Origin of the sequence: Flavobacterium sp. NRK F10, assembly GCF_024054235.1 — a bacterium.
Lineage (GTDB): Bacteria > Bacteroidota > Bacteroidia > Flavobacteriales > Flavobacteriaceae > Flavobacterium > Flavobacterium sediminis.
In genome coordinates this window covers 468,141-525,811 of sequence record NZ_JAMXLC010000001.1, presented here as the reverse complement: position 1 = coordinate 525,811, position 57,671 = coordinate 468,141, and the positions used below count along the sequence as shown (strand labels likewise).

56 protein-coding genes (2 of these 56 cut by a window edge) are annotated in these 57,671 nt (G+C 35.7%); 24 read left to right on the top strand and 32 right to left on the bottom strand.

All coding sequences use genetic code 11. The annotated features are described in order from the left end of the window. The 4 genes in view from hypF to NHF50_RS02380 are tightly spaced (at most 9 nt apart) and all read left to right on the top strand, a layout consistent with a single transcriptional unit that may run on beyond the window. Positions 1–2,146: the 3' portion of a carbamoyltransferase HypF gene (gene hypF / locus NHF50_RS02395; protein WP_252774941.1), read on the top strand. Its footprint begins 137 nt before the window's first position; the window shows 2,146 of its 2,283 coding nt (coding positions 138–2,283); the start codon falls outside the window, past its left edge; it ends in the stop codon at positions 2,144–2,146. 3 nt (positions 2,147–2,149) lie between these two features. After that, complete coding sequence (locus NHF50_RS02390; RefSeq protein ID WP_252774940.1) at positions 2,150–2,779, top strand: FKBP-type peptidyl-prolyl cis-trans isomerase; 630 nt, start codon at positions 2,150–2,152, stop codon at positions 2,777–2,779. Beyond that, a complete protein-coding gene (hypD, locus tag NHF50_RS02385) occupies positions 2,776–3,855 on the top strand; it encodes a hydrogenase formation protein HypD (protein WP_252774939.1) in 1,080 nt (359 codons plus the stop codon). Before NHF50_RS02390 ends, hypD begins: the two co-directional genes overlap by 4 nt. A gap of 9 nt (positions 3,856–3,864) precedes the next feature. After that, entirely contained in the window at positions 3,865–4,467 is a 603-nt protein-coding gene (locus NHF50_RS02380; RefSeq protein ID WP_109568173.1) for an urease accessory protein, read from the top strand. On the opposite strand, the gene hypE is transcribed toward NHF50_RS02380, so the two are convergent. The 4 genes from hypE to NHF50_RS02360 are packed head-to-tail and all read right to left on the bottom strand — an operon-like array spanning position 4,464 to position 6,929. After that, positions 4,464–5,477, bottom strand: coding sequence for a hydrogenase expression/formation protein HypE (gene hypE, locus NHF50_RS02375; RefSeq protein WP_252774938.1), 1,014 nt, complete (start codon positions 5,475–5,477; stop codon positions 4,464–4,466). The genes NHF50_RS02380 and hypE overlap by 4 nt on opposite strands. A 3-nt stretch (positions 5,478–5,480) precedes the next feature. Beyond that, a complete protein-coding gene (locus NHF50_RS02370) occupies positions 5,481–5,729 on the bottom strand; it encodes a HypC/HybG/HupF family hydrogenase formation chaperone (RefSeq protein WP_109568171.1) in 249 nt (82 codons plus the stop codon). Between the two features lie 4 nt (positions 5,730–5,733). Next, a complete protein-coding gene (hypB, locus tag NHF50_RS02365; RefSeq protein WP_252774937.1) occupies positions 5,734–6,576 on the bottom strand; it encodes a hydrogenase nickel incorporation protein HypB in 843 nt (280 codons plus the stop codon). Between the two features lie 11 nt (positions 6,577–6,587). Next, positions 6,588–6,929 carry a hydrogenase maturation nickel metallochaperone HypA gene (locus tag NHF50_RS02360; RefSeq protein WP_109568169.1) on the bottom strand — a complete coding sequence of 114 codons (342 nt, stop codon included), beginning with the start codon at positions 6,927–6,929 and terminating at the stop codon, positions 6,588–6,590. Between the two features lie 174 nt (positions 6,930–7,103). Between NHF50_RS02360 and NHF50_RS02355 the strand changes: the two genes are divergently transcribed. Continuing rightward, a complete protein-coding gene (locus NHF50_RS02355) occupies positions 7,104–7,907 on the top strand; it encodes a 1-acyl-sn-glycerol-3-phosphate acyltransferase (protein WP_109568168.1) in 804 nt (267 codons plus the stop codon). 3 nt (positions 7,908–7,910) lie between these two features. On the opposite strand, the gene NHF50_RS02350 is transcribed toward NHF50_RS02355, so the two are convergent. After that, the gene (locus NHF50_RS02350; RefSeq protein WP_252774936.1) at positions 7,911–8,555 is read right to left on the bottom strand and encodes a hypothetical protein; all 645 of its coding nucleotides are present in this window, start codon (positions 8,553–8,555) and stop codon (positions 7,911–7,913) included. Positions 8,556–8,559: 4 nt separating this feature from the next. Further along, the gene (locus tag NHF50_RS02345) at positions 8,560–9,054 is read right to left on the bottom strand and encodes an RNA polymerase sigma factor (RefSeq protein ID WP_109568166.1); all 495 of its coding nucleotides are present in this window, start codon (positions 9,052–9,054) and stop codon (positions 8,560–8,562) included. A 183-nt stretch (positions 9,055–9,237) separates the two neighbouring features. On the opposite strand from NHF50_RS02345, the gene NHF50_RS02340 reads away from it, so the two are divergent. After that, positions 9,238–10,542, top strand: coding sequence for an NAD(P)/FAD-dependent oxidoreductase (locus tag NHF50_RS02340; RefSeq protein ID WP_252774935.1), 1,305 nt, complete (start codon positions 9,238–9,240; stop codon positions 10,540–10,542). 50 nt (positions 10,543–10,592) lie between these two features. Here the strand turns inward: NHF50_RS02340 and NHF50_RS02335 are convergent, their stop codons facing one another. From NHF50_RS02335 to NHF50_RS02320, 4 genes are all read right to left on the bottom strand, one after another. Continuing rightward, positions 10,593–12,440: a T9SS type A sorting domain-containing protein gene (locus NHF50_RS02335; protein WP_252774934.1), complete on the bottom strand. Its 1,848-nt coding sequence runs from the start codon at positions 12,438–12,440 to the stop codon at positions 10,593–10,595. A gap of 553 nt (positions 12,441–12,993) precedes the next feature. After that, positions 12,994–14,694 carry a hypothetical protein gene (locus NHF50_RS02330; protein ID WP_252774933.1) on the bottom strand — a complete coding sequence of 567 codons (1,701 nt, stop codon included), beginning with the start codon at positions 14,692–14,694 and terminating at the stop codon, positions 12,994–12,996. 145 nt (positions 14,695–14,839) lie between these two features. Continuing rightward, the gene (locus NHF50_RS02325) at positions 14,840–17,425 is read right to left on the bottom strand and encodes a LytTR family transcriptional regulator DNA-binding domain-containing protein (protein ID WP_252774932.1); all 2,586 of its coding nucleotides are present in this window, start codon (positions 17,423–17,425) and stop codon (positions 14,840–14,842) included. Positions 17,426–17,429: 4 nt separating this feature from the next. Further along, a complete protein-coding gene (locus NHF50_RS02320; protein ID WP_252774931.1) occupies positions 17,430–18,488 on the bottom strand; it encodes a DUF3810 domain-containing protein in 1,059 nt (352 codons plus the stop codon). Between the two features lie 90 nt (positions 18,489–18,578). Between NHF50_RS02320 and NHF50_RS02315 the strand changes: the two genes are divergently transcribed. The 4 genes from NHF50_RS02315 to NHF50_RS02300 all read left to right on the top strand — a co-directional run bounded on the left by NHF50_RS02315 (position 18,579) and on the right by NHF50_RS02300 (position 21,779). Further along, entirely contained in the window at positions 18,579–20,042 is a 1,464-nt protein-coding gene (locus tag NHF50_RS02315; RefSeq protein ID WP_252774930.1) for an aminoacyl-histidine dipeptidase, read from the top strand. A gap of 421 nt (positions 20,043–20,463) precedes the next feature. After that, a complete protein-coding gene (locus NHF50_RS02310) occupies positions 20,464–20,715 on the top strand; it encodes a hypothetical protein (protein WP_032132372.1) in 252 nt (83 codons plus the stop codon). Positions 20,716–20,728: 13 nt separating this feature from the next. After that, positions 20,729–21,148, top strand: a complete 420-nt coding sequence (locus tag NHF50_RS02305) for a protein-export chaperone SecB (protein ID WP_252774929.1) — start codon at positions 20,729–20,731, stop codon at positions 21,146–21,148. 10 nt (positions 21,149–21,158) lie between these two features. Continuing rightward, complete coding sequence (locus NHF50_RS02300; protein ID WP_252774928.1) at positions 21,159–21,779, top strand: hypothetical protein; 621 nt, start codon at positions 21,159–21,161, stop codon at positions 21,777–21,779. Between the two features lie 221 nt (positions 21,780–22,000). Here NHF50_RS02300 and NHF50_RS02295 read toward each other — a convergent pair whose 3' ends face one another. After that, the gene (locus tag NHF50_RS02295; RefSeq protein ID WP_252774927.1) at positions 22,001–22,846 is read right to left on the bottom strand and encodes an AraC family transcriptional regulator; all 846 of its coding nucleotides are present in this window, start codon (positions 22,844–22,846) and stop codon (positions 22,001–22,003) included. A 101-nt stretch (positions 22,847–22,947) separates the two neighbouring features. On the opposite strand from NHF50_RS02295, the gene NHF50_RS02290 reads away from it, so the two are divergent. After that, entirely contained in the window at positions 22,948–23,745 is a 798-nt protein-coding gene (locus NHF50_RS02290) for a siderophore-interacting protein (RefSeq protein ID WP_252774926.1), read from the top strand. A gap of 152 nt (positions 23,746–23,897) precedes the next feature. Here NHF50_RS02290 and NHF50_RS02285 read toward each other — a convergent pair whose 3' ends face one another. From NHF50_RS02285 to NHF50_RS02240, 10 genes are all read right to left on the bottom strand, one after another. Continuing rightward, positions 23,898–24,446: a YbhB/YbcL family Raf kinase inhibitor-like protein gene (locus tag NHF50_RS02285; protein ID WP_252774925.1), complete on the bottom strand. Its 549-nt coding sequence runs from the start codon at positions 24,444–24,446 to the stop codon at positions 23,898–23,900. Positions 24,447–24,533: 87 nt separating this feature from the next. Next, the gene (locus NHF50_RS02280) at positions 24,534–25,370 is read right to left on the bottom strand and encodes an AraC family transcriptional regulator (protein WP_252774924.1); all 837 of its coding nucleotides are present in this window, start codon (positions 25,368–25,370) and stop codon (positions 24,534–24,536) included. Further along, complete coding sequence (locus NHF50_RS02275; protein ID WP_252774923.1) at positions 25,367–25,990, bottom strand: CatB-related O-acetyltransferase; 624 nt, start codon at positions 25,988–25,990, stop codon at positions 25,367–25,369. The genes NHF50_RS02280 and NHF50_RS02275 overlap by 4 nt, the downstream gene beginning before the upstream one ends. A gap of 140 nt (positions 25,991–26,130) precedes the next feature. After that, on the bottom strand, positions 26,131–27,090 hold the full coding sequence (locus NHF50_RS02270; protein WP_252774922.1) for a hypothetical protein: 960 nt from the start codon (positions 27,088–27,090) through the stop codon (positions 26,131–26,133). 106 nt (positions 27,091–27,196) lie between these two features. After that, positions 27,197–29,707 (bottom strand): PAS domain S-box protein, encoded by a 2,511-nt coding sequence (locus tag NHF50_RS02265; protein ID WP_252774921.1) that lies wholly within the window; start codon positions 29,705–29,707, stop codon positions 27,197–27,199. 191 nt (positions 29,708–29,898) lie between these two features. Continuing rightward, positions 29,899–30,447: a PepSY-associated TM helix domain-containing protein gene (locus tag NHF50_RS02260; RefSeq protein ID WP_252774920.1), complete on the bottom strand. Its 549-nt coding sequence runs from the start codon at positions 30,445–30,447 to the stop codon at positions 29,899–29,901. A 40-nt stretch (positions 30,448–30,487) separates the two neighbouring features. Beyond that, complete coding sequence (locus tag NHF50_RS02255; protein WP_252774919.1) at positions 30,488–32,650, bottom strand: TonB-dependent siderophore receptor; 2,163 nt, start codon at positions 32,648–32,650, stop codon at positions 30,488–30,490. Between the two features lie 148 nt (positions 32,651–32,798). After that, positions 32,799–33,143, bottom strand: coding sequence for a DUF6686 family protein (locus NHF50_RS02250; RefSeq protein WP_109568149.1), 345 nt, complete (start codon positions 33,141–33,143; stop codon positions 32,799–32,801). A gap of 121 nt (positions 33,144–33,264) precedes the next feature. Beyond that, on the bottom strand, positions 33,265–34,446 hold the full coding sequence (locus NHF50_RS02245) for a PepSY domain-containing protein (protein WP_252774918.1): 1,182 nt from the start codon (positions 34,444–34,446) through the stop codon (positions 33,265–33,267). Positions 34,447–34,558: 112 nt separating this feature from the next. Continuing rightward, positions 34,559–36,673, bottom strand: a complete 2,115-nt coding sequence (locus tag NHF50_RS02240) for a TonB-dependent siderophore receptor (RefSeq protein WP_252774917.1) — start codon at positions 36,671–36,673, stop codon at positions 34,559–34,561. Positions 36,674–36,858: 185 nt separating this feature from the next. Here NHF50_RS02240 and prfA point away from each other — a divergent pair, with 185 nt between their 5' ends. Next, on the top strand, positions 36,859–37,932 hold the full coding sequence (gene prfA / locus NHF50_RS02235) for a peptide chain release factor 1 (RefSeq protein ID WP_109568146.1): 1,074 nt from the start codon (positions 36,859–36,861) through the stop codon (positions 37,930–37,932). 35 nt (positions 37,933–37,967) lie between these two features. On the opposite strand, the gene NHF50_RS02230 is transcribed toward prfA, so the two are convergent. The 10 genes from NHF50_RS02230 to NHF50_RS02185 all read right to left on the bottom strand — a co-directional run bounded on the left by NHF50_RS02230 (position 37,968) and on the right by NHF50_RS02185 (position 44,797). Then, positions 37,968–38,648, bottom strand: a complete 681-nt coding sequence (locus tag NHF50_RS02230; RefSeq protein WP_252774916.1) for an OmpA family protein — start codon at positions 38,646–38,648, stop codon at positions 37,968–37,970. A gap of 2 nt (positions 38,649–38,650) precedes the next feature. After that, the gene (locus tag NHF50_RS02225) at positions 38,651–39,118 is read right to left on the bottom strand and encodes a hypothetical protein (protein ID WP_252774915.1); all 468 of its coding nucleotides are present in this window, start codon (positions 39,116–39,118) and stop codon (positions 38,651–38,653) included. 44 nt (positions 39,119–39,162) lie between these two features. After that, positions 39,163–39,813 (bottom strand): hypothetical protein, encoded by a 651-nt coding sequence (locus NHF50_RS02220; protein WP_252774914.1) that lies wholly within the window; start codon positions 39,811–39,813, stop codon positions 39,163–39,165. 27 nt (positions 39,814–39,840) lie between these two features. Next, positions 39,841–40,380, bottom strand: coding sequence for a hypothetical protein (locus NHF50_RS02215; protein ID WP_252774913.1), 540 nt, complete (start codon positions 40,378–40,380; stop codon positions 39,841–39,843). Positions 40,381–40,438: 58 nt separating this feature from the next. Further along, entirely contained in the window at positions 40,439–40,594 is a 156-nt protein-coding gene (locus NHF50_RS02210) for a lmo0937 family membrane protein (protein WP_109568142.1), read from the bottom strand. Between the two features lie 17 nt (positions 40,595–40,611). Continuing rightward, positions 40,612–41,253, bottom strand: coding sequence for a porin family protein (locus NHF50_RS02205; protein WP_252774912.1), 642 nt, complete (start codon positions 41,251–41,253; stop codon positions 40,612–40,614). A gap of 24 nt (positions 41,254–41,277) precedes the next feature. Further along, positions 41,278–41,820: a hypothetical protein gene (locus NHF50_RS02200; RefSeq protein WP_109568140.1), complete on the bottom strand. Its 543-nt coding sequence runs from the start codon at positions 41,818–41,820 to the stop codon at positions 41,278–41,280. 181 nt (positions 41,821–42,001) lie between these two features. Further along, complete coding sequence (locus NHF50_RS02195; RefSeq protein ID WP_252774911.1) at positions 42,002–43,768, bottom strand: CHASE3 domain-containing protein; 1,767 nt, start codon at positions 43,766–43,768, stop codon at positions 42,002–42,004. Between the two features lie 6 nt (positions 43,769–43,774). Next, positions 43,775–44,221, bottom strand: coding sequence for a response regulator (locus NHF50_RS02190; protein ID WP_252774910.1), 447 nt, complete (start codon positions 44,219–44,221; stop codon positions 43,775–43,777). 12 nt (positions 44,222–44,233) lie between these two features. After that, on the bottom strand, positions 44,234–44,797 hold the full coding sequence (locus tag NHF50_RS02185) for an AraC family transcriptional regulator (protein ID WP_252774909.1): 564 nt from the start codon (positions 44,795–44,797) through the stop codon (positions 44,234–44,236). A gap of 280 nt (positions 44,798–45,077) precedes the next feature. Between NHF50_RS02185 and pyrF the strand changes: the two genes are divergently transcribed. Both pyrF and NHF50_RS02175 read left to right on the top strand, forming a co-directional pair. After that, entirely contained in the window at positions 45,078–45,893 is an 816-nt protein-coding gene (pyrF, locus tag NHF50_RS02180) for an orotidine-5'-phosphate decarboxylase (RefSeq protein WP_252774908.1), read from the top strand. A gap of 10 nt (positions 45,894–45,903) precedes the next feature. Continuing rightward, on the top strand, positions 45,904–46,707 hold the full coding sequence (locus tag NHF50_RS02175) for an ABC transporter substrate-binding protein (RefSeq protein ID WP_109568135.1): 804 nt from the start codon (positions 45,904–45,906) through the stop codon (positions 46,705–46,707). A gap of 172 nt (positions 46,708–46,879) precedes the next feature. Here NHF50_RS02175 and NHF50_RS02170 read toward each other — a convergent pair whose 3' ends face one another. Next, complete coding sequence (locus tag NHF50_RS02170; RefSeq protein WP_252774907.1) at positions 46,880–47,587, bottom strand: DUF4197 domain-containing protein; 708 nt, start codon at positions 47,585–47,587, stop codon at positions 46,880–46,882. Positions 47,588–47,793: 206 nt separating this feature from the next. Between NHF50_RS02170 and katG the strand changes: the two genes are divergently transcribed. From katG to mnmA, 10 genes are all read left to right on the top strand, one after another. Continuing rightward, positions 47,794–50,013 carry a catalase/peroxidase HPI gene (gene katG / locus NHF50_RS02165; protein ID WP_252774906.1) on the top strand — a complete coding sequence of 740 codons (2,220 nt, stop codon included), beginning with the start codon at positions 47,794–47,796 and terminating at the stop codon, positions 50,011–50,013. A 149-nt stretch (positions 50,014–50,162) separates the two neighbouring features. Then, positions 50,163–50,645: a glutathione peroxidase gene (locus tag NHF50_RS02160; RefSeq protein WP_252774905.1), complete on the top strand. Its 483-nt coding sequence runs from the start codon at positions 50,163–50,165 to the stop codon at positions 50,643–50,645. Further along, positions 50,639–51,094 (top strand): MarR family winged helix-turn-helix transcriptional regulator, encoded by a 456-nt coding sequence (locus NHF50_RS02155; RefSeq protein ID WP_109568131.1) that lies wholly within the window; start codon positions 50,639–50,641, stop codon positions 51,092–51,094. Before NHF50_RS02160 ends, NHF50_RS02155 begins: the two co-directional genes overlap by 7 nt. Positions 51,095–51,181: 87 nt before the next feature. Beyond that, a complete protein-coding gene (locus tag NHF50_RS02150; protein WP_109568130.1) occupies positions 51,182–51,415 on the top strand; it encodes a DUF3820 family protein in 234 nt (77 codons plus the stop codon). Between the two features lie 63 nt (positions 51,416–51,478). After that, entirely contained in the window at positions 51,479–51,937 is a 459-nt protein-coding gene (locus tag NHF50_RS02145) for a DUF805 domain-containing protein (protein WP_252774904.1), read from the top strand. Positions 51,938–52,101: 164 nt separating this feature from the next. Next, the gene (locus NHF50_RS02140; RefSeq protein WP_109568129.1) at positions 52,102–53,715 is read left to right on the top strand and encodes a CTP synthase; all 1,614 of its coding nucleotides are present in this window, start codon (positions 52,102–52,104) and stop codon (positions 53,713–53,715) included. Between the two features lie 36 nt (positions 53,716–53,751). Then, positions 53,752–55,632 (top strand): membrane protein insertase YidC, encoded by a 1,881-nt coding sequence (gene yidC / locus NHF50_RS02135; protein WP_252774903.1) that lies wholly within the window; start codon positions 53,752–53,754, stop codon positions 55,630–55,632. Positions 55,633–55,683: 51 nt separating this feature from the next. Further along, positions 55,684–56,508 carry a pyrroline-5-carboxylate reductase gene (gene proC, locus NHF50_RS02130; protein ID WP_109568127.1) on the top strand — a complete coding sequence of 275 codons (825 nt, stop codon included), beginning with the start codon at positions 55,684–55,686 and terminating at the stop codon, positions 56,506–56,508. 4 nt (positions 56,509–56,512) lie between these two features. Then, positions 56,513–57,241 (top strand): toxin-antitoxin system YwqK family antitoxin, encoded by a 729-nt coding sequence (locus NHF50_RS02125; RefSeq protein ID WP_252774902.1) that lies wholly within the window; start codon positions 56,513–56,515, stop codon positions 57,239–57,241. After that, positions 57,242–57,671, top strand: partial view of a tRNA 2-thiouridine(34) synthase MnmA gene (mnmA, locus tag NHF50_RS02120; protein ID WP_252774901.1) — the start only. It continues 758 nt past the right edge of the window; 430 of the gene's 1,188 nt are visible here — the first part of the coding sequence; the start codon lies at positions 57,242–57,244; its stop codon lies off the right edge, out of view. It abuts the gene before it with no gap.

The following is a 57,671-nucleotide window of genomic DNA, read 5'->3' as shown; positions in this document are numbered from 1 at the left end:
GCAAACTTCAGCTGAGGTATTTAGAAATTTTTATGATAACATTTCACTTCAAGCGCCACCAAGTTCTAAAATTGAAGCTATCACGTTTACGGAAGTTTCAGAACAGATACATTTTAAGGATTTTCAAATTGTAGCCACAAATTCAGGAAACCCAATAAATGCTCCTTTGACGCCTGATTTTGCCGCTTGTTCGGATTGTAAAACGGAAATTCTGGACAAAAACAACAGAAGGTTTTATTATCCGTTTACTAGTTGTACTACCTGCGGATCGCGTTATGCTATTACTGAAAATTTTCCTTTTGAAAGAGAAAATACAAGTATACATAACTTTGAAATGTGTCCGGAATGTCAAAAAGAATATAGCAATCCAAAAGATAAACGTTTTTATTCGCAAACCAATACGTGTTCTGTTTGCGGAATACAAGTTTGGGTAACCAATGCCAACGGAGAAAAATTATACGAAACCAATCCAGAGATTTTTCCTTTTTTGGCGAACCAATTAAAAGCCGGAAGTATCATCGCACTAAAAAATACATCCGGTTATTTATTGCTTTGCGATGCAACGAAAGCTGAGGTTGTTCAAAAATTGCGAAGCAGAAAGCGAAGACCGGTTAAACCTTTAGCTGTTTTGTTTCCTAACGAAGAAAGTTTACATAAAAATGTTTCGGTTGATGATTTTGCGTTAAACGAATTGCAATCTACGGTTTCACCAATCGTTATTTTGCCTTCAAAAGTAAAAAGTGATGTGGCAATAAACGAAGTTTCGCCTATCAACGGAACTATTGGTACCATGTTACCTTATTCAGGTTTGTTGCATTTATTGTGTCATGAAACGCAAATTCCGTTGGTGGCAACCAGTGGAAATGTTCATAGTTCGCCCATTTGCAGCAGCGAAAAAGAAGCCGAAGAAAAACTAAAAAACATCGCCGATTTCTTTTTACATCACAGCTTAGAAATTCTTCATCCGCAAGATGATTCGGTTGTGCGATTTACCAAACACAAGCGAAAAATTATAGTAAGAAGAGCTAGAGGTTTGGCGCCCAATTTTAGCTTGCCTTCAGCGTATAAAGAACAGGTCCAAAGCAAAAAGATTGTAGCATTGGGAGCCGATTTAAAAAGTTCCATTGCCATTTTTCCTAATACGTATTTGTATGCAAGCGAATATTTAGGGAATTTATCCAATTTCGATACGGCTTTGCGATTCCAAAAAACGATTCAAGATTATTTTTCCATTTTCCATTTTCAACCAGAAGTTGTTGTGAAAGATAAACATCCGTTGTATGAATCGGGACGAATGCTTGAAGAATTACAAGTCGATAAAAACAACATAAAAGTAGAAGAAGTTCAACATCACATAGCGCATTTTTCGGCTATTTTAACGGAACACAATTTGTGGCACAGCCAAAATAAAGTGTTGGGTGTTATTTGGGATGGCATTGGTTTTGGCACTAAACACGAAATTTGGGGTGGTGAATTTTTCGAATATCAAAAGAAAGAGTTCAAACGAATCCGGCACTTCGAAAACTTCAATTGGATTTTAGGCGATAAAATGTCGAAGAATCCGAAAATAAGTTTGTTGTCACTTTGGAACGGAAATCCCAATGAAATTCGTCATTTGTTTAGTGCGAATGAATGGATTTTATTCGAAAAACAGAAAGAACAAAATACGTTGCAAACTTCTTCGGTAGGAAGATTGATTGATGCCGTGGCGTGCTTGTTAGGCTTTACATACGAAATGACATTTGAAGGCGAAGCTGCGATATATTTGGAAAGTCTGGCGCAAAAAGCCTATGATATTCAAACAGCAAAAATCGATTATTTGGAAGGAGAAGACTTGACAGAAACGATTCTTTCATTCAAAATAATTGAAAAAATAGCTTTGGAAACCAAACAAAATAAAAGCAAAGAAGAAATTGCGCTTAATTTTCATTTTACCTTAGTTAAAGTGATCGAAAAAGTTGCAAACTTCCACAGTTTTAAAGAAATTGCATACAGCGGCGGCGTATTCCAAAATGCGCTTTTGGTAGATTTAATTGAAGAAGAATTAGCAGTAAAATTTAACTGTTATTTCCACGAAAATCTATCGCCAAATGATGAAAATATCGCTTTTGGGCAATTAAATTATAGTGTAAACATTAATTCGTAACACATGAATATTTCAGAATTATTAGGAACCATAGGAAAAACAGAAGAGCAAGATAAAATTTCATATTCGGCAGGTGTTGTAATGGGTTTAAGCCTTAAAGACAATGGCTTTGATGAAATTTCGTATGACGATTTTGTAGACGGATTAAAATCGGTTTACAGCAATTCGTATCCCAAAATTTCTCAAAAAAGGGCTATTGAGATCTTTAATAATTACATTACGCTTTTGCGCGAAGAAATGAAAGAGCAAAATGCAGCAGAAGGATTGAAGTTTTTAGAAGAAAACGGAAAACGTCCGGAAGTGGTAACCTTGCCTTCAGGAGTACAATATGAAATTTTAGTAGAAGGAAACGGAAAAATACCTGTGGTAACAGATGATGTACGTGTTTTGTATGAAGGCTATTTGTTGGATAAAACCGTTTTTGATTCTACAAAGGATATCGGTTCGTTTGATATCAATATTGGTGAAACCATCAGCGGATGGCAACAAGTTTTACCTTTAATGAATGAAGGAGCGCGCTGGAAAGTGTATATTCCACATCAATATGCTTATGGTGAAGAAGGTGCTGCGCCAATGATTCAGCCCAATTCTACTTTAGTGTTTATCATTGAATTGCTTCAAATTTTAGAATGAAATATTTAACCGAATATAGAAATCCCGAACTCGTTAAACATTATATAGACGAAATTCACAAGGTAACTACAAAACCGTGGAACATCATGGAAATTTGTGGTGGCCAAACGCATTCGTTGGTGAAGAACGGTTTGTTGGATTTGTTGCCTGAAAATATTAGAATGATTCACGGTCCCGGTTGCCCTGTGTGTGTAACGCCCATGAATTTGATCGATAAAGCAGTCGAGCTCATGGAAAAAGGCGTGGTCATGTGTTCTTTTGGTGATATGATTCGGGTTCCGGGTTCAACAATCAGTTTGTTGCAGGCGAAAGCTAAAGGAGGTGATTTGCGTATCTTGTATTCGCCTTTGGAAGCGGTTAATATTGCAGCCCAAAATCCGGATAAAGAAGTGGTTTTCTTTGCAGTTGGTTTTGAAACCACAGCGCCGAGTAACGCTTTGGCAGTTCATCATGCGGCTAAATTAGGTTTGAAGAATTTTTCATTGTTGGTTTCACATGTTTTGGTTCCACCGGCAATGGAAGCTATTTTGTCGGACGAATTTTGTACCATTGATGCTTTTTTGGGAGCCGGTCATGTTTGTACAATTATGGGATTAGACGAATATTATCCGATTGCTGAAAAGTACCAAATCCCCATTGTAGTTTCTGGTTTTGAACCCGCCGATTTACTTCAGGCTATTTATCATGCCGTTTTGCAATTAGAAAACGGTAAATATGAAGTAGAAAATCAATACATGAGAATGGTGAAAGAAGAAGGAAATCTTCGGGCTAAAGAAGTGATGTTTGATGTTTTTGAAATTGGTACACAAGAATGGAGAGGAATTGGTGCTATTGCTGACAGTGGTTATGTTTTGCAGTCCAAATATGAGGCTTTTGATGCCAATAAAAAGTTTGAAATTAAAACGTTTTCCAGTTGTGAAACCAATGGTTGTATAGCAGGTGAAATTTTACGTGGCTTAAAAAAACCACACGAATGTCCGCAGTTTGCTGCTACTTGTAATCCTTCTAATCCGTTAGGTGCGCCAATGGTTTCATCGGAAGGAGCTTGTGCAGCTTATTATAATTACGCTAAATAAAAAGAAATCATGCTAAAAGTATTCTTAATCATATATTCTGGTCTGGAACATGCTTTTGAAGCCGATCATTTAATTGCGGTAAATAGCTTGGTGACCAATAGAAATAAAGTAACTACTGCCGTTAAAGACGGAATTTATTGGGGAATAGGGCATACTGCGACTATCTTTTGTGTGGGTTTACTGATGATTGGGCTAAAATACAGCATTGACGAAAAAATCTTCAGTTATTTTGAAGCCGGAGTGGGAGGTATGTTGATTGTTTTAGGAATATTTCGTTTAATGAAAATGTTTCTTAAGCAAGAAGACGATTCGAACGATCATAAACACAAAGCGGCATTTGGAGTCGGCTTAATTCACGGATTAGCCGGAAGTGGTGCTTTAGTAGTGGTTGTGATGTCACAAATGAAAAGTACCTTAGAAGGTCTGCTTTATATTGTTATTTTCGGATTAGGTTCTATTATAGGAATGTTAGCCGCCGCCGGATTGTTTAGCGTTCCTTATTCCAAAACAGTTATGAAATCAGAAAGATTACAAGTGGCTTTAACCATTTTATCATCGCTACTTTGTGTTTTTTATGGCACTAAAGTAATTTTTGAAAATCTTAATCCTTAACAAATACGCGGTAATTGTTCGCCAATTAACGGATTTACAACTCTTTTTCCGCCAAAGGCACTATGTAAGATCACTTTATTCGGATGTTCTTCGGTAATTGTACCGATATTGGAAGCCAACGGATTTTCAGTTTGTAGCAACGCCAAAGCTTCCTGAGCAATACTTTGATCTACGATACAAACGAAAGCACCTTCATTAGCCACGTATAAAGGGTCTAAACCGAGAAGTTCACAAGCGTTTTTAACCTGAGTCTCCACGTTGATTTTTTCGTCAAAAATTGAGATGCCCAAATGACAATCAGTGGCAATTTCATTGAGTACAGAAGCCAATCCACCGCGAGTAGCATCGCGTAAAAAATGAACTTTATTACCAAATCTTTCAATCAATTGCTGAACGGTAAAGTTGAGGTTGGTTGTGTCGCTTACAATATCGCTTTCAAATTGCAAACCTTCCCGTTCTGACATGATCGCCATACCGTGAGAAGCGATAGCACTGTTGATCAAAACGGCATTTCCGGGTTTTATTTGCAAACTACTGATTTCTGCCTTGTCATAAACCACACCAATCCCGGAAGTATTGATATAGATTTTATCGCCTTTTCCACGTTCTACCACTTTAGTATCGCCGGTCACAATTTGAACTTCAGCTTTATCGGCTGCTTTTCTGATGGACTCAACAATAGTGGTAAATTCAGCTAAGGAGAACCCTTCTTCAATAATAAAAGATAAGGATAAATATTTGGGTTTTGCACCACACATAGACAAATCGTTCACGGTTCCGTTCACGGCTAATTCGCCAATATTTCCACCTTTGAAAAAAATGGGAGAAATCACATAACTATCGGTAGAAAAGGCTAATTTTCCTTGTAAATTAAGAAAAGCACCGTCGTGTTTTACGTCTAAAATATCGTTGTGAAGCGTTTTGATAATGACTTCATTTAAAAGCTTGGTCATGTGTTCGCCACCGCTTCCGTGGTGTAAGTGTATGATTTCGTTAGCTGATTGCTTCATTTTTTACTTCAGTTCTTCAATGTCTTCGCCCATGTCTTTTAAAACCTGCATGGTTTTGTGGGCTTCGTCTTCATCAATAATTCCTATGGCCGCACCTACGTGAACCAAAACATAATCGCCCAATTTGGCTTCGGGAACCAAAGCTAAATTGACTTCCTTTTTAACACCTTCAAAAGACACTTCGCCAATGCGAAATGTAGGGTCTAGTTCGGTAACAATACGTTCTAATTTTCCGGGAACTGCTAAACACATACGCTTATTGTTTTAACGATTGTTTTAAAAAATCATACCATTGGTCTAAACCTTCACCACTTGTTGCTGAAACTTCAAAGAATTCTAAATGCGGATTTACTTTTTTAGCATTCTCTTTTAGTTTTTCCAAATCAAATTTTAGATACGGCAACAAGTCAATTTTGTTGATGATGCAAATATGAGATCCGTAGAACATGTCCGGATATTTCAAGGGTTTATCTTCGCCTTCAGTAGTTGAAATGATGACTACGCGTTTGGCTTCTCCTAAATCAAACATAGCCGGACAAACCAGGTTTCCTACATTCTCGATCATTAAAACGGAATTCGATTTCGGAGCCAAAGTTTTAGTCGCTTTCGCGATCATATCGCTGTCTAAGTGACATCCTTTTCCGGTATTAATTTGCACCACCGGAACGTTCAGTACGTGAATGCGCTCAGCATCGTTATTGGTTTGTTGATCGCCTTCAATTACAGAAAACTCAACTTCGTCTTTTAAATCGGAAATTGTTTTTTCTAAAAGAGACGTTTTTCCGGAACCGGGAGAACTTACTAGGTTAATAGCAAAAATATTCAAGGCTTCAAAATAACCTCTGTTACGCTCAGCTGTTAATTGGTTTTTCTGTAGAATATCTTTCTCTAAATCAACAATGCTGATTTCGTGTGTATGCGCATGATGGTGGTGTCCATGATCATGTGAATGGCCGCGATCATGTGAATGCTCATGGTCGTGATGGTGGTGATGTCCGTGATCGTGATGATGATGTCCGTCATGAGTATGTTCATGCACTTCTAATTTGGTATATTTTACACCGTTTTCATCTGAGCTACATCCGCAAGTAGTACACATAATATCTTGAATTATTGAATGATTAGTTTTTTTATTTTCATTTCTTTTCCCTGAGTAATGTTTTTGAACGGGCTATTGCAATTGGGACAACTATCGAAAAAAGCTTTGATGTCAAAAGGAGTTCCGCATTCGGCACAAGTTGCTTTTCCTTCGGGTTCATTAATGATCAATTCAGCGTGTTCCAGACTTGTATTTTTAATACATTGTGGCCAAACGTATAGGAACGAACTCATTTCAACACCGGATAATTTTCCTATTTCCAGATGAATTTCCCTGACTGAAGTCCCGTTTATTTTTTTGACCTCTTCTTCAGTAGATTGTACCACTGAAGTAACAATAGACAATTCGTGCATATACTCAATTTGTCTAACAAATTTAAGGGTAATTTAATTAATTTTTATGATAAAAGTCAATAATTTGGTTTAATTTTAAAGGTAAATTTGGCAACTTAAAAGTGTAAAACAAGTATCAAAGGTAAATTGTATTTCAATTTTATTACATTTGTAGCCTTGTAAAAAAATGAGAGTATGGGGTTGTTTAAAAGAAATCCTTTTGGACACATATTATTTTTGAAAAAATGGTTGATTCGTTTTGCCGGAATTATAACACACAAACGCTATAGAGGGTTTAACGAATTAAAGATCGAAGGTTCTGATATTTTAAGGAGCTTACCGGATAAGAATGTATTGTTTATATCGAATCATCAGACGTACTTTGCTGATGTGGTGGCTATGTTCCATGTTTTTAACGCAGCTTTAAAAGGGCGTGAAGATTCTATTAAAAATGTAGGGTATTTGTGGAATCCTAAACTGAACTTGTATTATGTAGCTGCTAAGGAAACCATGAAGCAGGGACTTTTACCTCGTATTATGGCCTATGCGGGAGCAATTACTGTGGAACGAACCTGGCGAGCTAAAGGTCAGGATGTGAAACGAGATGTAAATCCGAATGATACGGAAAATATCAAATTAGCTTTAGAAGACGGTTGGGTTATAACTTTCCCTCAGGGAACAACACGTTCTTTTAAACCGGTTCGAAAAGGAACAGCGCATATCATCCTGCAACACAAACCTATTGTTGTTCCGATTGTGATCGATGGTTTCAGACGTTCATTTGACAGAAAAGGACTTCGCATCAAGAAAAAAGGAATATTACAATCTTTCGTGATCAAAGAACCACTTCAAATAGATTACGAACACGATTCTGTTGAGGACGTGGTTGAAAAAATAGAATATGCAATTGAGCAGCATCCTTCTTTCTTAAAAGTTATTCCGGCTGAAGTACTGGAAGAGCAAGCAAAACTGGACAAGCAACGTCAGTGGAGCTATTAAAGCTTAAAGATCTATTTTTTTTAATTCTTTATAGTTATTGTACAGACGTTTTAGCAGAATACCGTAAAGTAAGCGGTAGAATAGCCATATTAATCCGACGAAAACAATAGCGACAACAAAATAAATGGCAAAGATGAAAAAGTAAAAAGTGTTGCTGTTGCCACCATTTTGCGAAAAGCTATCCAATAACTCATTTATCTTAGGATCATACATGAATTGAAATGAGAACACTAATATAAATGAAAAGAATACCATTGCCAGATTGTACCAAACGTAATACTGAACGGTTTTTCGGGTTTTTAAAATAGAGATCATCAATTGTTTTACCGTATCAATAGCATTAATAGTTTTGTAGTTCTTATAGAACAAGTAAATGAAACCAATTAAAACAGCATAATTTACAGCCGAAATAATGGGTAAAATAGTGTTTAAGTGGTAAGTTTTCAGTGTTTTAAAATAATCATCGTCTGCAGTTAAAATGCTGATCGTAGTCCAAAATAATACCTCTGCAATACTAATTACAAGAATCCATTTCACAATAGAAGAGGATCTTTTGTGTAGCATAGCATATATTTCTTTTTCACTAATACGTTTAAAAGAATGCTCTTTATTTTTCCAGTCTCTCTTTAAAATCTCTAGTTCATCCATGAGGCTACGGATTTAAAATTTTTTTTAATTTTCCTTTTACACGATTCATCTTTACTCTTGCATTCACTTCGCTGATACCCAAAGTTTCCGATATTTCCGTATAATCCTTATCTTCTAAATATAAAAATACCAAAGCCTTTTCTATATCGTTTAATTCGCTTATGGCACCATATAATAATTTCAATTGTTCTTCTTCTTCAAAGTTATAGTCTTCTTGTTTTACTTTGTGATAGCTTCCGTCAAACTCAATGGTATCTATTGTTTTTTTCTTTTTCCGATAGAGTGTTATGGCTGTATTCAATCCTACCCTGTAGGCCCAGGTAGTGAATTTTGAATCTCCTCTGAAGTTTGGGTATGCTTTCCAAAGCTGGATGGTAATTTCCTGAAATAGATCTTTATGAGCATCCTCATCAGTGGTATATAACCGACAGATCTTGTGGATTATATTCTGATTTTCTTCCAGTTGTGAAACAAACTCTTTTTCTTCGGATGATTTCATATCAAATAATAAGTAGCAGCTTCTTGTTTTTTGTTACAAGTTTATAAAAAATCAATGACAAGCTCAATTTCAAAAGTCAAAAGAAGAATGAGTTATAATTCAAAAGTTTTATTGTATTTGTCATTGCCGTTGAAATTGCTATTGAAAAGCAGTATCTTTGAGCTTCAAAATTTTCTTAGTAAAATGAACATACCTCAATGTAGTTTTCCGCGTGTTGTAATTATTGGCGGAGGGTTTGCCGGAATTTCGTTAGCCAAAAAACTGAAAAACAAAAAACTTCAAGTCGTTCTGTTAGACAAGCACAATTACCATAATTTTCAGCCTTTAATGTACCAAGTAGCAACAGGAGGGCTGGAGCCTGATTCCATAGCGTACCCGATTCGTAAAGTGGTTCAGGAATTTGAAGATTTTTATTTTCGTTTAGCCGATGTAAAAGAGATCGATACTACTAATCAAAAAGTGATAGCAGATATAGGTGAACTGAAATATGATTATCTGGTAATCGCCACCGGTTCAAAAACTAATTTTTTCGGAAATAAGGAAATGGAACGCAATTGCATGGCTATGAAAACTATTCCTCAGTCATTGAATATCCGTAGTTTGATCCTTGAGAATTTTGAACAGGCTTTACTGACCAATGACATAGAGGAGCGCCAAAGTCTGATGAATTTTGTTTTAGTCGGTGGCGGACCTACAGGTGTAGAGCTTGCCGGAGCTTTGGCAGAGATGAAAAAAGCTATTTTACCTAAAGACTATCCGGATCTGGATATTCGAAAAATGCAAATTAATCTTATACAAAGCGGTAACCGTATCTTGAATACCATGAGTGAGAATGCTTCTGAAAAAGCAGAAAAATTCCTGATCGATTTAGGCGTTGAGGTATGGAAAAATATTCGGGTAACGGATTATGACGGAAAAGTGGTGACCACCAATTCTGATCTGAGCTTTCAAACGGCGACTGTGATCTGGACAGCCGGAGTAAAAGGAGCTTTGCTAAGAGGATTTAAGCAATCTTCAACAGAAGCACGTTCCGAACGTTTAAAGGTGAACCAGTTTAATCAGGTAGAAGGATATGATACCATTTTTGCAATAGGCGATATTGCAACAATGGAAACAGAAGCGTATCCTCACGGACATCCTATGATGGCACAGCCGGCAATTCAACAGGGACAGCATCTGGCAGCTAATATTATTCGCTTAATCAATCAAAAAGAAATGCAACCTTTTACCTATCGTGATAAGGGTTCGATGGCTACGATAGGGCGTAATAAAGCAGTTGTAGATTTGCCTAAGTTTAAATTCAGTGGCGTTTTTGCCTGGTTTGTATGGATGTTTGTGCATTTATTTTCTTTAATCGGGTTTAAGAACAAGGCAGTTGTCTTTTTAAATTGGGTATATAATTACATTCGTTTTGATCGGGAAGCTCGTTTGATCATTCGCCCGTATAAAGAAAAAGAGCCGATAAGCTTTGTGAGTGATGAGATATAAAAAAAGAATCCTGAATTTCAGGATTCTTTTTGTTTTTAATAGTGTATAAATTATTCCTTGATGATTTTTTTGGTTATAATTTCTTTACTCGTGAATATTTTACAGATGTAATATCCTTTGCTCCATTTATTACTATTTATAGTAATTTTTTTATCTTTTGTAGATGTATTGTAAATCTCTTTTCCTAAGTTCGTATAGATCTTTACAGTTATCTGATTTTCCTCTTTTAGAAGTTGTTCCAAATCTATTGTTATTTTTTCTTGAGTCGGATTAGGGAAAATAGTAACTTTTTCACCGCTATCGAGAGGAGAAGAGGTGTCTTCAGTCATTTTAAATTTTATAGGATCTTCGGGCAGCGGATCAAGAATGATATCTCTTTCACAACAGTTTACTTTGAAAAAGATATCTACGGAATCCCATGGAGAACCGACAGCTAATTTGAACTTATAGATTTTTCCGGGTCTTAAATGATATCCATTAGGTAAAAAGCTTACAATGTTTATATTATTAGGAGCCTGTGTTAAAGGATAAACCCAATCAGAGTATAAAACTATTTCAGACCATGCCATAGGATTAAATTCAGATAATTCTACAAAATACCCATCCTCATTGCAACTTGCAGAACCATCGACAAGTAAGTCGTCAACTAAACATAATTCCGTTACATCTAAAGGACCGTATAGAGAAGAAACTTGTACTACCTGATTAGGGTATCTGAAACTTGCATTGGCAACAGCCGGACCGCCGGCAGTACAACTAGAACAATTGAAGAACTGATAATGAGGATTTCTGTTGGTATGATAATCAGTTCCTAAATTACTTTTATCACCTATAATTACAAACTTACAATTGTAAATAGCAGCATCCCATTGTCCGTTGATGTATCCGTCTTCTTGGTAATAATGGATAAAGGTATTGGAACTCGAATATAATCTGGCTTTTGCACTTGTGCTGTCTACCCAAGTGATTAAAATATTATCAGATTTGTCCACAGCTATTTTAGAAGTTGCCTGATTGTAAATCTGTGTAGTTGTTCCTCCTGAAATTCTGTATACACCAGACATAGCATTTACATAAAAAACATCTCCGTTGCTTCTTAATGAAACCTGATGTGAATTATGTCTATAAACTGTTCTTCTAAAGCCTCCGTTGAAATTATATGTATTGGTTAAAGCAGAGGAAGTAATTGAAGAGGTATTATAAGTATATTTTTTTATAGTAGCAGTTAGAGAAGAATCATATCCACTTGAATATCCTACAATAAAACTACCGTTGTTGTAATCTATAAAGTGAGATCTCAAGTTTGCGGTTGGTAAATTATAATTAGTTATACCTGAAGCGACATTTAGTGTACCTTTTGAATTAAGGTTGCTGTCAAATCCTAATAGCTTGAGATCTGTAGGAGTATTTTGGCTGGCAGGTGTAAAAATAGAGACAATAACATCTCCGTTGTCGGTTGTTTCAAGATCAAAGAATTCTATGTAAGTTGTTGAAATAACTTTATATGTTAATAGTGCGCCACTGGCATTGAATTTTTTAAGCCATAATTGAGTTGTCGAACTGACAGTCTGCTCTCCTAATACATAGATGTCATTATTGTTAGAGATTCTTACTTTGGCAGGTGTAATCCCCATGTTAAAAACGCTAATGTCTGATGTGATAGGAGTGTTTGAACTGTCAAATATTTTCATGAAAACACCTGTCCCTCCCGGAGAAGTACTTGGATTTTGATTACCATAAACCATAACCGTATATTTATCATTTAAGTCAACACCTGTATACCAAACAGGTTGTGAATAACTCGAAATAGGACTTGAAGGGGTAACAATCCATTGTGCCTTTAAACTGATTGTAGATAATAGGAACATTACATACAACGAAAAATAAATTTTTCTCATGATTTTTTAAATTTTAAGGTTTAATGACTAAATTAAAAATAGTATTATAAGAAAAATCTTTTATTTAAACTTTTGTGACGATTGCGACTTAAAGTTGTGATGAATTGTAGTTGTCTTGTGATGAAATTATCAGAAATAGTGACGAATTTAACAGTGTGCTTTTTCAGTTTTTGAAGAGAAGTTATTGTTAATAGGTGATTTTTATTACAAATGATCATCCCTGTTTTTAGTAGTGATTTCAACTTTATCAATTCGGATTATATATAAGTCAATAAATCCTTGTATTTTTTATTAATTGATTGTGTAGTAGAACCATCTGTTTTAACCGAATCCTATAGGTTTTCTTTTCTACTATAAGGTTAATCCTAGTTTCCGGTAAATTGTGATGAAGATAGGTTTCTTTATGGATATCTTTTCTGTAATTAGGTAGTAAATACACTTTTTACTTGTCTTTTTTAGGTGATCGAGTTTAGGAACCAATCTTTTTAAATCGGATATAAATAAAAAACCCCGATAAAGTATCGAGGTTTTTAATTCATGATAAATATAGTATTTATTGACTACAATAAAGACCACTTGCTGTAAGTACGTGGTTAAATCCGTTTGAATGAGAGAAATGAATTTCGTAAGGATCTGTAGCATCTATATGGTAAAGTGCCGGGAATTTTTCTTTTTGAACATTCCTTTTCTTGCCTGTCGTTGTTTTTGAAGGAACTACAGACGAGATATTTACTTGCATACAACCTCCGTTAGTTGCACTCGGATTATAGATGTTACCTGCACTTTGAATCGTTTTTGAACCTGTAACCCGCCATTTAAACACATTTTTAAATACAGATTTTCCAAAAACATTCCTTTTTAATTTTGCGGTAAGCTTGACCTTTTTGCCATTCACATTATCTTTATAAGTAGGGAATTTGTAGTTTTCTCTCATGCAAGGGTTCCCCACCGGAATATTACTTTTAATAAAGACCGGGTTAGAAACACCGCATGCTGTTCCTTGGATAGTTGCTGTTACTGTAAAATATTCCATACTACAAGGCGATGAATATGTGTGAGTTTCTGTTAGGCCTCCCGTGATGCTTGTTCCGTCTCCGAAATTCCATGTTACTTTGTCTGCTGAAAAGGTACATCCGCTTCCGGACGTGATTGAAAAAGTCCATATAGATTGAGACGAGTTTACGGCATTTTTAATTGCAGAAATTGAGAAAGGACATGCATTGTCAATAGTCGTTTGGTCCAAGGCTAAACAGGAGTTTCCTGTGAATAGATTGACTGCTGAACTAAATGTAACCACAAATGTATCGGAAAGGTTATTTGGAATTCGCAAATAGAATGTATCCGTAAATGGCATAATATAACCGTAAGTCTGATCTTGATTTGTAAGCGGAATTGCACCATAAGGTCCGGCTAAAGCAGTAGCTGCTTCTACTTGACTTAAATCGCCAAACGGACTACTAACGTAGAAAACGTTTAACGGAGCGGTAGAACCTAAGGGAACAATGCTTTCAAATGAAATTTCATAAGTATTGAAACCGTTATCACAGGATGTTAGTTTGCTGTTTACCACTACATCATATCCACATCCGTTTTTGTTTTTATAGCGAGGCTCTTCACCATTCACTTTTCCGCCATTTTCAGAGATTTCTTCAAAGTCAAAGTTAGGATCATCACAAATATTGATGTTTTGGATGCCATAATGAACAAAAAGATCGTGCATCTGGTCAGGAGAATTAGACAGTGAAGCATGGTAAAAATCTAAAAGAACTAAATAATTAGAGCAGGAAAATGGTATGGATTGAATGATACAACCGGAATCCCAAATATAAAGTCTGTCGTCAATTATAATCATGCCATCTTCATTTAACAACGTCTCTAAAATAGGATCAAGAGTAAAGTTAGTTTCATCAAAATTCGGATCATTCGGGATAATACCGTCATCCATATCCTGGTCTTTTTTTCTTAAGGAATAAAAATTATTGAGATTTTCATAATCAACTAACACTTGTTCATCCTGATTATTAGCTTCATATTGTTGGTACAAAGCCAGATGTTCTTGTTGGAGATCAGCTAAGGAGCCAAACTTTAGTATTTTTTTTCCGTCACAGATGACTCCGTTAAAGCTTTGTGTAGTTTTTGCTGTTTGGCTATTAGTCTGCTTTTCTGTTACATTATCATCAGGAAAACAGGAATAAAAAACTAAAAACGATAGAAAAATTAAAATAAATCCGGTGATTCTCAGGTTTGTTTTCATAAAGTTGAGTTTTAAAATTTATCTCTCAAATTTATATTTTAAAATGTATTATTTTCTTTCTTTTTTCTATTTGTGACGATTGTAGCTTAAAGTTGTGATAAAGTGGATAGGTTCTGTGACGAAATCATAATATATAGTGACGAATCTAAAAAAATACTTTTTCAAGTTCAGAAGAGAAGCTGTTACTGACAGGTAATTTTTCACCTCTGATAGTGATCTCCGTTTTAGATTTGGTTTCAATTTTATCAATGCGGACAATATAAGACCGATGTATTCTGATATATTCTAACGGATCAGGTGTAGTAGCAATAAAATCGCCAATTTTACATCGTATCGTATAGATCTTCTTTTCTGTTACAAGGTCAATATAGTTTCCTGCCGATTGAACATACAGAATCGTATTTGTCTTTATTCGTATCTCTTTTCCGGATTCTTTGAAGACATAGTAACTTTCTTTGTTCTTTATTTTCTTAATGATGAGTCGGATCAATTCTCTTATGATATCTTTATTGTAAGACAGCACATTAGTTTTAAAGAATAAATAGATAATGATGCCTATCGCAAAAATAAGGCTTATGATGAACCAACTGTTTTTCCAAAAAGGCGGACTGATATAAATCGGGATTTCAAGATATTTTTTTGAGTCTGAGCCGTTAGGGTCGGTCACGGCGACTTTAAAGGTATAATGGCCGGGAGGTAGTAAAGGAAAAATAACCTTTCGGTTAGTAGTACGATACCATTTTTTATCTAAGCCTTCCAGAAAATAGTGATAGATTATTTCATTTCCTTTTTTGAAAGAAACGTCAGAAAAAGCGATCTCTAATCGACTTTCTTTATACGAGAGCTGTGTCAGTTGTTCCGGACTTGCCTTTGCATCATTAACTTTTATATAATCAATCTTTAGAAAATGAGGGATTGCTTGATTTTGTTGGTCAAAAATTTGCTTTTGAGTATAAACAAGTCCTTTTTTAGAAGCAATCCAAAGGGTATCATTTGTAATTTCGACATCATTTATACCGTCATTCAGCAGTCCGTTGGAACTTTTAAGTCCGGTAATAGAAAAATGACCTTCTTCATCCAGAATAACACGGTTTAGCCCTGAATTCGTACAGACCCATATCGTATCTTTATTTTCGATGTATATTTCGTTGATGACATCACTTAAAAGACCGTCTTTTTTAGCGATAGAAAATACCTTTTCATTGTTCTTATTGTAAACAACAATGCCTTGCCCCAAGGTAGCAAAATACAATTCGTTTCTGGCTTCGTTGTAATCAATGTCGTCTACTCGGAAAGAAAATAACGTATTGGATTCTTTTAGATCGGAAACAGTATTCTTCTCATCCACAACATAAACACCTTCAGGGGTTCCTAAAAAGATATCGTTTTTAAAGAAACAGGCATCGTGAATCCTGAAAGGAAATTCCCGGATGGTCTTAAAAGAATTCTTTTCGTAAACTGAGAAACCATTAATCAGCGAAAAGATGATTCTCTGTTCCTGAGGCTCTGATATTTTAGTTGTATAAATCGGAAATTCAATCGGTGCTGAAAAGTCTTTATTGATAAACAGATCTTGGTTTGAAAAGAAATAACTATTCTTTGTTTTTTTATCAAACTCAACAAAAGCCTTTCGGGTATGTGTTGTGTTATAGATCATTTGGCATTGAGTATTCGGGCCAATCCCAAATATTTTTCCGCTTAAAGTGCCGGCAAATATTTTTCCGTTATCATCTTTTGTCAGCGAATTAACCGGGAAATTGCTTAACTCTCCTTTAAGTATTTTAATTTTAGGTTCTTTGGTATACCATATACCTGAGTGTAATGTTGTAAACCAATAACCGCCCTCATGATCGATTAAGAAATTAGTAACCGATTTGTTTTCCAGAAAAGATTCCGTAGTGTTATTTTTCAGATCAACTATTTTAGCACCTCCGAAATGATAGCCGATAAAGAAACGGTTTTCGTCTATAGCTTTAATGGAGATAGGCTCAAATTCAGTTTTAATCTCCCGGATCAGTTTGATGTTTTCATCAAATACAGATACCATAAACGGGCTTTTGTACACATAATATTTTGAACCGGGTAGCTGGATGACATCCACTTTGGTAAGTGTAGCTTTGTTTTTAAAATGAACACTGTTCTTCTTAGGGGAAATAGTTTGGGTCTTATAGAAAAAGAAAGCACCGTTGTCTTTTTTTTCCAAGACTGTATAGGTGTTCTCCGTTTCAGATGAGTCTGTTATTTTATCAGGTCTCTGAAGTATTTTCCCGTTTTTGGAAATAACTAACGCTCCGAGGATTCCTTCACATCCCAAATGCAACGAACCGTCTTCGGAAGTGTATATACTTTTAACGTATTGAAGTGTGTTTAAGTTTTTGGCTAAGAGACTGTTAAAAGGATAGGGGAAGAAACCCTGAAAATCTTCATGGAAGTAAAATAAGTTACAATCCAGAGTAGAACAATAAACCGTACCGTCAGCTTGCGGATGAAAATCCAGAACAACATTATTCAGCACGCCGTCCTGAATACCGAATGATTTAATTTCGTAGCCGTTATAATTGGCAATTCCTCTGTCAGTGGCAAACCAGAGAATACCGTTTCTATCCTGATGAATATCGTATACCTGTAAACTCGGTAATCCTTCATTTAATCCAAATTCTCTGTAACTATACTCCTGAGCATACGAGAAAAAAGCCGTTAAAAAAACAATGACAGTTAAATTTTTTTTCATAAAATTACTTTGCTATGCGATCATAATGGATCATTAATCCTACAAACTTGCTGTAACTGGCTATACCATCTTGTTGTTGGTTAGCTTTTAAAAAGTTATCATAGAAGAATTCAAAAAAGGAATCAATAGGAGTATGGTAATGTTTCCAGAACATTTCATGTTCCTGAAAATTTTTAATAACCCCTTTGTTGAGTCGGTCAAAATACTTTTTCCCTTCCCCTTTTTTCATTCGTTCTAAATGATGTAGGCAATAGCGAGTAATAAAACTGTAAGCTGAATATTGAAAATATAGATCTTTATTTCGACTGGCAGCAATAAAGCCAATGAAGTTGCATTCACTTTCACTGCCAATACCGGTCTGGTGAGCCATTTCGTGACAAACGGTAAGCGGCGTGGAGAATTTAGGTTTCAGGGTATTGACCTGAGCTTCATTGGTAAACGGATTCAGATAACCGCCAAATCCCATGTAGCTTAAGGGCAAACGTAAAAGCGAAGCTTTTATACTTTTATTCTCATAGTGAAAATCACTAAGATCAGGAGGTAATTGGTCGTAGCCTTGTTGGGCCAAATTAAACAGTTCGTCTTCTGAATAAGGAACCACAACAGCGATAGTCTCATTTCCGGCAAGCCGGAGCTGTAAGGCATTGGTCTGAGCTACCATTTTTTCCGTAAAGGCGGCTAAATCTTCACCACTATATTCTTTTTCAAGCGCAAGTTTTTGGGCGATCGGGATCCGGTAATAATTCATGCCCCAAAACAGATGAAAACAAAAATAGAAAATAGAAATCCAACTCAAAAGGGTCAATCCGTTGTTTTTCCAATTCTTAAAAAATCCTTTTCGATTACACCATATCCAACGAAGTAAACCAACAATCAAAAGAATGTAAATAATATCTCCGACCGAGAACGGAATGCTCCCTAACAATTTTCTGCTGAACCAAGCAATTTTAGGATATAAGCCTTTACTGTATCCATTTTCAATAAAATGAGGAAAGAGTCCCAGTGTTTTAACCAGAACGATTTGGAAAATGAGGAAAACAGGAAGAATAAGTTTTCGGTTCAAGGCTTTTTTTCAGTAAATATAAACAGAATTTTAGTATCTAAGGAAATATACTTTGTAACTTTGCAGCGTTAAAACAACAAACTAAATAGAATGAGTCAAGAAGTTAGAAATTTAGAGCCTAAAGCGCTTTGGAATAAATTTGCCGATCTGAATGCCGTACCGCGTCCGTCGAAAAAAGAAGAGCGAGTAATCGCTTTTATGATGGATTTCGGTCAGAAATTAGGTTTAGAGACCTTAAAAGATGAGGTGGGCAATGTAATCATCAAAAAGCCGGCAACGGCCGGAATGGAAAACCGTAAAACGATAGTGATGCAGTCACATTTAGATATGGTGCATCAAAAAAATAACGATACGGTTTTTGATTTTGACAACCAAGGGATCGAAATGTATGTGGACGGGGACTGGGTACGTGCCAAAGGAACAACTTTAGGTGCTGATAACGGTCTGGGTGTTGCTACCATTATGGCAATCCTGGAAAGTACAGATATTCCGCATCCTGCTATTGAAGCCTTGTTCACTATTGATGAAGAAACCGGAATGACCGGAGCGATGGGTTTAAAAGGCGGTTTGTTAGAAGGACAGATCCTGTTGAATTTAGATACCGAAGAAGATGATGAAATTGACATCGGATGTGCCGGTGGGGTAGACGTTACGGCTGTTGCCGAATATGATGAAGAAGATGCACCGGAAGATTCAGTAGGTTACAGAATTACGGTAAAAGGGTTAAACGGCGGACATTCGGGGATGCAAATCCATGAAGGTTTAGGCAATGCCAATAAAATCATGAACCGTTTGTTGTATAACGGTTACGAAGATTTCGGATTACAAATAGCAACTATTTATGGCGGAAGTTTGCGCAATGCCATTCCGCGTGAAAGTGTGGCGGAAGTGGTGATCGCTGAAATGTATGACGAAGCGTTTGAATTTGACATGCAGGAAATCGTAAACGAGATCAAAGCGGAGTTCAAAACTACAGAGCCGAATTTACAGGTGATCATTGAAAAATTAGAAGAAACACCGAAAAAAGTGTTGCCTTCTATGGCGCAGTTCTATCTGGTTCGTTCGTTATATACAGCGCATAACGGCGTGTATCGCATGAGTGCTGATTTCGAAGGTTTGGTAGAAACGTCAAACAACATTGCGAAAGTAACGGTAGGTGGTGGAAATTTAAAAATCGAATGTTTAACACGTTCTTCTGTGGAAAGTTCGAAGTTTGATCTAGCCAATGCCTTGCGTTCGGCGTTTGAATTGATGGGTTGCGAAGTAACGTTTTCGGGAAGTTATCCGGGTTGGACTCCTAACCCAAAATCGGAAATTTTAGACATACTGACTTCTCTTTACGAGAAACAAAACGGAACGCAACCTAGTGTTGTGGCGTGCCATGCCGGATTAGAATGTGGTATTTTAGGACAAAACTACCCGGGAATGGATATGATCTCTTTCGGACCGACGATTAAAGGCGCACACAGCCCTGAAGAAAGAGCAAGCATTTCCTCAGCACAAAAATATTGGAAATTTGTGTTGGAAATTTTAGCGAATATACCAGCTAAGTAATTAGGAATTAGTAGATAGTAAAAATCCCAAGCGAAGCTTGGGATTTTTTTTTGAACTCTAAAAATGGCGAGAAGCCATAAATATCTATTTTAACGAAAAAGGCTTTGTGAAGAAGCGGAAAAGTAAGAACAAAAGTTCAATTTAGCACTACCGTAGCATAAGCCATTTTCTATATGCCAATATAAAAAAGTAAATAAATATAGCTTATGCGATGATAGAATTACTGTCTTTAAAGTTTGCACTTAACCCACTCTTTTGCAAAACCGATGTTAGCGGAAGTTTTTCTTTGATATTACAATATTTAGTCGTTATTTTGCAAACTGAAAAATACAAGAGTGTTATTTTTAACAAAAAACTAATGAAATAATTTTGCAGTTTGGCAAATTTATTGTTAGTTTTAATGAAGTAATAAATTAAGACAATGGATAAGAAAACCATAGACCAATTTTTTGATTCTTTATCAGAAGATGTCTTAAAAGAGAAATGGAATAAATATGACAAATATTCTAAACAAGAAAATTCAGTTACAATTTCTGAATTATTAGATGTTTGGGATGTGTGTTACGAAAACACATTTGTCTATTCGAAACCAGATTTATTAGATACAAATAATATATTAAAAGAAGAGTCCGAAATTAGTTTCGGACTTTTTTTTTGTACCTTAGCCATATAAATTAAATAAATAAATGGAACAAGCTAGCTTTAAATTTAAAGAATATAAGATTATTGAATTTGGTTTTAATTCTAGTAATATTATTGGAGATGATATTGCATTGAAAATAGACCCAGAAGGTGTGTTCAATAAAGGTGAAAGAATGTTTAGCTTAACTTTTAATTTTTTTGCATTCAATAAGGCTGATTCTCCTGAAAAAAATTTCGTTAATTGTAAAATGACTGCAAATTTTCAGTTCTCAGAAGATGTAATTGACCTTGAAAATATACCTACATATTTTTACGCAAATAGTATTGCTATTGTCTTTCCATATTTACGTGCATTTATTTCAAGTTTGACAATTCAAGCTAACTTAAAGCCAATGATTCTACCTACAATGAATCTAATTTCATTAAGTACACCACTAAAGGAAAACATAACTATAATAGAATAAAAATTTTCTAATGTTTGAAACTTCATATTTGTTATATCAAACCTTAGAAAATCGAGGAAACTACGAACAAAATGAAAAGGACGGACCTTATGATTGTTCTTGGGATAACACTTGGTTAGGTGAAGGTTACTATTATTGGTATCATCATATCAAATTAGCTCATTGGTGGGGAAATCGTTACCAAAGAAAAGGATATGTTATATTTAAAAGTATTTGTAATGATTTAACTAAATGTTGGGATTTGCACACAGGAGTGGGTCAAGACTTATTTTTATATTGGTTAGAGAAAATGGAAAATAAAAAGCTCTTGAAAGAGCAAACATCCGTTGCTCAAGTTATTGAATTTGTTAAGAATGAATATCCAGACTTTCCTTATGAAGGCATAAGAATTCTTGGAATTGATTCACTTTCCCAGTCGGCAATTAAAAATATGGGATTCGTTAGAATGAGTTTTGAATTTCCTGAAGAAAGTGAGAATCCGAATAAACAAAAATTTAAAGCATTTTTTGATCCTATGCCGCCAGTTCAAGTTTGTCTTTTTACAAAAGATGGAATGGAAAGAACTGGTTATGAACTTGTGTATCCAGAAGAATTGAAACTTGAAAATAGAAACCAAAAATTTTACATATAACTGGTTTAAAATTTCCGCTAACTTGTTTATATGCAAAGATTTCGGACTATTATTATGCCATATTGGAAAGATTGGAGAAGGCTTTGCTAGTTTTTTTCGTTTTAGCAACAAAAATTAAATATAAAAATAAATTCACATCTTCATCAAAACACCTTTACGTTTCACAATATTTTTATGATCATATTGTATGGTTGTGGTCTTTTTGCGGTATATTTTTAAGTCTATTTCCCATTCCTCTCCAAAAATGCTTTTCTATACTCCGTAGGGCTTTGGTTGTAATGCTTTTTAAACACTTTGGTAAAATAGCTTTCGTCGGTAAAGCCAAACTCGTGCGCAATTTCCGAGAACGTAATGTCTTCTCGTTGTACTTTTTCCAGGATCAACTGCATACGGCATTGATTCGTATATTTTTTTAACGCGGTATTCATTTCCTTTTTAAAAAAACGCGTCAATTGGTTGGTACTGAGGTTAAATTTATGCGCCATGTAGTCCACTTTGAGCATTTCGGGATGCCTGATGTTCTTGTGAATATGCGTCACAATACTATTAATGTTTTTCTTTAATCGGGTGTTTTTTTGCGTGTGTGGGTTAGGCGTGTTGCGCTCAATAATGGAAACCAAATTGAGTACCGGATAATAAAACAAGTTCTCATTTTTATTGGGTTCGTCATACAAAAGCGTCAAATATTCAAACAATCGGGTGATTAAGATTTCGTCTTTGGCATCAAAGGTAATTTTCCGGTTCAAAGGCGAACGTGCTTTGGCTAAACCTACGCCTTTTCCTTTGGAACTCAAAACCAATTCGCGCAATTCCAACCGAAATAAATCGGTAATCATTAAATGATAATACGTAGTATCTTCGAGTGTTTCCATCGAAAAATCTTCAAAAGGCGGTACAAAAAACAAATCGCCATTTGAAAACGAATTGGGCGTTTGATATTTGGTAAAAATACCACTTCCGCTGCGTACAAAAATAAGGTTGAACTTCTTGTTGGAAAAGGTTTTCAACTGTCCTAAAGGACAATTTTGTAGTACAATACGAATAGCCTCAAAATCTTTTTCTTTCATGTTTTAAAAGTAATTAAAAATACCGATAAATGATAAAAAAATACCGAAAATGAATTATTGATTTGCGCTACTTTTGTGGTAGTAATATAAATGATAAAGCTATGATTAGAAGAGAAATGCCTGCAATTATGTCGGGAGTTTTAACGTTAAAAGAGAAAAAATATGTAACACCTCATTATATCCGAATTGTGTTAACCGGAGACGAAATTGCTAATTTTAAAGATGCAAAAGTGGGTGATAACAATAAAATTGCAATTCCTAAATCGAAAGATGTGGTATTGAATTCGGCTAGTTTACAACAAAGAGAATCCGTAAAAGAAAATTTCTACATTCGTACCTATACGTTGCGTGCATTAGATTGGGAACAAGGCGAAATGGTGGTGGATTTTGTGGCGCATGGCGATGAAGGCCCGGCGTCATCGTGGGCGATTCAAGCCGAAGTAGGCGATAAGCTAGGCGTGATGATGAAAGTGAAAAACAAAGCGTTGTTTCCGGAGGAAGCCAATCGTTATTTTTTATTTGGAGATCACACAGCCGTTCCTGTAGTGAGTGTCATGCTGGAAAAATTACCTGTTGAAGCTAAAGGAGAAGCGTTTTTAGAGGTTTTTGACGAAAGTGATATTTTGGATTTGGAAGCTCCCAAAGGGATAAAAGTGAATTGGTTACTGAACAGCAAACCCGGACAACAGTCTTCATTGTTTACCAAGTTGAGCCAATTGAATTTAGCGGCTAAAGATTTTGTTTTTGCGGCTTGCGAACACGGTTTTGCGAACCAAATGCAATCGCATTTAAGAGAACAAGAGATTCTTGAACGCAAAGACTGGCAGGTTTATGCATATTGGAAATATGGCGTTTCAGAAGATGCTTCTTCAGTAGATAGAAAATCGATCAGAGCATAAAAAAAGAGACTGTTTCAAAAGTAAAATAGTTGTCATTTTCAATTTATGCCAAAATTTAAACATGATATGTAATTTGTTGTAAAACCTGAAACGCGTTCAGATTGACAACAAAAGCATTTTTGAAACAGCCTCTTTAAGTTTTTTTTAAGATATTATCGTTGGTAATAAGTTACAATACTGGCTTTAGCCAATGTATTGTTCCAAAGGTAAAAGCCAACGATCGCCGGATTAGCATTTTCATCAAGACCTAATTTATCGGTTTTTAAGGCATAAACCGTTATAATGTACTGATGCAATCCGTGTCCTTCCGGTGGACATGGTCCTCCGAATCCTTTAATTCCGTAATCGGTTACACTTTGGATAGCGCCTTTCGGGGTTAGATTCAAGGTCGCATTTCCTGCATTCGGAACCAATTCGTTTGCATTGGCAGGAATATCAAATACTACCCAATGCCAAAATCCGCTTCCTGTAGGTGCATCGGGGTCGTACATTGTTACGGCAAAACTTTTGGTTCCTTGCGGTGCATTTTTCCAGGATAATTGAGGTGATTGATTGTTACCCGAACAGCCGAATCCGTTAAATTCTTGTGTTTTAGTAGCTTCTCCGCCCAGATCGTTACTGGATAAGGTAAATGTATTTTGTCCGAAAAGGGTTGTCGAGAACAACAAGGACAATACCCAGATTAAATTTGCTTTTTTCATTTTGTCAGGATTTAATGTTTTAAGCAAAATTAGGGCAAATGCTGTCGGATGAATTTAGAAAATGGTTCAAAAACTGTTGCTAAAAGCTCAATTTTTGACTTGCTGTTTGGGTGTTATTCCGTATTTTGATTTATAGGCCTGAATGAAGCTCGACAAATTTTCATAGCCTACTTCAAAATAGATCTCGGAGGAATTTTTTTGCCTTTGATTGAGTAAGAAATGGGCATGTTCCAACCTTTTGTTCTGAAACCATTTACTAGGCGATTCGGAATAATGTTTTTCAAATTCTCTTTTAAATGTAGAAACGCTCATTCCGCACAGGAAGGCTAATTCTTTTAAAGATAATTTGCTCAATTGGTTGCTTTCGATCGTGCGAATGAATCTTTGACTGGTATCGCTGCTGTTTGCAGTTAATGAATACAGGAATTCACTGCCGTATATTTCGGTAAGATAGAGCATGATCTCTTCAAATTTAACGGCAAGTAACTTTTCCCGGACTGTTTTTGGAAGTTTGGCAATATCCAGCAGGCTGTTGACAAAACGTCGGATAAAGTCATCGTATGCAAAGGCATGAACGGAACGGAATTCCGTTGGTTCACCTGGGGTTACTTTATTTTTTCGAAGAAATTGTAATACGGTTTCATTTGAGAAAAATAAGAGAACGCTTCTGTAGTTTTTGACTTCGGAAAGTTTTTCGGTCATTAAACAATGTCCGGATTTCATTAAGAGAAATTTGGAATTATCAATGGATAAAGCAGAGTTGTCAAATACCACATCTTTAGTTCCTTCGGTCAGAAAGCTAAGTATATTTTGGTTTAAGACAATTTGTTTTCTTGCTGCTTCCTGCGAACTGGAATAATCGTAAACCTGAACGCTTTGTGATGTGTCCGAATTGAGTTCATCAGGAATGGTAATTATTTTCATGGTAATAGTGTATTGATGTCATCGCCTGTTAAGTGCTGTACATTTTTTGTGATCTTTTCGATATCCCAATCCCACCATTTGAGTTCCAATAGTCGGGCTATTTTTTCTTCGGAAAATCGTTTTTTGATTTCCTGCGCCGGATTTCCGCCTACGATCGCATAGGGTTCAACATCCTTAACGACCGTTGCATTTGTGGCAATGATCGCTCCGTCTCCGATTGTAACTCCTGCCATGATCGTAGCATTGTATCCGATCCAGACGTCATTTCCGATAACAATATCCCCTTTTTGCGGATAGGTTTTTCCGTCCATTGCTTTTTCCCAACCGTTCCCGAAAATAGCAAACGGATAGGTGGTCAATGCCTGTGTTAAATGATTGGCTCCGTTCATGATGAATTTTACATCAGAAGCGATCATACAAAATTTTCCGATTACTAAGCGGTCACCAATGAAATCAAAATGGTATTTCACATTTTTTTCAAAATTCTCAACATTTTCAAAATCATCGTAATAGGTGTAATCACCAACGATAATATTCGGATTCTTAATGCTATTTTTCAGAAAGCAAAGCCTGTCGTAATGTTCAAGCGGGAAAATGGTGTTTTTATCAGGTCCTTTCATGTTGATGTTTTAAGGTGATATTATGATTGATCCAACGTCTCTTTTAGAAACTACTGGAATAATAGTATCAAAGATATAACTTTTATAAAACCAATAAAAAAGCAGTATAAATTAAGTACGACCTTTAAAAAATAAATGTTTTACTCCTGTAATTGACGAAAAAAGAACTTAATAACATCCATATTTACGGCGGAAGTGGTCCAGTGTCCTACCTCTTCATAGGTAGTGAATCTGGCATTGACATCTTCTTGCGTATAAATGGACTGGCATACTTTCCAGCGTTCCTGTACGTTGTCTCCAAGCTCATGGTTAATGAGCTTCCGCTCACTATCGTTATAGGCATCGTCAAACTGAACCGCATCGTTAGTGTCCAGTTGTCCCATGTAGATGTATTGCGGTATCTTTTTATAAGAAGCACTGTCAAACGGTTTATGAAACAGCTTTTTAAAGTCGCCGATTCCTAAAGGATAGTTAAACATCCGGTTATGGTATTGTTTCAACGGAAGCATTAATTCTCCGTTAAAGCCGCCCATTGCAGCTGCTTTTATGATTTCGGGATGCAGGAATAAAAAGCGGTTGGTAAAGGATCCCGAAGCTGAAAATCCATTCATAAAAACTTTATCATGAGTGGGAATATTAAGTTTTTTTAAGGTTTCATGAGCATCGTTTAGCATCGCAATTAATTGCAGGTCGAGTCGTTTGAGTGCTTTTGATTTTTCTAATATAACATCTCTGTCGAGTGCGTGTGTGTATACTAAGGGCTCAGAATCCGGTCTCGGGAACACCGGAACCAAAAGCGGAATTTTCAACATTGCGGCAATATTATTTCCCACGGAGCTGACCGAAGCTAAGTGTAAGGCGCTTTCTTGATGAACACTTATAGAGTCTGACGTTCTTCCGGTGTTGTTAGGCTCCACCAATAAATAGGTCAATTTCCCTTTTGGGGTTTCTTTGGGTATAAAAAGAATATAAGAATGTTGAAATCCTTTTTCCGGTTTAGCATTAACGATCAGAATAGTATCTTGAGAGAAAACCTGATTCTCAGTTTGGCTAAAAGAAAACAGGGATAACAGAAAAAAGAAGAGGCTGTAGTATTTCATTGTTTCGACGGGTTTTATCATGAGACGAATCAGACTTAAATGTGTTACATCTATTTTCTATATTTCTGATCTCAGATGGAGAGGATAAGAGTAGGTGAGCGGAAAGCTATAATGTGAGGGTAAAGGTTGTTCCTGAATTAACCTGACTTTCAACAGTGATCGTACCGCCTAAGGATTCTATTTGGTTCTTGGTCATGAATAAGCCAACTCCTTTAGCATCTTTATGCTGATGAAAGGTTTTGCTAAGTCCGAATAACTTTGTACCGTATTTTTCCAGATCGATTCCTAAGCCATTGTCACTGAACGTTACAATTGTTTTTCCTTTTTCAGTGTAAGAAGTTGTGATACGGATAACCGGGGCGTGTTCAGCAGATCTGTATTTAATAGCATTGGTAATCATGTTCAGAAAAATGCTTTCTAAATAAGCTCTCTTGTATTTTATGTTTTCAGCCTTACTGAAGTCTGATATGATCTTAGCATCAGATTCTAAAATTTGTCCGGTCAGCATTTCTTTTGTTCTTTCCAGAATTTCATCAAAATAGATTAATTCCAGATCATCATTGCTGCTTTCTTTTATTTTAAGCGTTTCAACTAAGGTGTCTAATGTTTCGGATAAGCGGGTGATTACCGTTTGGAATTTTGACATTAACAGGTCTTTTTCCTCAGGGTCACTTGTGTTTGTATATAAATAATTAAGAGAGGTAAGATTAGCAACAGGAGATCTTAAATTATGTGATATGATATGAGCAAAGTTAGCTAGTTGAGAATTCTTTCGGGTAAGCTTTTGAGTTAATTCTTCCAGTTTTTGATTGCTGCTGATCAAAGCTTCCTGAAGATAGATCGTTTCCGTAAGGTCGGTAGCAATTTTTAAAAAACCGGTAGTCACTCCTTCCGTATTTTTTAATGCTGTAACCGAAAGTTGCATTTTTAAATTTGTGCCGTCTTTCCGAATGTATATCCACTCTCGGGTATTGGGTCTTCCTTCACGTGTAGGTGCAAAAATAGCTTCTATGCCTGAAATGTGTTTTCGGTATTGTTTTGAAAGCTCTTTTCCTCTTCGTATTAATTCTTCTTTATTGTGAAAAATCTCAGGTGTTTTTTTGCCGATTATTTCTTTGGCCTTATAGCCTAGTAATTTTTCGGCTCCGGAGTTGAAATAAGTTATAATGCCATTCAGATTAGTCCCTATAATGGATATTTCCGTTGCGGATTGCATGATCGCATTTAAACGGGCTAAGAGGGAGGAATTTCTCAGTTCGAGTGTTTTGTATTTATGAATATCCTGGAATACTCCGAACAGTCGGACGCATTTTCCGTCTTTGAATTCGGGTTCGCCGATAGCTCTGACCCAGATAATATTGTTTTTGGCAGTTACTATTTCAAGTTCCAGATCAAAAGGTTCTCCGTTTTTTACAGCTTCTTCTATGGCTTTTTCAATTTTTTCTCTGCTTTCTCCTTTATTGTAATATTGAATGGCAGTATCTAAGGTCGGTTCAAAATCATCCGGAACTTCATGTATCTCTTTCGTAAGTTTACTCCAGTACAGGTTACTTTTGTCGATATTCAGTTCCCAAGCACCTATTCGAGCCACATCACTGATTTTATCTATTATTTCATGCAAACGGTTTTGTTCCAGTCGCAATAATTTATAGTCGGTAATATCATTCGTGTACATGATGATCCCGCCAATATTCCCTTTTTCGTCTCTCCAGGGACGAACATCCCAAGCCAACCATTGCACCGATCCGTCTGCACGTTCAAAAGGGGCTTCGTCATTATGGTTTATTTTGCCGTTTAGACATTCCCGGTGGATATTCTTCCATTCCTGACCTATTTCCGGAAAGACATCATAATGTGATTTTCCGATGATGTCTTGTCCTACTAAATTGTAATCCTCATACCATTGGGAAGAAGCAACCAGATAGTTCATGTTGTTATCGAACATGGCTATAGCTCCAGGCATTTGTTCGACAAAAATGGTATAGCGTTCCCAACTTTTTTCCAGCGATTTGTTTTTGGTTTGTATCTTTTGTATGAAAGGAAAAATTAAAGATGTCAGTAAAATAATGGTAAGTAATAATAAAACAGCATAAATAATAATTTCTATTCGGGATATTTGCTTTAGTGTTTCTTTCCCGTAGTTTTCATATAAGTCTACTTCACTTTCCATTGCTACCAGAAATTGAGATTGGGCTTTTTCGAGTGATGCTACAGCGGAGGATAGTTCTTGCTTATTTTGTGATTGAAGAACTTGATTAACAGCAAAGGTCAGATGGTTTATACTGGCATTTGAAATCTTGATAGAATCAAGTGAAGCATTATGGTGTATTGTGGTCGTATACTTTAGAATTATTGAATCTGCTTTTTGAAATTGCGATATAATATCGGTTAACTCTTTTTTAGTTAACTCAATTTCCAGCGGATTTTCCCAGTTGTTCTGCTTAAGACGATAAGACAAGGAGAGCATTTTTTGGCTTAACATTCGTTGTCGTCCGGCTATATTAATAAGAGAAGAAACGCCTTCTTTACTGGAAACCTGGTATCCGATGTATAAATGGCTAAGAAGTAATGACGTTAGTAAAATGAGTGCAAACGCAGTTATTTTTAATCTTCCCATTGTGGTAGGTATTATTAATTATAATAGATAATAATGAAGGGGAGAATAACAAACAGTACATTCTTCTAATATAAAAAAACATTAGCTAACAATGTGTTATTGTTACGGTTACATAGTATAACGTTTTATAAATTTAGAAAAAATTAATTAAAAGACCAAAAAAAATACCGACTGTCAGTCGGTATTTTTCATTAGCTTAAAAATAGTAGAAATAAAATAGGGAAGAGTAAACCTACGGCGGTTAATTTCCAACCGCGTTGTTTAAACGTGTGTTTCCCGTATTTAATCATCATAGCGCCTGTTACAGCGATTATAATCAAGGATAGTCCGAAAATATCTGAATAGTAAATCCACCAGTTAGAAGTGTTTTTGTGTAATCGCATCGTTTGGCTGATTAAAGGTGTATTGACAAATTGAACGATCTCACCTTTTCCGGTTTTAACATCCAATTCCACTTCGGTATTGTCAAATTGCATTTTGAACTTTCCTTTACGAACCATTTGACGTTTTAGTTTTTCTTCAATATGAAGGTCTTTTGCTAGTTGTTTTGCATAATCTTCCGTGATCTCATTCTCAGCAGGTAGAGCTACTTCGATAGCTTTAGCTTCAATTGTAAATTTTTCAGGATGCCAATGGTCACGGTGATTCATCATTATTCCTGAAAGAGCAAATGAAATGATTAAGCCTAAGTAAAAGTAACCTAAATCGCGGTGAATGTTTCTGATTTTTTGTGCACTCATTTTTTAAAAACGTTAAGTTGTTAATAGTGTGTTTTGAGGATTAAAATTTGTACGACAAAGCTACAGAATAATTTCGAGGCGCAATAGGATTTAAGCTGTTATCATCATGCGCATTATAGTTCAATTCATTAAAAATATTGGCCAATTTTGTACGAATGCTGAAATTTTTATAATCGTATCCTAAAGTAGCATCAACCTGAAAATAATCGCTTAAGTAGATCAATTTTCGATTGTCGTTCTCTTCTGTAATGCGAGTAGAACGTCCTGCATAACGCGTTCCGAAATAGGAGTTGATTAAACCGACATTTAAACCTTTCAGTTTGCCGCTCTCCACTTTGTAGTTAATGCTTAGGTTTGCTGTATTTTTAGGGTTGTATCGAAGCAAACTACCTTCTATGTAGGTATTACTTTTTCTGTATTTGGTTTCGTTAAAGCTGTAACCGGCAACAATTTGTAAGCCTTTTACCGGATTTGCAGTAATGTCTATCTCTACACCGTTACTTCTGATTGCTCCGGCTAATTCTTTAATGCTTGAATTAGTGTTTCCGTTTGCCAGTGAAGTTTGCGCCAAATTATCATTGTTAATTTGGTAGAAGGTAACGTTTGCTTGGATTTTATCATTGAATAATTTATTTTTTATTCCCACTTCATATTGGTCAATAATTGACGGGTCAAGAGCATTACCGTCAATATCCGTTCCTGTATTGGTCTGGAATGAATTTGAATAGGTGGCAAAAAGGGAATGTTTTTTAGATGGCTGGTATATTAAACCGACTCTGGGAGAAAAGGCACCGTCATAATTATTGGTTATAGTTGTTGAGCTATTTGAATATTTGTAAACATTACTCTCAGTATCCTGATAGCTGTAACGAACACCTGCTAATAATTTCCATTTTTCAGCAAAAGAGATCAAATCCTGAACATAGATGCCAAAACGGCTAATAGGTGTTTGTGTATAGGTATTTAAAGTTAGGTCAGGAATAGCTCCTTCAGATGATGGATCGTAGTTATTAAAGATATTGATCGTATCATAGCCGGTATAATTATTATAACGGGTAGCATTGGTCTTATAATTTTCCACATCGGCACCAAATAAGAACTGATGTTGTGTTTTTCCTATGGTAAATTTACCGTTTAAATTAGCTTGCTGGGTAAAATAGTTATTCTTCTCTTTCGATCTTTGTAAGTTACGAGTCCATTCACCATCTTCAGAAATACTACCACCGGTATTGGGTCTTGCATTTGAGAACAGTTCGGTTTCGTAGTAGCGAATACCGTTAATAAAGTTAACACTCCAGTTATCGTTGAGGTGATGAGTTAAGGTAATGGTATTGGATAATTGCTCACTGTCAAAATAACCCCAAGTTACACCTAAGAAACGGCTTCTCGGAATATCTACTAGTTCATAATCAATCACACCGGAACCGAAATCGGGAGTGCGACTGTCATTCGTATAATCCGTTTCAACTAATAATTCTGTTTTATCTGAAAGTTTGAATAGGAACGAAGGGTTTAGGTAGTAGCGTTCTGATTCTACATAATCTCTGAAACTTTCGGCCTTTTCATAACTTCCGTTTACCCGAAAAGCTACTTTTTTATTTTTACCGATAGCATTGTAAACATCAAAAGTAGGTTTGTAAGTATTGAAACTACCGAAAGCAAAGCCCACTTCTCCTCCAAAATTAAATTTAGGTTTTTTGGTTACCAGATTCAGAATTCCGCCCGGTGCCACATTTCCATATAGCATGGCAGCACTACCTTTTAAAAATTCAACTTTTTCTAAACCGGAAGTCTCTATCATCATTCCGTTAAAATAACGTACACCATTTTTAAAGGTATTGTCACTTCTCATTGAAAAACCTCTTGATGCAATCTCTTCCTGATAACCACCTACCGTTCCCATGATATAAACACCATTGGCATTTTTTAAGATGTCACTTAGCGAACTTACTTGTTGGTTCTTCAGCGTTTCGTTTGTGATAATTGTAGTAGCCTGCGGTAAATCCATAGGATTAATATTGGCTTTACCTACGGTGGCAGGGACGTCCTGAGGATTGCCGTTTACAACCACTTCATTTAGACTGTACTTTTTTACTGTATCATTAACAATCGCAAATTCATCAGCAGAATCATACTGTTTTTCTTGTGCTAAAATAAAGGGAGCAGCACTTAAACTCAGGGTTAGTAGTAAGATTTTTTTCATTTTATTTAGAACAAATTAAAATAACGGCGCAAAAGTATAGAAATACAGGAAATCTCCAAAATTTATTTAGATTAATTTTAATTAAAAGTGATAACTATTTGTTTTTTAGTGATTTTGATCTGCTTTTATAACATAAAAATGCGTGCTTTTAGTTCCAGATAATAGTATTCTTAATGTCAGAAAACCTTAAAAAGGAGCAATACTCTTTTTGAAGTAAACGTAGTAGTTCTTCAATTTCAATGCGATCCAGTAAAATGATAAAATTCTTTTGTAATGTAGGAATCGGTATTTTTTTGGGGTAAATAGAATTTTGATATTCAGTTTCCCAATATTCAATATTTATTTTTTTGAGGTAATTTTTAAATGCTTTAAGTTCTTCTTTAGTAAGGCTGAAATTCAGATTTTTATAGCTTAACTGATAATTAGCACATCCTTTAAGAAAAAGCAGAAGGCCATTTTCGGTTTGATTAAGTAATATATAATTGCGACACATTATTAAGAATGATTTTAAATAGCTAGGCTAAAATACTAACTCTCTTGTTAAAGAACAAATTATTTAGAATTATTTTAAATAATGTAAATTTTGTAATTACAACAAAAGAGATAGTGGCAAACTAGTGTCTCTTTTTTCTCCCCCACCATATTAAAAAACCGGTTACGGGAAGGGAAGCACAGATCAGACTGATTATGAAGGCTAAAATTTTACCCCAAATACCTAATATGGCACCAATGTGTACGTCATAATTGGCTGAAACTGCTTTTTCTCCCATGTTTTTATCTTTATGGTCATGAACATGTAGTAACTCTCCGGAGTTCTCATCAAAAATAAGGTTGTGGTTGATGTGATAGGAATACGAAAGTTGTTTCACATAGACAGAATAGTTAGGGTGCTCATGTTCGTCTAGATGTTCGTAACCGAAATCTAATGCGTAAGCAAAAGCATCCGGATATAATTCTTCTACTTTAGCACTAATCTTATCAAGAGTTTGCGCGTTGCGCATTTCAATAGGAGCTTTCGTTTTGATATGTGAAAAGTCAGGATAAGTAGTATCGCCACCCGAGAATACAATGTAAATGAGAGCTTTGATAAAAAGAAAGGAATAGAACAGTCCGGTTGTTGCTATGATTAATGCAATTGAGGAGGCATAGAACCCCAGAATATTATGTAGATCATAATTTTTTCGCTTCCATTTTTTTACTTTTTTCCAGTTGAACCGGAAACGTTGTTTGCGTGCATTTTTATTTTTCGGCCACCAAAGAATGATTCCGGAGATCAGCATGAAAACAAAAATAAGTGTAGGAATTCCACAAACATAAACTCCCCAACTCGTATTGAGCATCAGACTGAAATGGATTGATTTAATAATGTTGAAAAAGGAGCTTATTTCATCATAACTTCCGAGTATCTCTCCGGTAAAAGGGTTAACATAAACAGATTTGTAAACGATGTATTCTTCAAAGAGGTTCCATCCGTTGGGATCGTGTTCGTAATAGTAAAAAATGTAGCTTCTTTTTTTATCAACCGGAATTGTGACCCAATGTAAAGGGAATTTTTCAGATGTATATTCATTAACTTTTTTTTCCAGTTCTTTGATTGGCAGAATAGCTTTAGCTTCAATATTTTGTTCTTTGTGAAAAATAACATCTTTTCTAAGATGATTGGTGATTTCTTCCTGAAAAGCATAGATCGCTCCGGTTATCGATATAATGAAAACAAGTAATCCTGTTGTTAAACCTAACCATAAATGAAGTTTTCCGATCCAGTATTTGAATCTGTTTTTTTTTGTCTTTTTCATCAAAAATGTGTCTTTTTATAATGAGCTTTTCCGGTTGTGTTTTAAGACTTGAAACTCCTCTAATGCAAACACATTAGAGGAGCTCAAAATTTAAACTAACATGAAATTAAAATTAAAAGCGGTAGGCAACTGTGATCCTCCCATTGATTCCCGGTTCACTTTGCCAGTATAGATAAGTTCCGTAATTAGAACCGCTATACAGGTATTCATCTAAAATATTGTTGATAGTTAAAGTAGCACTAAAATGTTGGTTTTTCCAGGAGATAGCTCCGTCCAGTCTGAAATAATCCGGTAATTCAGATTCATTGTCCGCCCCCCAGTTCCATGAAGATCTGTCAACCTGATATTGATATCCGGCGGAGATTCCGAAACCTTTTAAGAACGAGTCTTTTTTGAAATTATAATTAACCCAGCCGTTTGTGATATGTTTGGCAAATCCGGCGACTTTGGTACCGACATTAGCCGGATCAGAGTCTTTAGTGATCTCCACATCAGTATTAGCATAGTTCAATATTATATTTAATTCCGGAGTTATTTGTCCTTGCATATCAAATTCAATTCCTTTAGATTGAATTTCACCTAACTGAATACTGAAGTTTGGGTTTTCAGGATCGTTTACTAATACATTTTCTTTGGTAATTTGATAAACGGTCAATCCGGTATTTAATTTGCCTTTGAACCATGATTTTTTTAGACCTCCTTCTATATCTGTTCCCAGAACCGGGTCAAATTTTTCTCCGGTGGCACTTGCTCCGTATTGCGGTGCAAAGGATTGGTCATATAAAGCATAGGCAGTAAATCCTTTTAAAATATCGTAGCTTAGACCGAATCGGGGAGTGAAACGAGCTTCTTTACTTTCGGCTCCGTAAGCAAATGTTTTACCTTCTGTATAACGAGTTGCGATTGTTAAGCGTAACTTTTCGTCTAAAAAATTCAATTCATCCTGAGCATAAGCCGAATACAGATCCGCTCCCTGATGATTAGCCGCTCCTCTTTCTTTTACAGATTGCGAACGGTCAAATTCAGGATAAACGGCATTCCCGTAGACCGGATTATAAATGTTGAAAGGATTTGCCGGATCATCAATTAATCCGTATTGTCCCCAGTCCGCATAATAACTTAAGTTTCTGGAATCAATGCCACCCATTACTTTATGTTTGATAAAACCGGTATTGAATGTGCCGTTTGTATAAATTTGAGCCAATTGGTTCGTAGATAAAGCATCCCAGATACTCAAATAGCGCAATAAGTCTCCGTTTTCAGCCATGCTGTAAGCCCATAAACTGCTTCCCGTTCCGCTATATTGCATAATCATGTATTGGCCGGCAACAGACCAGTTTTCATTGAATTTATGTGTAATGTTGGTCAGAAAGCTGACTTCTTCGATGGTAGACATTGGAAAATCCTTATCAAGGATTGAAAAATCTCTGTCCAAACTTCCGTAACCTGCTGAAGCAGGCGCAAAAACATAGGCTGCCCCGATCATTTGTTTGGCCTTTTGGTAAGTAACTTCAGTAGTAACCGTAGTGTTATCTGAGAATTCATAACGGAAAGACGGTACAATACTGTAACGGTTGCTTTTTTCAAATTCTCTTTGACTTTCCAGGTTTTGATACATACCGTTTAAGCGGTATTGAAATTTACCATCTTTACTTAAAGCACCACCTAAGTCGATAGTTCCTCTATAGGTGTTGTAACTTCCGGTAGTAAAACTCAATTCTCGGATCTTATTTTTAGTTGGTTTTTTAGTAACAACATTGTAAAAACCTCCTGGTTCACCTGCCGACATCATAAATCCTGAAGGTCCTTTTACAAACTCAATGCGTTCTACCATCGACATGTCTTCAGAAAGTGGTCCCCAAGGCAGTTCTACGTTCATTCCGTTTCGGAAAGCCGGTAGTTTAAAGCCTCTCATATTTATACGGGCAAAGTGTCCCCAGTGTTCAATCATTTGAGCACCACTGACATTGCGGGTAACCGATTCCATCATGTTAATGATGTTTTGGTTATCAATGGCATCTTTAGTAATAACCTGAATGTTTTGTGGGATCTTTTCTATCTCGGTTTGTAAGCGGAGACTGTTTGAAGGTTCTTTAACGACATATTTATTCGGTGTGCCACTCACGACAACTTCTTTTAAACTTTTTATGCTGTCTTTTTGTTTTTCCTGTGTCCAACCTGAAATGGCAATTGAACTAATAGCTAAGATGAGTATTTTATTTTTCATTTATTTAGATTTAATAAAAACAATGCAAAAATAGTAAGTATACAATAAGAATCAAAATTTATTTAGACTTGTTTTAAATAAATGTTTTAATCGTTTGATTCTCAAAAAATAAAACTTAAGATTTTTTAACTTTAAACATTGCGTAAAAAAGCATAAATTTGCACTCCTAAAAAAGAAAGACAGCTATGTTAGAAAAGTTGCAATATGTAAAACAACGTTTTGATGAGATTTCAGATCTGATCATTCAACCTGATGTAATCGCAGATCAGAAGCGATATGTACAGTTGAATAAGGAATACAAAGATCTGAAAGCACTTGTTGAAAAGCGCGAGGAGTACATTAATGTTACCGGAAATATAAAAGAGGCTAAAGAAATTATTGCAGACGGATCGGATGCAGAAATGGTGGAAATGGCCAAAATGCAACTGGATGAAGCTCAGGAGCGTTTACCTCAGTTAGAGGAAGAGATCAAATTTATGTTGATTCCTAAAGACCCTGAAGATGCTAAAAATGTAATGGTTGAGATCCGTGCGGGAACGGGTGGTGATGAGGCATCAATTTTTGCAGGAGATCTATATAGAATGTATACCAAATATTGTGAAGGCAGAGGTTGGAGAACTTCAGTAGTAGACTTGAATGAAGGAACTGCCGGTGGTTATAAAGAGATCGTTTTTGAAGTGAACGGTGAAGACGTTTACGGAACTTTGAAATTTGAAGCCGGTGTGCATCGTGTGCAACGTGTTCCGCAAACTGAAACTCAGGGAAGGGTACATACCTCGGCGGCTACAGTGATGGTATTGCCTGAAGCAGAAGAGTTTGACGTGCAAATTGATATGAATGATGTGCGTATTGATTTGTTTTGTTCGTCAGGTCCCGGTGGTCAGTCGGTAAATACAACTAAATCTGCAGTGCGTATGACACATATTCCTACGGGATTAGTGGCGCAATGTCAGGATGAAAAATCACAGCATAAGAATAAAGATAAAGCTTTACAGGTATTACGTTCTCGTTTGTACGAAATGGAATTGGCTAAGAAGCAGGAAGAAGATGCTAAGAAACGTAATTCGCAAGTAAGTTCGGGTGACCGTTCGGCTAAGATCAGAACGTACAATTATCCTCAAGGTCGTGTGACGGATCATAGAATCGGGTTGACGATTTATGATTTGGATGGTGTAATGAACGGAAATCTCCAAAAGATAATTGATGAGTTGCAATTAGTAGCTAATACAGAAAAATTAAAAGAGTCTGAAGTATATTAATAAAAAATCCCCGCATCGCGGGGATTTTTTATGTCTTAGTTTTGTGCTTCCTGTTGTGCTTGCTGTACCATATTTTCATTGGCAATAATAGCAAATTCAACCCTTCTGTTATTGGCCATGCCTTCTTTCGTTTCATTGGTATCGATAGGTTCGGTTTCTCCCATACCTACAATTTCAAATCGCGAACCGGAAAGTCCTTTGGCAATCAGGTAGTTTTTTACGGATTCGGCTCTTTTAACCGATAAGGTCATATTGTAATCATCGTTTCCGGAACTATCTGTATGTCCGTAGATGATAATGTTAGTGTCATTGTAATCTTTAAAGACCGGAACTAATTTATCTAAATTGGCTTTAGCTGTACTGGTCAAAGACGATTCGTTTAAATTGAATCGAATTGCATTCTCATTTAAAGTCAGTTTAATACCTTCTCCGACACGTTCTACTTGTGCTCCCGGTAATTGTTCCTGAATTTCACGTGCTTGCTTGTCCATTTTTCGCCCGATTAATCCTCCGGCGACTCCACCGATAACACCTCCTAAAATAGCTCCGGTAGCACCTTTTCCGCCTTTTCCTAAGTTGTTTCCTAAAATACCTCCGATCACGGCACCTCCTGCCGCACCGATCACAGCCCCTCGTTGTGTATTGTTTGAATTCTTCACCGCATTACACTGTACCAATAATACAGCCGATAATGCTATTAAAATTGTTTTTTTCATAACTATATGCGTTCAAAAGTTAATACAATATCTTGTGTTTTGTTTAATACGTCAGCTTGTTCGATCAATTGGAATTTATTTTCATTAATCGGTACATACTGAACTACGTATCCGGTAGTCACTTTTTTACTTTTTGTTCCGTTTAAAAATTTGATTACCATTTCATTATTCTGATTGATGTACCAGGTAATATCACTTTCATACGCACAGGAATAGTCATTGATTTTCATATTTCCTTTGTTGTTGTTGGAAATGAAATGCCAGGTACTGTTTACAAAACATTTGGTGTTTCCCAGATCAAATAAACTGACTTTTATGTAGTCAGAATTAGCATAAGAAACATCAGTGACCTGCCAGTCTCCTTTTACAGCGACTTGTGATTGGTAATTGAGTTTGGTTTCCACAGCTTTTTCTGTTGGTTTACACCCAAAGACAAAAAGTGTGACAAGAATAAGAGTTATTTTTTTCATAATTTGGTATTTAAAAGGAGTCCGGCTTTTGCCGGACATCATGATTATTCTTTTGCTTCTGCATTTTCTTCAGCCTTAGCATTCATTCTGTTTAAAGTATACATAGGCGCAAATTTTACTTTTAAAGCAGCAATTTTTAAATTGTCATCAGAAGATAAGCCTTCTTTTTCAATGGTATTTTTACGAGAATCCAAAGCTTCATAAAGTAACTTTATTTCGTCCCAATCTTCTCTGGAATAAAGAGCTTTGTTTTGCTCAACAGTGTTGACAAAGTTTTCATAAACTTGTAAAATATTGTCTTTGTTAACCCAACTAAAGGTTAGGTCTTCTCCAGTGTGCTCTTCGCCTAGTAGCGCTTTTCTCAACTTCTTTTTTTCCATTTGCATCTTTGATTCAGTAACTTCAGATTTATACAAATCAAATTTTGTGGTTGAGGCATCAATATTTTCTTGGGCAGTAACTTTATTATCTATTTTGGTAATAGCTTGTTCAGCTTCATTCTTTTTCATTTGATATGTTGCTTCAATGTCTTTCCATTTTTCAGAAGATTCATCGATAGAAACTGAACTTATTGAGTCTACAAATTTAGTGAAATTATCAATTTTTTGAGCAGATATTTTGTTTTCTTTATCGGTACATGCAATCATAATTATTGCAAATACCGTTGGTACTGTTAATCTTAATAAATTTTTCATAGCACATTTTTTTTTTGTTAATATATTCTATAGATTAAAGCCATACGCTAAACGAATCATGATTTGGCCAAGACCTTTATTGAACTGATCATTTTCAACAGTAGGGAAATCACTTAAGTGTTCGTATCGTAAGCTTAAGTCGATATATTTAGTAGCATAACCTATCGTGGGGCTTAAGAGTAAAGATGTTTTGTCGTATCCGTTGGTAACGGCAAAGGCTGCTCCGGCTTCTCCCATCAAATAGAACTTGTCTTTTAGAACAAAGGCTTTGAAACCTCCTTTCAGAGGTATATATCCCAAGTCATTGTTACTACCGTTTACAAATAAATTGTTATACCCGGTGGTTAACGTAAGCGAATAAGGTTTTGAAAAGTCGTATTGTAAACGAACGTCTCCTCCCAGACTACTTTCGTAAGGATCTTGTAATGGCGCTCCTATTGACAAGCCTATTCCTAATTTGAACTTAGGGTCATAAGGTGTGTCAAGATTGTATTTTTCCTGTGCAAGTGATCTTACCGTTGTTAAGAGTAACGTACTCATAACAACGGTATAAAATATTTTTTTCATGTGATTTTGTTTTTAGTGGTACATAAATTCAGTGTATGAATTATTCTAAATAGAGGCTTTAAATTTTTCGACTGTTGTTAATAATTCGCAATAGAATGGCGATGATAGCTATAATCAACAGGATATGAATTAAGTTTCCGAATGAACCTACATATAATCCTAATGCCCATAGTATTACCAGTATTACTGCGATCAGATATAATAAATTTCCCATAGCATTTTTTTTAATTGTTAAAATTTAATTCCCATATAAACACTCACGGAACTGTTTTTTCCATCCGGAAAAGTATAAGTGGTTCCGCCGATGTTTTGTTTTTTTCCTACGGTATTGAGTCCGTAGTTGTAGCGCGCTCCGATGGATATAGTTGAAAAGTCAAATCCAAATCCGCCGGAAAGTCCGTAATCGAATGTATTAAGATCGTCGTTATTGATATTTTGTTCGAAGTCAAATGTTCCTCCGTTTGTTTCATTGGTCACTTTAGAATCGACTAGGTAAGCAACATATGGACCGGCATGAAGGTTAAAGTTTGGCGTAACGTTTAATTTCAATAATACAGGTACTTCTAAATAGTTCAACCGGAACTTAGCCTCTCCGGTAGCTAATGCATTGTTGTAGGATAGTTTAGCACCTTTTTGTGAATACAAAAATTCAGGTTGAATTGAGACTACTTCATTTAGAGGCATATTGACAAATAAACCTAAGTTAAAACCAGTCAATACGTTGTTGTCGTCAACATCATCGACATAAAGGTTCGAGAAATTAGCTCCACCTTTAATACCAAAGGATGCAGTTGTAGTTGATTGAGAGTGAACCACCGTTGTATAGCCTATTAAGCCTAATAGAACCATACCGTTTAAAATTTTCTTTTTCATAGCAATTTGTATTTATGGTTAACTTTAATTTAATTCCGAATTGATCAGATTGAGTTTAGAATTCAATTCGCCGATAGCATTTTCGGCCAATTGCTTTAACTCTTCGTTCTGTGTATTTTTCTTTACCATAGTAAACTCTTCAACTTCCTCTTTTATCAGTTTTTCAAGAGCCACTAAATACACATAATCTCTGGTTTCTGTTTCATTTTGTTCAGTTATGCCTTCCGTTTCCTGAATAGTGTCGGGTAAAATAATAAGGTTCTTTTTCGCAATTTTTTTAATACGTTTATTAAGGTTAAGGTGTTTCGCCTCTATACCTGAAACAATGTTTTGAGTAGCTAGGCTTAGTTCTTGTTCTTTGGCATATTGAGTTACGTTTAAGATCTTTAGCCCTGAAACGGTAATATCATTTAAGAATTGAGAATCTACTTTGTTATGAATATCTTCATTGATCATGTGAATAATCGGATTATCCATATTTTTTTCTTCTCTTTTACACGAAACCAATACTCCTGTAGTTACAGCAAGTAAAAAGAGTAGCTTTGGGATAATTCTTTTAATTTTCATGTTAAACTTAGTGGTTATGTAAAGTTTTGTTTTTAATTGCATTACAAAGTTCGTGAGTACGTATTTTTTTACGTTACAATATTTTTCACCATTGTTATAATATTTCCATTCAGTTGTTGCAAAAGAAAAAACACCTACTGAATTCAGTAAGTGTTTTTTAGATTTTAAAAGGAAAATGATATTAAGAAGGGAGGTAGATGATAAATTCGGTTCCTTCATTCGGAATACTTTTAGCCAATATGTAGCCTCTGTGGTTTTCTACTATTTTTTTACAAATAGCAAGACCTACTCCCGTTCCGGGATAATCTGTTTTGGAGTGCAATCGTTGAAAAAGATTGAATATTTTCTCGGCGAACTCTTGTTCAAATCCTATTCCGTTATCAGCGAACTTTATTTTGATATACTTACGGTTCGTATTGTCTGCAATATCCGTTTCTTTTGAAGCCGTAATTTCTTCCCAAGTTATTTTTATGACCGGATCAACTTCCGGTTTGCGGTATTTGATGGCGTTACTGATCAGGTTCGTGAATAATTGCTCCAGTTGAAACTCCACTCCTTTAACGATAGGTAATTCAGGATACCGGATATCTGCATTTTGCTCTGAAATGGTTTCGGAAAGCTCGGCAATGGAGTTGCTGAGCATGAGGTTTAAGTCAACAGATGTAAAGGTTTCCTGAGAGCGGTTACTTCGTGAATATTGTAATAGATCATCGATCAATATGCGCATGCGACTGGCGGCACTTTTAATTCTGTCAAAGTACAACTTGCCGTTTTCTGAAAGATTCTCGGTTTCTTTGTCTTCAATTCTGGAAATAAAAGTTTGTATTTTTCGTAAGGGTTCTTGAAGGTCGTGGCTGGCAACATGATTGAATTCCAGCAATTCCATATTCGTTTTTTCTAACTCTTGGTTTCTTTCTTCAATCAATAATGCTTTTTTGTAATCATCAGTAATATCCCGTGTAGTACAAATAAGACTTTTTATTCCGTTTTTATCCGTGATAAGCTTTGCTTTAGTTCTTAAATAACGTAACTCGCCGGTATCTTTTCTCTTGATCTTAAATGTTATTGAAGGAGCATCAGTACGGGTTAGACTATCTTCAAAGCTTTTTTGATATTTTTCTTTATCTTCGGTAACGATAAGTGTCCGAAAAGAATCCATTTTATGTGGAGTGGTTTTAGGATTCAGACCGAAAAGATTAAAATAATTCTCTGAAAATAAGAACTCGTTTTTTGAGATATGATAGATCCAAGTTCCGTAATTACCCAATTTCTGAGATTGATTACTTAGCTCATCATAGATCTTTAATTGACGGTTTGATTTTAGGATGCGTCTGTAATTTTTAGAAATTTTAAGATAACCGAGAACAATCGTTAAGATAGAGATTAAAAATGTAGAGAACAGAATTAACGGAGTGTTGGATTTACTTATTCTGTAAATCCTGTCGTTGTTATGAATCTGTTTTTTTTCATTGGTGATCATCTGATTGACTTCCAGACGAAGTGAATCCATGATCTGTTTTCCGGTTCTCAGGTTATCCTGAAACTCATATCGGGTAGAAAATTCTTTTTTGAAATAGACGAATCGTCTGTCAACTAAATTATAGATTGTGTTTAAATGCACTTGTTGCAAGGTATCTTTTTCAGTCGCTTTTCTTAAAATAAAAAAAGAATTGTTGACCTTATCTCTGGCATTAGAATAGGGCTCCAGAAAAGTAGAGTCATTTGACAACACAAAACCTCTGTCGCTGGTCTCTGCATCTTTTATGTAGGATATCAGTTTTTCCAGTTCCAAGGAAACTTCATAGGTTTTTAGCATGGATTCTCTAATGTTTTCCAACTCTTTGATATGCCTGTAAGTGATAGAGGCCAGAAAGATCAATACAAACAGCGCTGTATAAAAAATTCCTTTTATAAAAGAAAAAGAGTTGAAAAATTTAGAGTTCAGCATATTGGTCTATAGTTTCAGTAAAAAGTTTTCTTTCTTCAATCCTGATGTATAATATTGCCAGTTCAGGGTTACTACATCATTAAGAACCTTTTTCAGCATATTAAAATCACTAGGTTTTTTAATATAGATGTTAGCTCCTAAAACAAACGTTTTTTCCACATCGGCATCCGATGAAGAAGTAGAATATATAGCAATCGCAATATCTTTTAAGCGATCGTTCTGTTTGATCTCTTTTAAGCAATCCATACCGTTCTTGATCGGCATGTTTAAGTCGAGAAAAATAATGTTCGGTAAAACACTTTCCGGATGGTTTAGGAAATCCATTAATTCTTGTCCGTTTTCAAAAGTATTTACTACAGTATTAATTTTGAGTTCCTCAAAGGCGTCAGTAAAAAACATTCTGTCATCTTCATCGTCATCAGCCAAAGTAATTAGTAAAAAATCTTTTTGCATAAAAAATATAAGTTAGTGAATGTTTTTCGATACTAATTCCCTGCGTTTTTCAATGATCCGTTGAAAAGCAGAGGGTGTTATTCCGGTTGTATTTTTAAATTGGGTACTTAAATGAGCCACACTCGAATAATTGAGTTTAAAAGCAATTTCTGTTAAACTTAGATCTGTATTGACCATTAATTGTTTTGCGTGTTCTATTTTTTGAAGGATAACAAAATTCTCAATGGATGTATAAGTAGTTTCAGAAAACAGATTCGACAAATAACCATAGCTATGACCAAGTTTATCGGATAAATAGGTTGAAACTTTCACATTGATGCCTTCTTCTTGTAAAACCATTTCAATAATAACATCCTTGATCTTCTGGACTAAAACATTTTTTGAATCTTCGATGACTTCAAAGCCATATTCGCTAACGATCTTTCGGATAGCTTCGTATTGTTCGGTAGACACGGTTTCCAGAAATAATACTTCATTAGTGTTTATTAAATTGTATTTGATCCCAAAAGAAGATAGCTTTTCATTTAGCACCTTTTGAGCAAGAATAGTATGGTCTACTTTAAAAAATAGTTTCATAATAATGATTAGTTTCGTAAAGTTAAGTATTACTTTGCTTAAACAAAAACAAACGAAATGTTAATTTGTCGTTTTACTTTAAGTATTCGTTTAAACGCAAGCTCAGGTTAAATCTTATGTACAAACACTATTTTTAATTTTTTAGCAGTATTAGAAATGGGATAGGACCAAAAGTAGAATAAAAAACGCAAGTGAACCTTATAAGATTTTCAGATAATTTTATAGAATAGTTACTTTTTTGATTACCGCTTTGTAAATTTGCACTAATCAAAACAACAACATGACAACACGGCAACTTATTGAACAGATCAGAAGCAAAAAAACATTTTTGTGTGTAGGACTGGATGTAGACCTGAATAAAATTCCCAGCCACCTGTTAAATACTGAAGATCCGATCTTTGAATTCAACAAGGCAATTATTGACGCAACGCATGATTTGTGCGTTTCATATAAGCCTAATACCGCTTTTTATGAAGCTTATGGAATCAAAGGTTGGCAATCACTGCAAAAAACGATTGACTATATCAATGAAAAGTATCCGGAAATATTTACTATAGCGGACGCCAAACGCGGAGATATAGGTAATACATCCACGATGTATGCTAAAGCATTCTTTGAAGACTTACAGTTTGATTCGGTTACAGTAGCACCTTATATGGGAAAAGATTCTGTAGAACCTTTTTTAGCATTTGAAAATAAGCACACCATCTTATTAGCATTAACCTCAAATGAAGGCGCTTTTGATTTTCAAACATTAGAAACCAATCATAAAGAATTATACAAGCAAGTATTGGAAACGTCTAAAAGTTGGAAGAATTCGCAAAACTTAATGTACGTTGTCGGAGCAACCAAAGCTGAATATTTTGCAGAGATCCGAAAAATAATTCCCGATAGCTTTTTGTTGGTTCCCGGAGTTGGAGCGCAAGGAGGAAATTTACAGGATGTATGCCAGTACGGGATGAATGATACCATAGGTTTGCTCATCAATTCTTCAAGAGGAATTATTTATGCGTCCAATGGAAATAATTTCGCAGAAAAAGCAAGAGAAGAAGCTTTAAAACTGCAACAACAAATGAAACAGATTTTAGAAAAATAATTATCAATTTGTGGCAAAAACACTAAAAGACCAACTAGGGACAGAACATATTTTTGAAACAACACCTAAAAGAATAGTTTCTTTAGTACCTTCACAAACCGAATTGCTATATGATTTAGGCTTAGAAGATTCAATAGTAGGAATTACTAAATTCTGCATCCATCCTTTTCATCTGAAATCGACCAAAACGATAGTAGGAGGAACAAAGAATGTTAAAATTGACAAGATTATGGCCTTACAGCCTGATGTGATTATTGCCAACAAGGAAGAAAATACATTAGAGATTGTCGAATCATTGAAAGGCATTTGTCCGGTTTGGGTAACAGATATTATCTCTGTTGAAGATAATTTAAAAATGATCGAGGATTTGGGACTTCTGTTTAACAAAAGAGTGGAAGCTCAAAAATGGCTCGATAAGATCAAATTTGCACATCAGGATTTTTTGCAGTTTGTACAAGATCAGCCGGAAAAGAAAGTAGCTTATTTTATCTGGGCTAATCCATATATGGTAGCCGGCAATGATACATTTATCAATACGCTCTTAAAACTTAATAAGTGGAACAATATTTATGAAGCTAAAGAAGGACGTTATCCGGAAGTTGAATTGAAAAAAATGAGACTGGAAGGCGATCCTGATTTTGTATTTTTGTCTTCAGAACCTTTCCCGTTCAAAGATGAACATGCTTTTGAAGTAGGAAGATTTACCCATCACGCTAAGACTGCTTTTGTAGACGGTGAAATGTTTTCCTGGTATGGTACTCATTTGTTCAGAGCCTTTGACTACTTTAAAAAGATACACCAAAGATTACAATAAATACCCATTAAAAAAAAGAAACTCCGATATTGCTATCGGAGTACTTTTTTAACTAACCCTAACCAAAATGAGAAATTTATCTTTTTCTTGATGCAAAGATCAGGCTAATTTTTGGTTATATGTGTTAACAATATGTTATTTATATGTTATTGATTATTAAAAAATTAAAATGCTATTTTGAATCTTGTAAAGCAAAAACTTTTTTTAATAAATCACTAGTCCTTGAAGACAAGTCAGTTCGTATATTTTTCTCTTCCACAGCGATCATTTTAAACACGCCTTCCATAGCTTTATTAGTCGTGTAATCTGTTAAATCCGGATTTACTTTTTTGACCAATGGAATGCTGTTGTATTTAGTAATGATATTGGTCCATATTTTATCAGCACCTACTTTTGCAAAAGAATTTTGGATAACCGGACTGAATTTAGAATACAAAGCAGTAGAAGTAGTGTTTTCCAGATATAGAGTAGCCGAATCATCAGATCCCATCAAAATATTTTTAGCATCTGTAAAAGTCATCTGTTTTACAGCGTCAACAAAAATAGGAGTTGCTTCTTTAACAGCATCTTCAGCAGCTCTGTTTAGCATTTTAATACCTTCATCTGCTAAGCTTGATAATCCTATATCTCTAAGGGTTTTGTCTACTTTCTGTAGTTCTTCCGGAAGTAAGATCTTAACTGCGGCATTTTTATAAAAGCCGTCGGTTGCCGTTAGTTTGGAAACCTGTTTAGAAATACCGTTGTCTAAAGCTTCTTTCAAACCGTTACCAATATCTGTTTGACTCAATGTTCCGGCTTGCGGTAGTTGATCCAGTACTTGTTGCATCTCAGAGCAAGCAGAAAGACTAAATACTAAAAAAAATAAAACTAGTTTTTTCATGGATTTTAAATTTGTTCAAAAGTAAGTTTTTTAATCGGTATTCGACAAATCATAATTATTTGTTATTATAAAATAAAAACAATCAATTTCACTTATATTTTTCGTAACTTTAGTTTCAATACCTTTGAGAAATAAGACATATAGTTGATAATTAATTGATTATTGGTCTAAAAATAAGCATTAACTATATCAAAAACTAAATAAAAATGGAACACAGTAAAAACGGTAACGGCAAATGCCCATTCACAGGAGCGGCTAACAGTCACAGTGCAGGAGGTGGCGGAACAAGAAATAGAGATTGGTGGCCTAATCAGCTAAGATTAGGGATTCTTCGTCAAAATTCAGCATTATCAAATCCTATGGGTGAAGAATTCGAATATGCTGAAGCTTTTAAAAGTTTGGATCTTGATGCTGTAAAAAAAGATCTCAACGATTTAATGACAGATTCACAGGAATGGTGGCCGGCAGATTTCGGTCATTACGGACCTTTGTTTATTCGTATGGCATGGCATAGTGCCGGAACCTATCGTATAGGTGACGGAAGGGGAGGAGCCGGAGCCGGACAACAGCGTTTTGCACCTCTTAATAGTTGGCCTGATAATGCTAATTTGGATAAAGCACGTAGACTACTTTGGCCGATCAAACAGAAATATGGTAAAAAAATATCATGGGCAGATTTAATGATCCTGGCAGGGAATGTAGCATTGGAGTCCATGGGATTCAAAACCTTTGGTTTTGCCGGAGGTAGAGAAGACGTTTGGGAACCGGAAGAAGATATCTATTGGGGAAGCGAACAAACTTGGTTAGCACCCAGCGAAGCACCTAAAAGTCGTTATTCAGGAGAGCGAGATTTAGAAAACCCGCTAGCAGCAGTACAAATGGGGTTGATCTATGTGAATCCGGAAGGTCCGGACGGGAACCCGGATCCGATTGCAGCGGCTAAAGACATACGGGAAACTTTTGCCCGAATGGCAATGAATGATGAAGAAACTGTGGCGTTGATTGCGGGAGGACATACCTTTGGTAAAACCCATGGAGCAGGTGATCCTGCACTTGTAGGGGCAGAGCCAGAGGCTGCTGGTATAGAAGAACAAGGCTTAGGTTGGAAGAGTAGTTTCGGTTCCGGAAAAGCGAGTGATGCCATCACGGGAGGACCGGAAGTAACTTGGACACAAACACCGACAAAATGGAGCAATTTTTTCTTCGAAAATTTATTTGAAAACGAATGGGAATTGACTAAAAGCCCGGCAGGGGCTTATCAATGGGTAGCAAAAGCAGCTATAGAAAGCATTCCGGATGCGTTTGACCTGACAAGAAGACACAGACCTACGATGTTGACAACAGATTTGTCACTGCGATTGGATCCGGCTTATGAAAAAATATCCAGACGTTTTTATGAAAATCCGGATGAGTTTGCAGATGCTTTTGCGCGAGCCTGGTTCAAATTAACGCACCGTGATATGGGACCGATTGCTCGTTATTTAGGACCGGAAGTGCCTAAAGAAGACTTAATATGGCAAGACCCGGTTCCGACAGTAGATCATCCGTTAGTAGACGAAAAAGATATTGAATCCTTAAAAAATACTATTTTAAATTCAGGCCTCTCAATTGCAGAATTAGTAAGTACAGCTTGGGCTTCGGCTTCAACGTTCAGAGGTTCAGATAAAAGAGGTGGAGCCAACGGAGCGCGTATTAGATTGGCACCGCAAAAATATTGGGCTGTCAATAACCCAACCCAATTATCTAAAGTTTTAGATAGCTTGGAAAACATTCAAAAAGACTTTAATAACACTCAAACGAATGGTAGGAAAATTTCTTTAGCAGATCTGATCGTATTAGGAGGCTGTGCTGCAATTGAAAAAGCCGCAAAAGAAGCCGGTCATGTGTTAAAAGTTCCTTTTACTCCGGGCAGAACAGATGCTACTCAGGAACAAACTGATGTTGAATCCTTTGCCGTTTTAGAACCTATTGCTGATGGTTTCAGAAATTACCTGAAAACAAAATTTATAGTATCTACCGAAGAATTGTTAGTCGACAGAGCACAACTACTCACCCTCACAGCTCCTGAAATGGCGGTTTTAATTGGAGGAATGCGTATGTTGGGAACCAATCATGAAGGTACGCAGCATGGCGTTTTCACCAAACGACAAGGAACCTTGACCAATGATTTCTTTGTGAATCTGTTGGATATGGGAACAACTTGGAAAGCTATCGACGAACATGAAGAAGTTTTTGAGGGTAGAGACCGTTACACTAATGAGTTGAAATGGACAGCTACCCGGGCAGATCTTATTTTCGGTTCCAATTCTGAACTAAGAGCCATAGCAGAGGTGTACGGAAGTGCTGATGCAAAACAAAAATTTGTACACGATTTTGTTGCTGCCTGGAATAAAGTAATGAACTTAGATCGTTTTGATCTCAAATAATTTAGCTGTTAACTTTTCAATGTAAAAAGCATTGACCCAATTGAGACTGTCCGAAAGGACAGTCTTTTTTTAGTTAAAATTTTTTAAAAAAATATCGTGTGCGATATAAAGTGATATATTTGTATCGTAAACGATATAAATTAAAGACAATGGCAGCATTTTATGATTTTACAGCAGAAAGCTTACAAGGGAAAATAATTGCTATGGAAGCGTATAAAGGCAAAACGGTTTTAGTAGTAAATACAGCCAGTCAATGTGGGTTAACACCACAGTATGAAGGCTTAGAAAAACTTTACGAAAAGTATAAAGATAAAGGTCTGGTGATATTAGGATTTCCCTGTAACCAATTCGGAAATCAAGAACCCGGCGATGCTCATTCCATTTCAGAAGGGTGTTTGATCAATTACGGCGTTACTTTTCCGATGTTCGCTAAAATAGAGGTCAATGGTAATAATGCCCATCCGATCTTTAAATATCTGAAAAGCAAATTAGGCGGAATATTCGGAAGTCGTATTAAATGGAATTTTACCAAGTTCTTAATTGATGCTGACGGTAAACCGGTTAAACGTTTTTCGCCGATCACCAAACCGGAGAAAATAGACGAATACCTGCAAAAAAGAATGAAATGGTAGTCGAACAATTAAAATTGGAGAATCAAATCTGTTTTCCGGTATATGCCGCTTCGCGTTTGATTATAAGGGAATACCAGCCTTATTTGGAAAAATTAGGAATTACCTATCCGCAATATTTAGTAATGCTGGTATTATGGGAACACAAACAACTTTCTGTAAACGAGATCACTCAAAAATTGATTTTAAATACCAATACAGTTACTCCTTTATTAAAAAGAATGGAAGTGTTAGGTTTGCTGAAAAGAGAAAAAGACAGTTCTGATGAAAGAAAAGTACTTATTCGACTGACAGAAAAAGGCAAAAGAATGCAAAAAGAAGCCGAATGTATTCCTCAGAGCATTGCTGGTGATATCAATGGTAGTCCTATGCGTACGGAAGATCTGATGGCTCTGAAAAAACAATTGGATCAATTGATTCAATACCTATTGAATAAAGAGGAACAACATTAAAAATATAAAAGATAATATAAAAGATAATAGAAAGACTCTGTTTTTATTTAATATTTTCGCTGTTTACAAAAAGAATAACAGCTACTAATGGAGATATCACATCAGGAAAAATTGATAAAATTGGCTCATGCCAAAATGCCTTTCGGAAAATATGAAGGTCGTTTCTTAATTGATTTACCGGAACATTATATAGTTTGGTACAAACAGAAAGGATTTCCTAAAGGACAATTAGGACAACAACTGGAATTGGTTTATGAATTAAAACTAAATGGGTTGGAAGAGTTGGTTCGAAATATTCAAAAAAAGTTTCCGAAGCCTTAAACTGAAAAATATAAATTGGATTTAAGATCTTATTTTTTATTTTTGATAATAAATTTAGTTTAAATGGAAAGATTAGAAGAAGATTTCGGAATTATTGATTGGTGGAAAAAAGTAGTTTTAGAAAACTATGCCAACTTTGAAGGAAGAGCCAGAAGAAAAGAATTCTGGATGTTCCAATTGATAAATGTTCTTGTAATATTTATAGGGATGTTTTTGTTCGCAGTAATTTCGGGTTCTGTAAAGAATTCATCTTCTGAATTTGCTTTAATACCTTTAGGATTATTAGTATTATATTTATTGTTGATTTTTTTACCTGCTTTAGCGGTAACTATCAGGAGGCTTCATGATACAAACAGAAGTGGTTGGTACTATCTTTTGAGCTTTATTCCTTATGCAGGAGGAATCATTATGCTGATCTTTTATGTAAGTGAAGGAACAGTAGGTCCGAATCAATACGGATACGACCCGAAAAGACCTACTCAAAACAATGAAATAGACGAAATAGGTCAGATACAAGAATAAAAATTAAAAAGCCGGTTAATTTTAATCGGCTTTTTAATTAAAAATAAGGAAATAGGAAATTAATTTCAGAAATCTACAAATTAACAAATTCTCAAATTGCCACATTGACTAATTAATATTATCTTTGCCCAGTTTTTTAAACAACAACACAACAAAACAACACAATGAATCAAACAAAGTATATTTTTGTTACAGGAGGCGTTACGTCTTCATTGGGGAAAGGTATTATTGCAGCTTCTTTGGCTAAATTATTACAAGCCAGAGGGTATAGAACTACCATTCAAAAGTTTGACCCGTATATTAATGTAGATCCGGGAACTTTGAATCCTTATGAACACGGAGAATGTTATGTAACGGACGACGGAGCAGAAACAGATTTAGACCTGGGGCATTACGAACGTTTTTTAAATGTACCAACCTCTCAGGCTAATAATGTAACGACCGGAAGAGTATACTTATCAGTTATAGAAAAAGAGCGTCGAGGCGAATTTCTGGGAAAAACGGTTCAGGTGGTTCCGCATATTACCAATGAAATTAAGCAACGCATGCAATTACTGGGGCAATCCGGAGATTATGATATTGTGATTACAGAGATAGGAGGAACTGTTGGAGATATTGAGTCTCTACCTTATATAGAATCGGTTCGTCAATTGTTGTGGGAATTAGGAGATGAAAATGGTATTGTAATCCACTTAACTTTGGTGCCATATTTGGCTGCTGCCGGAGAGTTGAAAACAAAACCGACACAACACTCGGTTAAAACGTTAATGGAAAGCGGGATCAAAGCCGATATTTTAGTTTGTAGAACGGAACATGAATTATCAGATGATCTACGCCAGAAATTAGCATTATTTTGTAATGTTAAGAAAGAAGCTGTTATTCAGTCAATTGATGCTTCAACAATATATGACGTACCTAATTTAATGCTGGAAGAAGGCTTAGACAAAGTAGCGTTGAAAAAATTAGGATTGCCGGAAAAACAAAATCCGGATCTGAAACAATGGAATGAGTTCTTACATCGATTGAAAAATCCTAAGCATACCATTAATATCGGTTTGGTGGGTAAATATGTTGAATTGCAGGATTCGTACAAGTCTATCCTAGAGGCATTTATACATGCCGGAGCCTCTAATGAAACAAAAGTAAATGTTGTTTCGGTTCATTCGGAATATTTAGATGCAAAAAATATAGCAGAAAAATTAAAAGATTTAGATGGAATTTTAGTTGCACCGGGATTCGGAAACCGAGGAATTGAAGGAAAGATAGAAACTGTTCGCTATGCGAGAGAAAACAATATTCCGTTTTTAGGAATTTGTTTGGGAATGCAGATGGCAGTTATTGAGTTTGCCCGAAATGTTTTAGGTTATGCTGATGCTAATTCAACGGAAATGAATGAAAGTACAGCACATCCGGTCATTAATTTAATGGAAGAACAAAAGGATATTGAAAATATGGGAGGAACCATGCGTTTAGGAGCATGGAAATGTAGTTTAAAGAACGATACTTTGGCAAATAAAATTTACGGAAAAAGTGAAATTATGGAACGCCACCGCCATCGTTATGAATTCAACGGTGATTACCTTACTGAAATGGAACAGAAAGGATTGGTCGCTTCCGGTATAAATCCGGATACTGGATTAGTAGAAGTGGTAGAAGTACCAACGCATCCGTTTTTCATAGGAGTGCAATACCATCCGGAATATAAAAGTACAGTTGCTAATCCGCATCCGCTATTTGTAAGTTTTGTAGCGGCGGCAGTGCAACACAAGTTGAAATAAAAAGTTACTTTTAATGTAACAGAATACTGATACTAAATGGAAGAAAAAAAGTTAGACGTAAAATCGATTATCGGGTTTGTTTTAATCTCAGGGATCCTGATGTGGATGATATATTCCAACACCCCGACACCGGAGGAACTTCAGGAAAAAGAAAAACAAGAACAGGCAGAAAAAGCCAAAGAAGCTGTTACTGAACAGGAGGCTACTGTGGTTGTAAACCCAACGGATTCGGTTACTGTGGCTAAGGCCCAAAAAGAATTAGGTTCGTTTGCTTATTCTGCAACCTTACTTTCTGCTACAAACGATTTTACTGAAATCAAAAATGAGGTTTTGGCTTTAAAGATCGCTAATAAAGGTGGTTATATAGCTGAGGCAACTATTTTAGGTTTCGAAAGGTTTGAAAAAGATTCAAAACAATTAGTTCAATTAATAAAAGATAACAATGCACAATTCGATTTAACTTTAAATACAAAGGACAATCGCGTTTTGCATACACAAGACTTATATTTTGAGCCTAAATTTACTAAAGAAGGAGAAAATCAGATTTTGACCATGCAACTAAAAGCAGGTCCGAACCAGTTTTTAGAATACCGCTATGTGTTGAAACCTAATGAATACATGCTTGATTTTGCTATTCGTTCGCAAGGTTTGGAGAATGTGATCGATGCTTCTAAGCCGGTTGATCTGGAATGGCAAATGAAAACGTACAGAAATGAAAAAAGCATTTCGTACGAAAATCGCTATACAGATCTTAGATTTGAATATGAAGGTGGTAAAGACGACTACCTGAACGCTCAACGAAAAGAATCCGATGACACAGCAGATGAAGTAACATGGATCGCTTTTAAACAGCATCATTTCGTTTCTGTTTTATTAACTGATACGCCATTTAAAAAAGCAGAGCTTAAATCAAACAATCTTGTAGATAACGAGGATATAGATACCATTTATACCAAGAAATTCTTAGCTAAAATGCCTTTGGAGGTGAAGAATGGTACATTGAATTATACTATGAATTGGTATTACGGTCCGGCTCGATATCAGACATTAAACGATTACAATAGAAACTTAGACGAGATCATGCCGCTAGGTTGGGGAATTTTCGGATGGATCAACCGCTATGCGTTCATTCCTGTGTTTACATTGATCAGTGGTTTTATGCCTTATGGTATTGCGATCATCATTTTCACAATTTTAGTACGTTTAGTAATGTCTCCGGTAACGTATAAATCCTATTTGTCGCAGGCAAAAATGAAAGTATTGCGTCCGGAAATTGCGGAACTTAACGAGAAGTACAAAGACAATGCGATGAAAAAACAGCAAGAGACAATGAAGCTGTACTCAACGGCCGGGGTAAACCCGATGGCTGGTTGTATTCCGGCTTTATTACAGATGCCGGTATTCTATGCGTTGTTCCAATTTTTCCCGTCAATGTTCGACTTGCGTCAGAAAAGTTTCTTATGGGCTAAAGATTTGTCTTCTTATGACAGTATTTATCAGTTGCCATTTAAGATCCCTTTTTACGGAGACCACGTGAGTTTGTTCCCTATTTTGGCATCAGTAGCAATTTTCTTCTATATGAGAATGACAACCGGAGATCAGCAAATGGCACAGCCGCAACAAGAAGGAATGCCCGATATGAGTAAGATCATGAAAATGATGTTGTACATTTCTCCTTTGATGATGTTGGTCTTCTTTAACAACTATGCTTCAGGTTTATCGTTGTATTATTTTATTTCGAACTCTATTACCATCGGTATCATGTTTGTTATTAAAAATTACATTATAGATAATGATAAGATACATGCTAAGATTCAGAAGAATAAAACGAAACCCAAAAAAGAAGGGAAATTCCAACGTAAGATGCGTGAAATGATGGAACAGGCTGAGGCGCAGCAAAAAAATAGTAAAAAATAATATAAATACTAAGCCCTGTTTCAACAACGGGGCTTTTTTATATCTTGCAGTATGAAAGTTTTAATTATTGGTTTCGGAAATATGGGACAAACCTATGCCAACAGTTTTGTAGGTTCAGGTTTTGTGGCTTCATCAGATATTTTTGTGTTAAATCGCAGTGAAATTCAACAAAAGGAAAGATTCCCGATCGATGCTGCTAATTTTTACACAAAGCCTACAGCAAAAGTCTTTGATGTGGACATCATCATTATAGCCGTTAAACCTCAGGATTTTAATGCTCTGGCAGAAACCATAAAGCCTTTTATTCATGTTGAACATCTGATTTTGTCTGTGATGGCAGGAATTACAATAAACAGTCTTAGCGAAGCGTTTTCCAATACAAAAGTTGTGCGTTCAATGCCTAATATCCCGACACAGATCGGTTTGGGGATGACCGTTTTTTGTGCTTCCAATGATTTGGACAGAAAAGAATTGTTTATTATTCAGAACCTGATTAATACAACCGGAAAATCAATTTATATTGAAAAAGAAGAAATGCTGAATGCCGCAACAGCCGTTTCCGGTAGCGGACCGGCTTATGTTTTTTATTTTATGAATGCCATGATTGAATCGGCTATAAAATTAGGCTTTTCAAAATCAGAAGCAGAATTCTTAGTCAATCAAACCTTTTTAGGAGCTGTTCAGTTGCAAAACCGAAGCAAGATCCCTCATCAGGAATGGATTAATAAAGTAGCTTCTAAAGGAGGAACAACAGAAGCTGCTTTAAAAATGTTTAATGCATTCAATCAGTTTGAAGGAATAGGAAAAGGAGTTGAGGCTGCTAATGAACGTGCAATTGAACTTGGCAAACTATTTGATAATTATGAAAAAAAATAAAACCATGCGATATATACTTTTATTTGTTCTAAGTTCATTTTTAATGGCTGCTCAGGAAAAGATCAATCAATATGACACTAACGGTAAGCGTCACGGATTGTGGAAAGGAGTTCACGAGCAATCAAGACGCCCTCGTTATGAAGGAACTTTTGAACATGGAAAAGAAATAGGTGTATTTAAGTATTTTGATGACACAAAGGCAGGGACAGTTATTGCTACACGTGATTTTTCTAAAGGAAACGGAAGCTGTTATGTTATTTTTTACAATCAAAAAAGTAATAAAGTAAGCGAAGGACTTTTGAAGAATAAGCTACCGGAAGGTGAATGGAAATATTACCATTTAGACAGCCCTCAGTTAATGACAACAGAGTTCTATAAGAATGGAAAACTGGAAGGCGAAAGAAAAGTGTTCTACAGAGACGGTTCGGTAGCGGAGATATCTCATTATAAAAAAGGACTGTTAGACGGGAATTACAAGAAATATGGTGAAAACGAAAAGCTGCTTGAAGATATCAATTATAAAAATGGACAACTTCACGGCAATGTTGCCTATTATGACGGAAACGGACATTTGGAGTTTAAAGGAACCTATAATAACGGACGAAAAGTCGGTTATTGGGAAACATACGAAGAAGGAAAATTAGTTAAAAAAGAAAAAGTGACACATTATACCCGTAAAACCTTTAAAATGGATAATCCGGGGGAATTGGAAACTAAAAACGATAAAAAATAAATGAAACGAGTTGTTGTAGGACTTTCAGGTGGTGTAGATTCTAGCGTTGCGGCTTATTTGTTAAAAGAGCAAGGCTATGAAGTGATCGGCTTGTTCATGAAAAACTGGCATGATGATTCTGTAACCATTTCTAATGAATGTCCGTGGTTGGAAGATAGTAATGATGCCCTTTTAGTAGCTGAAAAATTAGGAATACCTTTTCAAACGGTCGATTTATCCGAACAATACAAAGAGCGCATAGTAGATTATATGTTCAATGAATACGAACAAGGGCGTACGCCTAATCCGGATGTTTTGTGCAACCGGGAGATCAAATTCGATGTTTTTATGAAAATTGCTTTGTCCTTAGGAGCTGATTATGTAGCAACGGGACATTATTGTCGTAAAGGAACTATTGAAAAAGACGGGAAAGAGATCTATCAGTTACTAG

What these genes read in the sequence shown, in the direction of transcription:
- NHF50_RS02255 (WP_252774919.1), bottom strand. Translation starts at nt 32,650, where the DNA reads ATGAAAAAAATCTTACTACTAACCCTGAGTTTAAGTGCTGCTCCCTTT.
- NHF50_RS02310 (WP_032132372.1), top strand. Translation starts at nt 20,464, where the DNA reads ATGGATAAGAAAACCATAGACCAATTTTTTGATTCTTTATCAGAAGAT.
- NHF50_RS02285 (WP_252774925.1), bottom strand. Translation starts at nt 24,446, where the DNA reads ATGAAAAAAGCAAATTTAATCTGGGTATTGTCCTTGTTGTTCTCGACA.
- pyrF (WP_252774908.1), top strand. Translation starts at nt 45,078, where the DNA reads ATGACAACACGGCAACTTATTGAACAGATCAGAAGCAAAAAAACATTT.
- NHF50_RS02140 (WP_109568129.1), top strand. Translation starts at nt 52,102, where the DNA reads ATGAATCAAACAAAGTATATTTTTGTTACAGGAGGCGTTACGTCTTCA.
- NHF50_RS02330 (WP_252774933.1), bottom strand. Translation starts at nt 14,694, where the DNA reads ATGAAAACAAACCTGAGAATCACCGGATTTATTTTAATTTTTCTATCG.
- NHF50_RS02265 (WP_252774921.1), bottom strand. Translation starts at nt 29,707, where the DNA reads ATGGGAAGATTAAAAATAACTGCGTTTGCACTCATTTTACTAACGTCA.
- NHF50_RS02390 (WP_252774940.1), top strand. Translation starts at nt 2,150, where the DNA reads ATGAATATTTCAGAATTATTAGGAACCATAGGAAAAACAGAAGAGCAA.
- NHF50_RS02155 (WP_109568131.1), top strand. Translation starts at nt 50,639, where the DNA reads ATGGTAGTCGAACAATTAAAATTGGAGAATCAAATCTGTTTTCCGGTA.
- NHF50_RS02160 (WP_252774905.1), top strand. Translation starts at nt 50,163, where the DNA reads ATGGCAGCATTTTATGATTTTACAGCAGAAAGCTTACAAGGGAAAATA.
- NHF50_RS02145 (WP_252774904.1), top strand. Translation starts at nt 51,479, where the DNA reads ATGGAAAGATTAGAAGAAGATTTCGGAATTATTGATTGGTGGAAAAAA.
- NHF50_RS02345 (WP_109568166.1), bottom strand. Translation starts at nt 9,054, where the DNA reads ATGAAATCATCCGAAGAAAAAGAGTTTGTTTCACAACTGGAAGAAAAT.
- NHF50_RS02380 (WP_109568173.1), top strand. Translation starts at nt 3,865, where the DNA reads ATGCTAAAAGTATTCTTAATCATATATTCTGGTCTGGAACATGCTTTT.
- yidC (WP_252774903.1), top strand. Translation starts at nt 53,752, where the DNA reads ATGGAAGAAAAAAAGTTAGACGTAAAATCGATTATCGGGTTTGTTTTA.
- NHF50_RS02240 (WP_252774917.1), bottom strand. Translation starts at nt 36,673, where the DNA reads ATGAAAAATAAAATACTCATCTTAGCTATTAGTTCAATTGCCATTTCA.
- NHF50_RS02290 (WP_252774926.1), top strand. Translation starts at nt 22,948, where the DNA reads ATGATTAGAAGAGAAATGCCTGCAATTATGTCGGGAGTTTTAACGTTA.
- hypD (WP_252774939.1), top strand. Translation starts at nt 2,776, where the DNA reads ATGAAATATTTAACCGAATATAGAAATCCCGAACTCGTTAAACATTAT.
- NHF50_RS02270 (WP_252774922.1), bottom strand. Translation starts at nt 27,090, where the DNA reads ATGAAATACTACAGCCTCTTCTTTTTTCTGTTATCCCTGTTTTCTTTT.
- NHF50_RS02315 (WP_252774930.1), top strand. Translation starts at nt 18,579, where the DNA reads ATGAGTCAAGAAGTTAGAAATTTAGAGCCTAAAGCGCTTTGGAATAAA.
- NHF50_RS02200 (WP_109568140.1), bottom strand. Translation starts at nt 41,820, where the DNA reads ATGAAAATTAAAAGAATTATCCCAAAGCTACTCTTTTTACTTGCTGTA.
- prfA (WP_109568146.1), top strand. Translation starts at nt 36,859, where the DNA reads ATGTTAGAAAAGTTGCAATATGTAAAACAACGTTTTGATGAGATTTCA.
- NHF50_RS02170 (WP_252774907.1), bottom strand. Translation starts at nt 47,587, where the DNA reads ATGAAAAAACTAGTTTTATTTTTTTTAGTATTTAGTCTTTCTGCTTGC.
- hypE (WP_252774938.1), bottom strand. Translation starts at nt 5,477, where the DNA reads ATGAAGCAATCAGCTAACGAAATCATACACTTACACCACGGAAGCGGT.
- hypB (WP_252774937.1), bottom strand. Translation starts at nt 6,576, where the DNA reads ATGTGTACTACTTGCGGATGTAGCTCAGATGAAAACGGTGTAAAATAT.
- NHF50_RS02300 (WP_252774928.1), top strand. Translation starts at nt 21,159, where the DNA reads ATGTTTGAAACTTCATATTTGTTATATCAAACCTTAGAAAATCGAGGA.
- NHF50_RS02210 (WP_109568142.1), bottom strand. Translation starts at nt 40,594, where the DNA reads ATGGGAAATTTATTATATCTGATCGCAGTAATACTGGTAATACTATGG.
- NHF50_RS02350 (WP_252774936.1), bottom strand. Translation starts at nt 8,555, where the DNA reads ATGGATGAACTAGAGATTTTAAAGAGAGACTGGAAAAATAAAGAGCAT.
- NHF50_RS02220 (WP_252774914.1), bottom strand. Translation starts at nt 39,813, where the DNA reads ATGAAAAATTTATTAAGATTAACAGTACCAACGGTATTTGCAATAATT.
- NHF50_RS02340 (WP_252774935.1), top strand. Translation starts at nt 9,238, where the DNA reads ATGAACATACCTCAATGTAGTTTTCCGCGTGTTGTAATTATTGGCGGA.
- NHF50_RS02280 (WP_252774924.1), bottom strand. Translation starts at nt 25,370, where the DNA reads ATGAAAATAATTACCATTCCTGATGAACTCAATTCGGACACATCACAA.
- NHF50_RS02215 (WP_252774913.1), bottom strand. Translation starts at nt 40,380, where the DNA reads ATGAAAAAAATATTTTATACCGTTGTTATGAGTACGTTACTCTTAACA.
- NHF50_RS02225 (WP_252774915.1), bottom strand. Translation starts at nt 39,118, where the DNA reads ATGAAAAAAATAACTCTTATTCTTGTCACACTTTTTGTCTTTGGGTGT.
- NHF50_RS02325 (WP_252774932.1), bottom strand. Translation starts at nt 17,425, where the DNA reads ATGAAAAAAAATTTAACTGTCATTGTTTTTTTAACGGCTTTTTTCTCG.
- katG (WP_252774906.1), top strand. Translation starts at nt 47,794, where the DNA reads ATGGAACACAGTAAAAACGGTAACGGCAAATGCCCATTCACAGGAGCG.
- NHF50_RS02185 (WP_252774909.1), bottom strand. Translation starts at nt 44,797, where the DNA reads ATGAAACTATTTTTTAAAGTAGACCATACTATTCTTGCTCAAAAGGTG.
- NHF50_RS02355 (WP_109568168.1), top strand. Translation starts at nt 7,104, where the DNA reads ATGGGGTTGTTTAAAAGAAATCCTTTTGGACACATATTATTTTTGAAA.
- NHF50_RS02195 (WP_252774911.1), bottom strand. Translation starts at nt 43,768, where the DNA reads ATGCTGAACTCTAAATTTTTCAACTCTTTTTCTTTTATAAAAGGAATT.
- NHF50_RS02275 (WP_252774923.1), bottom strand. Translation starts at nt 25,990, where the DNA reads ATGAAAGGACCTGATAAAAACACCATTTTCCCGCTTGAACATTACGAC.
- NHF50_RS02205 (WP_252774912.1), bottom strand. Translation starts at nt 41,253, where the DNA reads ATGAAAAAGAAAATTTTAAACGGTATGGTTCTATTAGGCTTAATAGGC.
- NHF50_RS02245 (WP_252774918.1), bottom strand. Translation starts at nt 34,446, where the DNA reads ATGAAAAAGACAAAAAAAAACAGATTCAAATACTGGATCGGAAAACTT.
- NHF50_RS02190 (WP_252774910.1), bottom strand. Translation starts at nt 44,221, where the DNA reads ATGCAAAAAGATTTTTTACTAATTACTTTGGCTGATGACGATGAAGAT.
- NHF50_RS02305 (WP_252774929.1), top strand. Translation starts at nt 20,729, where the DNA reads ATGGAACAAGCTAGCTTTAAATTTAAAGAATATAAGATTATTGAATTT.
- NHF50_RS02335 (WP_252774934.1), bottom strand. Translation starts at nt 12,440, where the DNA reads ATGAGAAAAATTTATTTTTCGTTGTATGTAATGTTCCTATTATCTACA.
- NHF50_RS02360 (WP_109568169.1), bottom strand. Translation starts at nt 6,929, where the DNA reads ATGCACGAATTGTCTATTGTTACTTCAGTGGTACAATCTACTGAAGAA.
- NHF50_RS02370 (WP_109568171.1), bottom strand. Translation starts at nt 5,729, where the DNA reads ATGTGTTTAGCAGTTCCCGGAAAATTAGAACGTATTGTTACCGAACTA.
- NHF50_RS02230 (WP_252774916.1), bottom strand. Translation starts at nt 38,648, where the DNA reads ATGAAAAAAACAATTTTAATAGCATTATCGGCTGTATTATTGGTACAG.
- NHF50_RS02260 (WP_252774920.1), bottom strand. Translation starts at nt 30,447, where the DNA reads ATGAGTGCACAAAAAATCAGAAACATTCACCGCGATTTAGGTTACTTT.
- NHF50_RS02295 (WP_252774927.1), bottom strand. Translation starts at nt 22,846, where the DNA reads ATGAAAGAAAAAGATTTTGAGGCTATTCGTATTGTACTACAAAATTGT.
- NHF50_RS02125 (WP_252774902.1), top strand. Translation starts at nt 56,513, where the DNA reads ATGCGATATATACTTTTATTTGTTCTAAGTTCATTTTTAATGGCTGCT.
- NHF50_RS02250 (WP_109568149.1), bottom strand. Translation starts at nt 33,143, where the DNA reads ATGTGTCGCAATTATATATTACTTAATCAAACCGAAAATGGCCTTCTG.
- NHF50_RS02150 (WP_109568130.1), top strand. Translation starts at nt 51,182, where the DNA reads ATGGAGATATCACATCAGGAAAAATTGATAAAATTGGCTCATGCCAAA.
- proC (WP_109568127.1), top strand. Translation starts at nt 55,684, where the DNA reads ATGAAAGTTTTAATTATTGGTTTCGGAAATATGGGACAAACCTATGCC.